The organism is Escherichia sp. MOD1-EC5495 (genome assembly GCF_002965965.1).
In the GTDB taxonomy this organism is placed as follows: domain Bacteria; phylum Pseudomonadota; class Gammaproteobacteria; order Enterobacterales; family Enterobacteriaceae; genus Escherichia; species Escherichia ruysiae.
Map to the genome: position 1 here is coordinate 1 of NZ_PTRI01000029.1, position 50181 is coordinate 50181.

49 protein-coding genes, 3 tRNA genes, 1 rRNA gene and 5 pseudogenes are annotated in these 50181 nt (G+C 49.2%); 23 read left to right on the forward strand and 35 right to left on the reverse strand.

All coding sequences use genetic code 11. The features are described from left to right. Positions 1 to 55 precede the first annotated feature (55 nt). The 6 genes and pseudogenes from BEG40_RS19175 to BEG40_RS22190 all read right to left on the reverse strand — a co-directional run. Positions 56 to 373: pseudogene (locus BEG40_RS19175) on the reverse strand (hypothetical protein); the annotation flags it as partial. Positions 374 to 505: 132 nt separating this feature from the next. Continuing rightward, complete coding sequence (locus BEG40_RS19180; protein ID WP_097290776.1) at positions 506 to 784, reverse strand: hypothetical protein; 279 nt, start codon at positions 782 to 784, stop codon at positions 506 to 508. An 11-nt stretch (positions 785 to 795) separates the two neighbouring features. Next, a complete protein-coding gene (locus tag BEG40_RS19185; protein WP_097290777.1) occupies positions 796 to 1485 on the reverse strand; it encodes a helix-turn-helix domain-containing protein in 690 nt (229 codons plus the stop codon). A gap of 53 nt (positions 1486 to 1538) precedes the next feature. Then, positions 1539 to 1709 carry a hypothetical protein gene (locus tag BEG40_RS21945; RefSeq protein ID WP_000005469.1) on the reverse strand — a complete coding sequence of 57 codons (171 nt, stop codon included), beginning with the start codon at positions 1707 to 1709 and terminating at the stop codon, positions 1539 to 1541. A 19-nt stretch (positions 1710 to 1728) separates the two neighbouring features. Beyond that, positions 1729 to 1917 (reverse strand): hypothetical protein, encoded by a 189-nt coding sequence (locus tag BEG40_RS19190; protein ID WP_097290778.1) that lies wholly within the window; start codon positions 1915 to 1917, stop codon positions 1729 to 1731. 2537 nt (positions 1918 to 4454) lie between these two features. Further along, positions 4455 to 5006 carry a hypothetical protein gene (locus BEG40_RS22190; RefSeq protein WP_164722933.1) on the reverse strand — a complete coding sequence of 184 codons (552 nt, stop codon included), beginning with the start codon at positions 5004 to 5006 and terminating at the stop codon, positions 4455 to 4457. Positions 5007 to 5400: 394 nt separating this feature from the next. On the opposite strand from BEG40_RS22190, the gene BEG40_RS21950 reads away from it, so the two are divergent. Next, positions 5401 to 5559 carry a hypothetical protein gene (locus BEG40_RS21950; protein WP_000550450.1) on the forward strand — a complete coding sequence of 53 codons (159 nt, stop codon included), beginning with the start codon at positions 5401 to 5403 and terminating at the stop codon, positions 5557 to 5559. A gap of 66 nt (positions 5560 to 5625) precedes the next feature. Here BEG40_RS21950 and BEG40_RS21955 read toward each other — a convergent pair whose 3' ends face one another. The 4 genes from BEG40_RS21955 to proB all read right to left on the reverse strand — a co-directional run bounded on the left by BEG40_RS21955 (position 5626) and on the right by proB (position 8942). Then, positions 5626 to 5778: a hypothetical protein gene (locus BEG40_RS21955; RefSeq protein ID WP_000788776.1), complete on the reverse strand. Its 153-nt coding sequence runs from the start codon at positions 5776 to 5778 to the stop codon at positions 5626 to 5628. A gap of 605 nt (positions 5779 to 6383) precedes the next feature. Then, positions 6384 to 6459, reverse strand: a tRNA-Thr gene (locus tag BEG40_RS19210). A 114-nt stretch (positions 6460 to 6573) separates the two neighbouring features. Continuing rightward, positions 6574 to 7827, reverse strand: coding sequence for a glutamate-5-semialdehyde dehydrogenase (gene proA, locus BEG40_RS19215; RefSeq protein ID WP_016159289.1), 1254 nt, complete (start codon positions 7825 to 7827; stop codon positions 6574 to 6576). An 11-nt stretch (positions 7828 to 7838) separates the two neighbouring features. Continuing rightward, complete coding sequence (gene proB, locus BEG40_RS19220; protein ID WP_001285269.1) at positions 7839 to 8942, reverse strand: glutamate 5-kinase; 1104 nt, start codon at positions 8940 to 8942, stop codon at positions 7839 to 7841. 287 nt (positions 8943 to 9229) lie between these two features. Between proB and phoE the strand changes: the two genes are divergently transcribed. Further along, complete coding sequence (gene phoE / locus BEG40_RS19225) at positions 9230 to 10285, forward strand: phosphoporin PhoE (RefSeq protein ID WP_105285958.1); 1056 nt, start codon at positions 9230 to 9232, stop codon at positions 10283 to 10285. 99 nt (positions 10286 to 10384) lie between these two features. Here the strand turns inward: phoE and crl are convergent, their stop codons facing one another. The 3 genes from crl to gpt form a co-directional block, all read right to left on the reverse strand. Next, positions 10385 to 10786 carry a sigma factor-binding protein Crl gene (crl, locus tag BEG40_RS19230; protein ID WP_000174679.1) on the reverse strand — a complete coding sequence of 134 codons (402 nt, stop codon included), beginning with the start codon at positions 10784 to 10786 and terminating at the stop codon, positions 10385 to 10387. Positions 10787 to 10843: 57 nt separating this feature from the next. Next, positions 10844 to 12088 carry an esterase FrsA gene (frsA, locus tag BEG40_RS19235; protein ID WP_000189561.1) on the reverse strand — a complete coding sequence of 415 codons (1245 nt, stop codon included), beginning with the start codon at positions 12086 to 12088 and terminating at the stop codon, positions 10844 to 10846. Positions 12089 to 12180: 92 nt separating this feature from the next. Next, complete coding sequence (gpt, locus tag BEG40_RS19240) at positions 12181 to 12639, reverse strand: xanthine phosphoribosyltransferase (protein WP_001291989.1); 459 nt, start codon at positions 12637 to 12639, stop codon at positions 12181 to 12183. A 260-nt stretch (positions 12640 to 12899) separates the two neighbouring features. Here gpt and pepD point away from each other — a divergent pair, with 260 nt between their 5' ends. After that, a complete protein-coding gene (gene pepD / locus BEG40_RS19245; protein WP_105285959.1) occupies positions 12900 to 14357 on the forward strand; it encodes a cytosol nonspecific dipeptidase in 1458 nt (485 codons plus the stop codon). A 47-nt stretch (positions 14358 to 14404) separates the two neighbouring features. After that, entirely contained in the window at positions 14405 to 14647 is a 243-nt protein-coding gene (locus BEG40_RS22280; protein ID WP_032147818.1) for a hypothetical protein, read from the forward strand. Positions 14648 to 14663: 16 nt separating this feature from the next. Here the strand turns inward: BEG40_RS22280 and BEG40_RS19255 are convergent, their stop codons facing one another. The 6 genes from BEG40_RS19255 to lafU form a co-directional block, all read right to left on the reverse strand. Continuing rightward, on the reverse strand, positions 14664 to 15173 hold the full coding sequence (locus tag BEG40_RS19255) for a metal-dependent hydrolase (RefSeq protein ID WP_000469796.1): 510 nt from the start codon (positions 15171 to 15173) through the stop codon (positions 14664 to 14666). A 62-nt stretch (positions 15174 to 15235) separates the two neighbouring features. Continuing rightward, positions 15236 to 15850 carry a peptide chain release factor H gene (prfH, locus tag BEG40_RS19260; protein ID WP_105285960.1) on the reverse strand — a complete coding sequence of 205 codons (615 nt, stop codon included), beginning with the start codon at positions 15848 to 15850 and terminating at the stop codon, positions 15236 to 15238. Beyond that, positions 15847 to 16986: an RNA ligase RtcB family protein gene (locus BEG40_RS19265; RefSeq protein ID WP_198600212.1), complete on the reverse strand. Its 1140-nt coding sequence runs from the start codon at positions 16984 to 16986 to the stop codon at positions 15847 to 15849. The genes prfH and BEG40_RS19265 overlap by 4 nt, the downstream gene beginning before the upstream one ends. 193 nt (positions 16987 to 17179) lie before the next feature. Further along, positions 17180 to 17632, reverse strand: a complete 453-nt coding sequence (locus BEG40_RS19270) for a GNAT family N-acetyltransferase (RefSeq protein ID WP_105285962.1) — start codon at positions 17630 to 17632, stop codon at positions 17180 to 17182. Then, positions 17629 to 18684, reverse strand: coding sequence for a DNA polymerase IV (dinB, locus tag BEG40_RS19275; protein WP_021550271.1), 1056 nt, complete (start codon positions 18682 to 18684; stop codon positions 17629 to 17631). The genes BEG40_RS19270 and dinB overlap by 4 nt, the downstream gene beginning before the upstream one ends. 129 nt (positions 18685 to 18813) lie before the next feature. Beyond that, positions 18814 to 19581: a putative lateral flagellar export/assembly protein LafU gene (lafU, locus tag BEG40_RS19280; RefSeq protein ID WP_105285963.1), complete on the reverse strand. Its 768-nt coding sequence runs from the start codon at positions 19579 to 19581 to the stop codon at positions 18814 to 18816. Here lafU and BEG40_RS19285 point away from each other — a divergent pair. The 3 genes and pseudogenes from BEG40_RS19285 to BEG40_RS19295 form a co-directional block, all read left to right on the forward strand. Next, a pseudogene (locus BEG40_RS19285) lies at positions 19547 to 21265 on the forward strand (flagellar biosynthesis protein FlhA); the annotation flags it as partial. The gene lafU and the pseudogene BEG40_RS19285 sit on opposite strands and share 35 nt — an antisense overlap. Before the next feature lie 104 nt (positions 21266 to 21369). Then, positions 21370 to 21648 carry a type II toxin-antitoxin system HicA family toxin gene (locus BEG40_RS19290; protein ID WP_105285977.1) on the forward strand — a complete coding sequence of 93 codons (279 nt, stop codon included), beginning with the start codon at positions 21370 to 21372 and terminating at the stop codon, positions 21646 to 21648. After that, entirely contained in the window at positions 21641 to 21997 is a 357-nt protein-coding gene (locus tag BEG40_RS19295; RefSeq protein ID WP_105285964.1) for a type II toxin-antitoxin system HicB family antitoxin, read from the forward strand. Before BEG40_RS19290 ends, BEG40_RS19295 begins: the two co-directional genes overlap by 8 nt. Positions 21998 to 22053: 56 nt before the next feature. Here BEG40_RS19295 and BEG40_RS19300 read toward each other — a convergent pair whose 3' ends face one another. Beyond that, positions 22054 to 22803 carry a C40 family peptidase gene (locus BEG40_RS19300; RefSeq protein ID WP_105285965.1) on the reverse strand — a complete coding sequence of 250 codons (750 nt, stop codon included), beginning with the start codon at positions 22801 to 22803 and terminating at the stop codon, positions 22054 to 22056. A gap of 209 nt (positions 22804 to 23012) precedes the next feature. On the opposite strand from BEG40_RS19300, the gene dinJ reads away from it, so the two are divergent. From dinJ to dpaA, 3 genes are all read left to right on the forward strand, one after another. Then, positions 23013 to 23273 (forward strand): type II toxin-antitoxin system antitoxin DinJ, encoded by a 261-nt coding sequence (gene dinJ, locus BEG40_RS19305; protein ID WP_000729710.1) that lies wholly within the window; start codon positions 23013 to 23015, stop codon positions 23271 to 23273. Positions 23274 to 23275: 2 nt separating this feature from the next. Then, the gene (gene yafQ, locus BEG40_RS19310) at positions 23276 to 23554 is read left to right on the forward strand and encodes a type II toxin-antitoxin system mRNA interferase toxin YafQ (RefSeq protein ID WP_000615979.1); all 279 of its coding nucleotides are present in this window, start codon (positions 23276 to 23278) and stop codon (positions 23552 to 23554) included. Between the two features lie 155 nt (positions 23555 to 23709). Further along, a complete protein-coding gene (gene dpaA, locus BEG40_RS19315) occupies positions 23710 to 24450 on the forward strand; it encodes a peptidoglycan meso-diaminopimelic acid protein amidase (RefSeq protein ID WP_001225687.1) in 741 nt (246 codons plus the stop codon). Here the strand turns inward: dpaA and BEG40_RS19320 are convergent. Together BEG40_RS19320 and lpcA are read right to left on the reverse strand one after the other, a co-directional pair. After that, positions 24421 to 25188, reverse strand: a complete 768-nt coding sequence (locus BEG40_RS19320; RefSeq protein ID WP_033545668.1) for a class II glutamine amidotransferase — start codon at positions 25186 to 25188, stop codon at positions 24421 to 24423. The genes dpaA and BEG40_RS19320 overlap by 30 nt on opposite strands. 142 nt (positions 25189 to 25330) lie before the next feature. After that, entirely contained in the window at positions 25331 to 25909 is a 579-nt protein-coding gene (lpcA, locus tag BEG40_RS19325; protein WP_016159301.1) for a D-sedoheptulose 7-phosphate isomerase, read from the reverse strand. Between the two features lie 239 nt (positions 25910 to 26148). On the opposite strand from lpcA, the gene fadE reads away from it, so the two are divergent. Then, positions 26149 to 28593, forward strand: a complete 2445-nt coding sequence (fadE, locus tag BEG40_RS19330) for an acyl-CoA dehydrogenase FadE (protein ID WP_000973089.1) — start codon at positions 26149 to 26151, stop codon at positions 28591 to 28593. 42 nt (positions 28594 to 28635) lie between these two features. On the opposite strand, the gene ivy is transcribed toward fadE, so the two are convergent. Next, entirely contained in the window at positions 28636 to 29082 is a 447-nt protein-coding gene (gene ivy / locus BEG40_RS19335) for an Ivy family C-type lysozyme inhibitor (RefSeq protein ID WP_016159303.1), read from the reverse strand. Positions 29083 to 29262: 180 nt separating this feature from the next. Between ivy and BEG40_RS19340 the strand changes: the two genes are divergently transcribed. Further along, positions 29263 to 30033 (forward strand): amidohydrolase, encoded by a 771-nt coding sequence (locus tag BEG40_RS19340; protein ID WP_105285966.1) that lies wholly within the window; start codon positions 29263 to 29265, stop codon positions 30031 to 30033. Between the two features lie 49 nt (positions 30034 to 30082). On the opposite strand, the pseudogene BEG40_RS19345 reads toward BEG40_RS19340, so the two are convergent. Next, positions 30083 to 30328, reverse strand: a pseudogene (locus BEG40_RS19345) (transposase family protein); the annotation flags it as partial. A gap of 199 nt (positions 30329 to 30527) precedes the next feature. On the opposite strand from BEG40_RS19345, the pseudogene BEG40_RS19350 reads away from it, so the two are divergent. After that, positions 30528 to 30857, forward strand: a pseudogene (locus BEG40_RS19350) (SymE family type I addiction module toxin). 56 nt (positions 30858 to 30913) lie between these two features. On the opposite strand, the gene BEG40_RS19355 reads toward BEG40_RS19350, so the two are convergent. The 3 genes and pseudogenes from BEG40_RS19355 to tssH all read right to left on the reverse strand — a co-directional run. Further along, a complete protein-coding gene (locus BEG40_RS19355) occupies positions 30914 to 31348 on the reverse strand; it encodes a hypothetical protein (RefSeq protein WP_105285967.1) in 435 nt (144 codons plus the stop codon). Further along, entirely contained in the window at positions 31338 to 31781 is a 444-nt protein-coding gene (locus tag BEG40_RS19360) for an HNH/endonuclease VII fold putative polymorphic toxin (protein ID WP_286135162.1), read from the reverse strand. The genes BEG40_RS19355 and BEG40_RS19360 overlap by 11 nt, the downstream gene beginning before the upstream one ends. Before the next feature lie 1179 nt (positions 31782 to 32960). Next, positions 32961 to 35069: pseudogene (gene tssH, locus BEG40_RS19370) on the reverse strand (type VI secretion system ATPase TssH); the annotation flags it as partial. Positions 35070 to 35400: 331 nt separating this feature from the next. On the opposite strand from tssH, the gene tagK reads away from it, so the two are divergent. The 6 genes from tagK to BEG40_RS19400 are packed head-to-tail and all read left to right on the forward strand — an operon-like array spanning position 35401 to position 41574. Beyond that, the gene (tagK, locus tag BEG40_RS19375; protein ID WP_105285968.1) at positions 35401 to 36315 is read left to right on the forward strand and encodes a type VI secretion system-associated protein TagK; all 915 of its coding nucleotides are present in this window, start codon (positions 35401 to 35403) and stop codon (positions 36313 to 36315) included. Further along, positions 36302 to 37132, forward strand: coding sequence for a type VI secretion system accessory protein TagJ (locus tag BEG40_RS19380; protein WP_000183895.1), 831 nt, complete (start codon positions 36302 to 36304; stop codon positions 37130 to 37132). Before tagK ends, BEG40_RS19380 begins: the two co-directional genes overlap by 14 nt. Next, complete coding sequence (gene tssE / locus BEG40_RS19385) at positions 37129 to 37623, forward strand: type VI secretion system baseplate subunit TssE (protein ID WP_105285969.1); 495 nt, start codon at positions 37129 to 37131, stop codon at positions 37621 to 37623. Before BEG40_RS19380 ends, tssE begins: the two co-directional genes overlap by 4 nt. Positions 37624 to 37638: 15 nt before the next feature. Further along, entirely contained in the window at positions 37639 to 39522 is a 1884-nt protein-coding gene (gene tssF / locus BEG40_RS19390) for a type VI secretion system baseplate subunit TssF (protein ID WP_105285970.1), read from the forward strand. Then, positions 39519 to 40514 carry a type VI secretion system baseplate subunit TssG gene (gene tssG, locus BEG40_RS19395; RefSeq protein ID WP_105285971.1) on the forward strand — a complete coding sequence of 332 codons (996 nt, stop codon included), beginning with the start codon at positions 39519 to 39521 and terminating at the stop codon, positions 40512 to 40514. Before tssF ends, tssG begins: the two co-directional genes overlap by 4 nt. 10 nt (positions 40515 to 40524) lie before the next feature. Further along, positions 40525 to 41574 (forward strand): type VI secretion system protein TssA, encoded by a 1050-nt coding sequence (locus BEG40_RS19400; RefSeq protein WP_105285972.1) that lies wholly within the window; start codon positions 40525 to 40527, stop codon positions 41572 to 41574. 146 nt (positions 41575 to 41720) lie between these two features. Here BEG40_RS19400 and BEG40_RS19405 read toward each other — a convergent pair. Both BEG40_RS19405 and dnaQ read right to left on the reverse strand, forming a co-directional pair. Continuing rightward, a tRNA-Asp gene (locus BEG40_RS19405) sits at positions 41721 to 41797 on the reverse strand. 132 nt (positions 41798 to 41929) lie between these two features. Then, complete coding sequence (gene dnaQ, locus BEG40_RS19410; protein ID WP_105285978.1) at positions 41930 to 42661, reverse strand: DNA polymerase III subunit epsilon; 732 nt, start codon at positions 42659 to 42661, stop codon at positions 41930 to 41932. Between the two features lie 64 nt (positions 42662 to 42725). Here dnaQ and rnhA point away from each other — a divergent pair, with 64 nt between their 5' ends. After that, positions 42726 to 43193, forward strand: a complete 468-nt coding sequence (gene rnhA, locus BEG40_RS19415; protein ID WP_000917883.1) for a ribonuclease HI — start codon at positions 42726 to 42728, stop codon at positions 43191 to 43193. On the opposite strand, the gene BEG40_RS19420 is transcribed toward rnhA, so the two are convergent. Further along, the gene (locus BEG40_RS19420) at positions 43190 to 43912 is read right to left on the reverse strand and encodes a class I SAM-dependent methyltransferase (protein WP_016159330.1); all 723 of its coding nucleotides are present in this window, start codon (positions 43910 to 43912) and stop codon (positions 43190 to 43192) included. The two genes, rnhA and BEG40_RS19420, sit on opposite strands and share 4 nt — an antisense overlap. 33 nt (positions 43913 to 43945) lie before the next feature. Between BEG40_RS19420 and gloB the strand changes: the two genes are divergently transcribed. Then, positions 43946 to 44701: a hydroxyacylglutathione hydrolase gene (gloB, locus tag BEG40_RS19425; protein WP_001052784.1), complete on the forward strand. Its 756-nt coding sequence runs from the start codon at positions 43946 to 43948 to the stop codon at positions 44699 to 44701. A 71-nt stretch (positions 44702 to 44772) separates the two neighbouring features. Beyond that, positions 44773 to 46131 carry a murein transglycosylase D gene (mltD, locus tag BEG40_RS19430; protein WP_105285973.1) on the forward strand — a complete coding sequence of 453 codons (1359 nt, stop codon included), beginning with the start codon at positions 44773 to 44775 and terminating at the stop codon, positions 46129 to 46131. Positions 46132 to 46178: 47 nt separating this feature from the next. Here mltD and BEG40_RS19435 read toward each other — a convergent pair whose 3' ends face one another. Both BEG40_RS19435 and BEG40_RS19440 read right to left on the reverse strand, forming a co-directional pair. Beyond that, positions 46179 to 46949, reverse strand: coding sequence for a class I SAM-dependent methyltransferase (locus BEG40_RS19435; RefSeq protein WP_105285974.1), 771 nt, complete (start codon positions 46947 to 46949; stop codon positions 46179 to 46181). A gap of 77 nt (positions 46950 to 47026) precedes the next feature. Then, positions 47027 to 47827, reverse strand: coding sequence for an endonuclease/exonuclease/phosphatase family protein (locus tag BEG40_RS19440; protein WP_001230983.1), 801 nt, complete (start codon positions 47825 to 47827; stop codon positions 47027 to 47029). 240 nt (positions 47828 to 48067) lie between these two features. Here BEG40_RS19440 and yafC point away from each other — a divergent pair, with 240 nt between their 5' ends. Further along, positions 48068 to 48982, forward strand: coding sequence for a DNA-binding transcriptional regulator YafC (gene yafC / locus BEG40_RS19445; RefSeq protein ID WP_000648559.1), 915 nt, complete (start codon positions 48068 to 48070; stop codon positions 48980 to 48982). On the opposite strand, the gene dkgB is transcribed toward yafC, so the two are convergent. From dkgB to rrf, 3 genes are all read right to left on the reverse strand, one after another. Beyond that, positions 48979 to 49782 (reverse strand): 2,5-didehydrogluconate reductase DkgB, encoded by an 804-nt coding sequence (gene dkgB, locus BEG40_RS19450; protein ID WP_105285975.1) that lies wholly within the window; start codon positions 49780 to 49782, stop codon positions 48979 to 48981. The two genes, yafC and dkgB, sit on opposite strands and share 4 nt — an antisense overlap. A 162-nt stretch (positions 49783 to 49944) precedes the next feature. Then, a tRNA-Asp gene (locus tag BEG40_RS19455) sits at positions 49945 to 50021 on the reverse strand. Positions 50022 to 50075: 54 nt separating this feature from the next. Further along, positions 50076 to 50181: ribosomal RNA gene (gene rrf / locus BEG40_RS19460) — 5S ribosomal RNA — on the reverse strand; the annotation flags it as partial.

Here is a 50181-nt window from a genome sequence, read left to right on the forward strand (position 1 = left end):
GACTATCACTTATTTAAGTGATATTGGTTGTCTGGAGATTCAGGGGGCCAGTCTAATTATAATCTTCAAATCCTAAAATCTGGTATTTGCGTAAATCAGAGCTATCAACAATATACTCTTTTCTTTTTCTAGGTTTCCAGAATACGCCAGGTGTTGAAGATAAGATTTCTTGCAAGGCGTTAAATTCATCTCCACAAGGCACAGAGGGAGAATGTTCTATGATCTCTGTTTTCCATTCGCCAGGGGCGCTATTTTGCTTGGAGAGCGTAACTAGCTCTTTAAAGTCTTTGCGTCTTAGAATAGATTTAGGTTTACTTAGAAGAGAAGCTGAATCACCGATCTTCTTAACAACGTTGTTTTTTCTTTTTGCCATTATTTACTTTTCCTTTTCTTTTAAAGGAAAACACCCCGAAATATGTTTCTAACGTGAGAAAGAACAATAACCAATACATAGCTACTATCATAATAATGTTTTCCTTTTATATTTTAATTACATAGAGAGATTTTAGAGAGTGGAATAGATGAAGTCTATTTCTCTATTTAGTCTTTTGAGATTGAATGTAGAGAAAGATAATTCTTTAATCTCTATAACACCGAAGTTTGATAGCTGTTTCAGCCAGAATTTTAAACCAGCTTCAGAGCAAGCTGCTCGGTGTAACACATCGCTATATTTTAGCGGTGTTGGCTTTCCTTTATAGAGGTAAGCAAGTGTTTCGTAGATGCGTTTTCCTGTGTCATTACACTGAATTCTGTCTACTTGATTTTTTACTAAATATTGAATCATAACCCTCCTTATTAAAATGGAATATCAAAGTCATCATACACATTTGGGTAATTCTTAGAAAAATATGCCTCAATACCATTTGGTAGCTTTAACCTGTGCTTATAGGCTAACGATGTTGCAAATTCTATAAATGATGCTCCTCCTGTTCTAGTATTCTTCTGCTTGATAATAAGAGAGGCAAAATTCTTTAACACATCCTCCTCATTATCATTAGCTACCTTTTCACTTGATGAAACAGGTGTTTCTTCCATCTCCCACGGCAAAGGCGCATCCCAATCATCAAGAGCATCAAAAGAAGGCTGTTTATGGCCTTTAGGTTGTTCCTGTGCTTCTTCTGCCTCAGAAAGATCAGAGAGTGATGATTCTCCTGGGGGAGTAATATGTGCATCTGTGAGAGGGAGAGCATTGTAAATCAAAGATGAAATATACGGATCAGGATGTGGGGATGTTTCTAATAATCCCATCTCTTTAAGATCGTTTATCTTACGTTTAATTGTTGACGCTGAAGACTTAAAAATCTTAGCTAATGTTTCGTGACTTTCATAACAATTAAGGTTGTTTTCCTGATAACTAAGGAATCGAAAATAAAGCACAATATGTAATAAATCTAAATCTTTTCCTTGAGGGAATTTATCAGAATAAATCTTTGATACATTATCAAACGTGTCATAGTGTTTTGTAAAAGTTAGTTGGTTAATCATTAAAAATCTCCTTGATGTAATCACGCTCTATGGCGCTACTATGGTGATAAAAATCACTTGCTTTTATTTGAGAGTGTTTCAGCCTCTCTTTTCAACATATCAAGAATGTAATCTGTGACAGTGATACGTCTACTTCTGGCTTCTTTAAATAACACCTGAAATACTTCATCAGGAATATGAAAGCAAGTGCGTGGTTGTCTTTTCTTTTCTGTAGTTTCGCTCATAGTTTTCTCCTTCTCTTCTTTACTCTGTTTCAGATTCTTTTTCATTTTTTCTTAATTCATCAATAATCTTAAGTGCTTCATTGAAGCAAGCAGCTCGCTCTGGATAACCTCGACTCCTTGCCATATTACGATTCATTACTATTTGGTGGCGTGTTAGCTCACCTTTTTTAAATGCCGAGATGACGTGCCCCGGTGTAAACCATTTCATAAAAACTCCTTATTCAGTTAAAAGAAAAAACACCTTGCAAGCCTGACGGCTTCAAAGTGCATTGATTTTGATTATTTAGAGAAGAATGTTTTCTGTCCCTCTAATACCTATTATTACATATAAAGAAACATTTGTCAATACCCTTTTCGAAAAAAATCGATCTTTTTCAGCATGTTATAATTTTGCTTAACAATTCGTGCTCTTCTGTGTAGTGCTATTCTTCCTTATTGTCTAAAACGCTCTAAAACGCGTTCTAACGAGATTTTGATAAAAGCAATACATTCCCTTATGTAATGGCTGTTTAGCTCGCCAGAGGCTTATTTAAGGGGCTTATTTTGTATTTGTTAGGTATATGAAAAGGTGATTGTAGATATAAGATAGAGAGTCACTTTATAAAACGCTCTGTAAAGCCCTGTAGTGAGTTTATATATGTAGGCAATGCGTTTCCATTCCCTACCCTGCTTAATGCTGTTAGAGAAGCATTTAGACCCCTTATTTTTAATTAATTAAAGTATCCTCTATACCTTGTGTTATGAAACACCTCTGAATCCTTCATAAAACACATTATGACGCAAAGAACACTTTTCTAAGGTGATTCCCTTCCTGAATGCTGTTTCTTGCGTCAAAGAGCTACACAGAGCTTATAAAGCTATTATTAATAATAAAGTAGATAAAGTAAGTAAGATAAGTAAGATAACTAAGATAGATAAGATTAATAAGATCAGAATTCTCTTTCGGTGTCGCCTCTGGCTTTTCCACCGAAAACAATTACACGACTACAGAATGTAGGAAGTGGAATTGTATTGAGGCTTAGTGAAATTACACGAGGAAAGCAGAGTGTAATTGAGCTTTAGCCGCTCTCTCTTCGAGTAATTACACAACTACAGAATGTAGAAGTGGAATTAAGAGTTAGAGAGATAGAGTTAACACGTAAGCAATCAGTATGATTGGTTAGGTGATTACTCTTACTGCGCACAGCGCAATAGTATTTCTTCGTGGGCGTTACCGCCAACGATAGTTACACGAAGAAAGTAACGCTTTGCTTTCGGTGTGAGCGGAACGGGCCAGCCAACGTAGCCCGAAAGGTAGCGGAGTAAGGCTGCTTGCCAGAGAGTGAAGCTAACGCCGGAAGGCAAAAAGATCATATATATATAGATATAAAGAATATTATTATTATGATCTAATTAATAATCTAATATAGTTTTATTAATAGTCTTATTGTAGTTCACAGTGACCTACCCCCTAGCTCACTATGACCTACCCCCTAGTTCACTATGACCTACCCCTAGTTCACTGTGAGCTACCGTTACATCCATTTGTCACATAGCACTCACTCTGTGTAATGCCTTTCTATGTGTGTGCCATAATCCCCCTATATTCCCTGTGTAAATCATAGAATAATGCTCTCTATTCCCTGTGTAATTCCATACTAAAAATTCAATGAAAAAGCAGCTTAAAAAGTGCAATTCTTACTTTCTTCACTTTTACATCACTTTCGCAAAGCCTTGTGTAGTGCGGCTTACAGAGCACCATCAGAAATTGTTGGCTAAAAATTGTTCTGCTTGTTTCTTAATGAGTTTTCTCGTTTGTGCAAATTTTAAAATTTATTTTGTTTTTACAGCCTTATTTCGTGTAATGCGTGGCATAGCAAGCCCTTTTCTTGTGTTGTCAAGACATTTGGCAACGTTCAAACATCTGTTTAGAAATGCCAAATTGTTGATCTAACAAATAAACCTGTATAAACAGAACACCATTTAATCTATCCCCCTGTGTAATCCACTACATCACACGATAAAAACAAAAAACCTTTAATTATATTTCATAGCATACAAAAGTCAACAGAAGCCCTCTCGTGCTCCTACGTAAAAAATCCATCACTTTTCCCCTGATACATCAATTCAAGGCGTTCTATGTGTTCCTTAGTGCATATTACGATTATTATGTTAAATGGATTTTGGCCTATATTTTGACCCGCACCCGCATAAACACTGGTTTCATCGCTTACAGCCCTTGTGAGACGTGGTGCTGTTTCTAGCATCAGATCCGACATAAAACCGATCATTCTCGTGTTTAGTGAAAGTTTAGTGAGAGGCATTACAGAAAGGCTTTCTGTGTAATGATTTAATAGGTAAAAACGATGTTGATTGTGCAAGAAATTCCTTGCTGATATTTGGGGATTCTGGATTTTCCAGATCGGGGGGCGCTGAAAATCGCGTTAAGCACCTCTCGCAATCTAGCCATAAGGGAAGGGATATAGGTATTAAGATGTATTTATAGCTATTTATTTTTTATTTACCTTTATTTAAAAATAACCTTATAAATCAATAAGATACAGAGCTATCTGTTTATATTTTAACCAATTAAATCAAGTTTAATACCCTTAAATCACCTGAAAATAACCTTAAATACCCCAATAATTAATTTTAACGATTCCTGTGCTCTCTCCTACATTGCAAAAAGGCAAAAAAAGCCCATAGAGGCACAAAAATATTAAAACCAATAACTCAATAATGCCTCTACAAGAGCTTCTCTAACTGTTATTTTTGATTGAGCTTACATCGATCCCATTGTTCTGTCGTTCTTGTGATACGATCGCTTATTGCAAAATTTAATAGCCAAGAATCATAAGCATAAACCTTGCTTTTATCATCTGCCATCATAAACTTGCCGTTAGCATACAGTTTTGGCGATATCAAATATGTTCCATTTAATCTGTTAGCCTTGAAGCTATCTGCATATAAAGTTACTTGTGCGTATCCCTGAACACGTAATGCCCCTAAACGTCCGTTTTCGATTGATGCAATAGAGTATTGGCAAAGATAATTTTTGGCAGCAGGAGTCGTTTTCACTCCTTCAGTTTTTCGTGAATTATTTGATTGCGAGCTTCGAATAGAGGATGAAGGATAAGAGTATGAATGATTTTTATAAGATGAAGGGGCATAAGAGCCAATCCGGCACGTCTTACCAACAGCTATACACGAGTTACCACAAGGTATTCCTTTTTTGCAGTTTTTAGCAACTGCGGTAGAAGCTCCCCCTACAAACAACGTTGTAAAAATCATCATCCTCACAAATGCAGACCTGCGCATATAACCTCCCTTTTTAGATTATTCTTATGCTATACACTTGCTTAAAAAAATAAAAGTGCCCTCTAACCTTTATCGTTCTCCATCACAATTTGAGAAGTAAGAGCAGCAACCTCAAGCGATGATCACGTTTGCGCCGATTTCAGAGAAAAAGACAGTAACTGAACTCACTATGAAGGCTAGACGTATCTTTACACTTGATGGAAACGTCCAAAAAACAACCTAACTCCAAAACCCAACAAATAGCAACATATTGTTTTTAAAAGAAAATTAAATCTACATCAAATATTGGTTGACGTAGATTGAGGTGAATAGTAGACTATTAGGTTAAATTGCCATTGTTGCAACATCATTTAATGCGTGTTCTAATCCTCCTATCTACAAACCGGAGGAAGTTATGCATTTACTTTCAAAACATCTTCACACTATTCACTTTCTCGTTATTGATGTATTCGTTGTGGCTATTAGTTACCGCATTTGCATCGCTTCCAGTGAAGAGATGGACGCTGTTGCAATTATTGCTCAAGCAATGGCGATGTTAACTAAACGACTTTAATAATTTCACTATCAGGTGCATAAACACATCTTTGATCGCTGGATGTGTTATGCGCCTACTGGTGATTCAATCCTTAAGCCATTTCAACTCACTAAGGAGTTTTCTTTCTTCGTTCTCTCGCTGTTTACGTTCTAGCCAGGCTTTTCCCTCTGGCGTAGACAGGAACTTACGAGCGTGAATCTTGCGGTTATTACGTTTGATAGCTGCAATGTTTTTCATCGTGTGCCTCTGTATTCATATGAAAATTAACAAGTTACATACTACACAGGGAGACTACGCATAAAACACAATACAAGTAAAGATACATTTTCAAGACAATAGGAGCCATAAAGCGCCTTTGATGGTTATACCAAAAAATAAGCGCCGTAGGCGTATCCACTAAAAAGGGCTTTTTCACAAAAGCTATGAAGTCTTAGCAGTTCTTCTCTTATCAGGCACCCGTTGTACTCCGGTGGACGAAACCGTGCTAGAGCTTGATTCTTTCCCGATCAAGTTAGGTTTTGAAGAGGTGGGCTTTAATCCACTATTGCACTTAAAACTCTTCCCATCATTTAGCCTGTTTATCCTCTGCAACGTCTCACGACGTGTAGCATCATTGGACACCGCGCCAGGTGTGGAACATCTTGCTAAGAGTTTTGGTAGAAGGTTTAGAGACGGTGGCACGTCTTCCAGCTTCAAAGGAACTTGTTACGAGGTTGAGCCTGGGAACTACTCGCCCATACGTGTTACACTACCAAAGCCCATAACAACGTATAGGCGTTTGTAAGTGATAACAGAAGATACAATTTCTTAGAGAAGTTAAGCTAAGTTATTGATTTTCTTGATGGTGCCGATAATAGGAGTCGAACCTACGACCTTCGCATTACGAATGCGCTGCTCTACCAACTGAGCTATATCGGCCCTGAAAGGACATGTTCACGAACGTGAATCACGGTGGACAAGGTTAAAACTAACCGGGCGATGCGTCAATGGCCTTGTGAATCAAACGGCTACTTTTGCATCACCCGGTTTTATTTACGCACGAACGGTGTAATCACCAATGCCGATCCACTTGTAAGTGGTCAGTGCTTCCAGCCCCATTGGGCCGCGCGCGTGGAGTTTTTGTGTGCTTACCGCGACTTCCGCCCCCAGACCAAACTGGCCGCCGTCGGTAAAACGGGTTGAAGCGTTAACGTAAACAGCGGAGGAATCCACTTCGTTAACAAAACGCTGGGCGTTGCGCATATCACGCGTCAGGATCGCATCGGAGTGTTGCGTGCCGTGTTCACGAATATGCGCGATGGCATCGTCCAGATCGCTGACGATTTTGACGTTCAAATCTAATGACAGAAACTCATCGTCGTACTCTTCGGCTTTAACAGCCACCGCCTTCGCGGGGCCTGCTTGCAACTGTGCTAATGCAACTGCATCAGCGTGTAATGTCACGCCACTTTCCGCCATTTGCTTGCTTAATGCAGGCAGGAAGCTATCAGCGATGTTTTTATTCACCAGCAACGTTTCTACCGTATTACACGTACTCGGGCGCTGAGTTTTCGCGTTGACGATTACTTTCAGGGCTTCAGCGATCTCTGCACTTTCATCAACGTAAATATGGCAGACGCCAATACCGCCCGTGATCACCGGAATTGTCGACTGTTCGCGGCACAGTTTATGCAAACCAGCCCCGCCGCGAGGGATCAGCATGTCGATGTATTTATCCATGCGTAGCATTTCACTGACCAACGCGCGATCCGGATTATCAATCGCCTGTACAGCACCTGCCGGTAAACCGCAGGATTGCAGGGCGTCCTGAATCACCGCCACCGTTGCAGCGTTGGTGCGACAGGTTTCTTTACCACCGCGCAGGATCACCGCGTTACCGGTTTTCAGGCACAGGGAAGCGACATCAACCGTCACGTTCGGGCGCGCTTCATAAATTACGCCAATCACCCCCAACGGCACGCGACGACGCTCCAGACGCAAACCGCTATCCAGCACACCACCATCAATCACCTGCCCCACCGGATCGGCGAGATTACACACCTGGCGCACATCGTCGGCAATGCCTTTCAGCCGTGCGGGCGTCAGTGCCAGACGGTCAAGCATCGCTTCGCTAAGGCCATTGGCACGCGCGTCAGCAACATCCTGGGCATTAGCGTTGAGGATGCTTTCGCTTTGTGCTTCCAGTTCATCGGCGATCTTTTCCAGCACGCGATTTTTTTCGCGGCTGGAGAGTTGCGCTAATTTATACGAGGCTTGCTTCGCGGCAATGCCCATTTGTTCCAGCATCGGCCTGCTCCTTAACGGGTAATCATGTCATCACGGTGAACGGCAACCGGGCCATATTCATATCCCAGTATTGCATCAATTTCTTGCGAGTGGTGTCCGGCAATGCGACGCAATGCATCGCTGTTGTAACGGCTGACGCCATGAGCAATATCGCGACCTTCGAGGTTGCAAATACGAATGACTTCACCACGCGAGAAGTTGCCGCTCACGCTTTTAATACCTTTCGGCAACAGGGAGCTGCCGCGTTCAAGAATGGCGGCGGTCGCCCCTTCATCTACAGTAATTTCACCCGCCGGTGGCGCGCCGAAAATCCAGCGTTTACGATTTTCTAAAGGCGTTGCCTGGGCATGGAACAGCGTACCGACAGAAATACCTTCCATCGCATCACCAATGACGCCCGGCTTGTTACCTGCGGCAATAATAGTGTCGATCCCCGCACGGCAAGCCACGTCAGCGGCCTGCAATTTGGTGCCCATACCGCCGGTTCCGAGACCTGAAACGCTGTCACCGGCAATCGCCCGCAGTGCGTCATCAATGCCGTAAACATCTTTAATCAGTTCTGCCTGCGGATTGTTGCGCGGGTCAGCGGTATACAAACCTTTTTGATCGGTCAGCAGCAACAGTTTATCGGCACCCGCCAGAATCGCCGCCAGCGCAGAAAGGTTGTCGTTATCGCCGACTTTAATCTCCGCCGTAGCAACAGCATCATTCTCATTAATTACCGGAACAATGTTGTTATCGAGCAGCGCACGCAGCGTATCGCGGGCGTTCAGGAAGCGTTCACGGTCTTCCATATCGGCACGGGTCAGCAGCATCTGCCCGACGTGAATGCCGTAAATTGCAAAGAGTTGTTCCCACAGTTGAATCAGTCGACTCTGCCCTACCGCCGCCAATAGTTGCTTCGAGGCGATAGTCGCCGGCAGTTCCGGGTAACCCAGGTGCTCACGTCCGGCGGCAATCGCGCCCGACGTCACAATGACTATCCGATGCCCGGCGGCATGTAACTGCGCGCACTGGCGAACAAGTTCTACGATATGGGCACGGTTCAGACGGCGCGATCCGCCTGTTAGCACACTGGTGCCGAGTTTTACCACCAGCGTCTGGCTGTCACTCATGATTCTCTGCCATTCAATTTTAGGAAAAATGATATCAAACGAACGTTTTAGCAGGACTGTCGCCGGTTGCCAACCATCTGCGAGCAAAGCATAGCGTTTTGTTGCGCGGGATCAGCAAGCGTAGCGGCAGTTGTTTACGTTTTTATTACAGATTTAATAAATTACCACATTTTAAGAATATTATTAATCTGTAATATATCTTTAACAATCTCAGGTTAAAAACTTTCCTGTTTTGAACGGGTCTCTCCCGCTGAATATTCGCGCGTTAATTAAAATCAGGAATGAAAATGAAAAAGAGCACTCTGGCATTAGTGGTGATGGGTATTGTGGCATCTGCATCCGTACAGGCCGCAGAAATATATAACAAAGACGGTAATAAACTGGATGTCTATGGCAAAGTTAAAGCCATGCATTATATGAGTGATAATGACAGTAAAGATGGCGACCAGAGTTATATCCGTTTTGGTTTTAAAGGTGAAACACAAATTAATGATCAACTGACCGGTTATGGTCGGTGGGAAGCGGAGTTTGCCGGAAATAAAGCGGAGAGTGATACCGCACAGCAAAAAACACGTCTCGCTTTTGCCGGGTTGAAATATAAGGATTTAGGTTCTTTCGATTATGGACGTAACCTGGGCGCGCTGTATGACGTCGAAGCCTGGACCGATATGTTCCCGGAATTTGGTGGCGACTCCTCGGCGCAGACCGACAACTTTATGACCAAACGCGCCAGCGGACTGGCGACGTATCGGAACACCGACTTCTTCGGTGTTATTGATGGCCTGAACTTAACCCTGCAATATCAAGGGAAAAACGAAAACCGCGATGTTAAAAAGCAGAACGGCGATGGGTTTGGTACTTCACTGACGTATGACTTTGGCGGCAGCGATTTCGCTATCAGTGGAGCCTATACCAACTCTGATCGCACCAACGAGCAGAACCTGCAAAGCCGTGGTACGGGCAAACGCGCCGAAGCGTGGGCAACGGGTCTTAAATACGATGCCAATAATATTTACCTGGCAACCATCTATTCTGAAACGCGTAAAATGACGCCAATTTCTGGCGGTTTTGCTAATAAGACACAGAATTTTGAAGCGGTCGCGCAATACCAATTCGACTTTGGTCTGCGTCCATCTTTAGGTTATGTGCTATCGAAAGGAAAAGATATTGAAGGTATCGGTGATGAGGATCTGGTCAATTATATTGATGTCGGTGCCACGTATTATTTCAACAAAAACATGTCAGCGTTTGTTGATTATAAAATCAACCAACTGGATAGCGATAATAAGTTGAATATTAATAATGATGATATTGTCGCGGTTGGGATGACATATCAGTTTTAATAATATTGCCGGATGCGGCGTGAACGCCTTATCCGGCCTACGAAAACCACTATTTCAGGCCGGAAGAGATGCTCAAACATCGCATCCGGCACTTTTCACTCACGCCGTTAACTTCACCGGCTCATCACGAAAATCATCCGCCGGTTCCAGCTTCAGATTCAGCGTCGCCAGCAGTTCACGCAGCTTTTCATGAAACTCGCGCAGGGTGTGCTCCAGCCGCTCAACCACTTCCGCATCTTTTACCTGAACATGCGTCCAGTCGCCTGCTTTATCGAACAGACCAAACTGGTAACTGTAGGTAAAACGGGATTCCTGCGCTTCCAGTTCCATCCACCAGCCCCAGAACTCACGCACTTCCGGTGCCGGCTTCACATTGACGCATACAGCCAGACAATCGAAAAAGAATCGATTATCTTCGCACTTACCTTCACGAATATACGGGCCTAGTGCGGTAAATTTTTTGATCAATCTGCTTTTCGGGTGTCCACTCGGTAACGTCATTGCGATCTCCTGTTGTGAAGCAACTGTTTTACCAAATTGACAAAATTTAGCAAATTTTTAACACAATCGCTTTTCGAGCCAGTTGGTAATTTCCTGGAGTGCTTTGTCAAAATTCCGATACACAGGATTGAATGGAATTTCTAACAATTTACCGTCAGCAGATGACGAAGTGATTAATCGTGAATCCTCTTCCGGGCTGAACGGATCGTTCTTCCAGAAGCCTGATAACATTGGCGTTGGGCAGCGACGTCCCAGCAACCCTTGCACTTTCAATGAATAGCGATTCAGCTCTACACGTAACGCTTCATCGGAAGCATCGTGCATCCCTAAACGACTCGCCAGAACGTCAAGATACATTTCCGGCACCTGTTGTTGGCAATTAAAATCACTCAGCAAGGTGTGAACCACTGGACCTAAACAGGCCACAGCTTTCAGACGCGGCGATTCAAGGTAAGCCAGACGTACAGCGACGTTAGCACCAAAACGGAAACCAAAGGCCGCAACGCGTGTGTGATCTACCCACGGCACGTTAGGCAGAGCCTTTAACACATGCTGATGCAGAAGGCTGGAATCCTGGGTGAGTTTCCATTTTGAAGAAAAACCAACCGAAGGCATATCGATAGTCAACATCGCAATGCCGCGCGGCGCAAAATAACGCTCATAAAGGGAGTAATAGTCCGTTTGCATCGCATCCAGACCACCACACATTAATACTGTCGGGAACGGACCATCGCCTTTTGGCATATGGAGAAACCCGGTGATGGGCGCGCCCCCTGGCACAGTGAATTCCATTTGCCGCATCGTTCCTGGCAGACGTTGCGCCGCTTCTTCATAAGCGCGGTTTGATAACGTCTGAGCCTGTTCTGCCAGATCATCACCCTTCAGGTGTGGATAGGCAGCAATATTGTACAACGTCGCTGCGTGCAGCCAGTAACGACCGCTGACTTGTGGATTTTCTTCCGCGCACGCTTTCTGTTGCCACAACATCGCCTGGGTGGCCCACTCATAAATCCAGTTACCGCCACGGTAACCAATCACCGTATCGTACAAATCATTGTCGGTGCGTTCGGCATCGCTCATCACAATACGCGCCTGGACGTCGAGGATTTCACGCGGATCAACGCCGCGCCAGATCCACATCAGGCGGTTAATCATGCGATACCAGTGGGGAATAGTTTTGCCATCAAGAGCCGACTGCACAGGCGGTTGTGCACCGTGATTAAAACGGCGGACAAGCGTCGAGGTTTCAGGGTGTTTAAAGCGGGGTTTGAACAGGGTTTCGCTCAGGTTTGCCTGTGTCATGAATGCAACCTCCAGGAATACTTACTGGAAGCTATTGTAACTCGCCTGCAGTTAAAAAGAACAACGCCCGGCAAAGCCAGGCGTTGAAAAGATTAGCGACCAGAGATAGGCGGAACGAATACCACACCCATATCCCACGGTTGCTCAATCCAGGTATCTTGTGGGATATCAATAACATAATCATCAACCAGTGGACGACCAGCCGGTTTAGCGAAGATGGTGACAAAGTGCGCTTTAGGATACATTTCACGAATCGCAACCGCAGTACCACCGGTATCCACCAGATCATCAATGACGATGAAACCTTCACCGTCGCCTTCTGCACGTTTCAGCACTTTCAGTTCGCGCTGGTTATCGTGATCGTAGCTGGAAATACAAACGGTATCGACATGACGAATACCCAGTTCACGCGCCAGTAACGCACCCGGTACCAGACCGCCACGGCTAACGGCAATAATGCCTTTCCATTGTTCAGAAGGCATCAGTCGGCTTGCGAGTTTACGTGCATGGATCTGCAACATGTCCCAGGTGACGATGTATTTTTCGCTCATGTGAAGTGTCCCAGCCTGTTTATCTACGGCTTAAAAAGTGTTCGAGGGGAAAATAGGTTGCGCGAGATTATAGAGATCTGACGCACTAAAAACCAGTATTTCACATAAGTCCGCGTCTTTTTGCGCACTGCTACTACCTGTCGCTGGATAAAGTGGTATTCTCAAACATATCTCGCAAGCCTGACTTGTGCTGACAACATTTTCTGCTAACCCTGTGACCTGCAATACTGTTTTGCGGGTGATCGACAAGGAGACTTAACGTGTCTGAACTGTCTCAATTATCTCCACAGCCGCTGTGGGATATTTTTGCCAAAATCTGTTCTATTCCTCACCCGTCCTACCACGAAGAGCAGCTTGCTGAATACATTGTAGGTTGGGCAAAAGAAAAAGGTTTCCATGTCGAACGCGATCAAGTGGGGAATATCCTGATTCGTAAACCTGCCACCGCAGGTATGGAAAATCGTAAACCGGTCGTCTTACAAGCTCACCTCGATATGGTGCCGCAGAAAAACAACGACACCGTGCACGACTTCACCAAAGATCCTATCCAGCCTTATATTGATGGCGAATGGGTTAAAGCACGCGGCACCACGCTCGGTGCAGATAACGGCATTGGCATGGCCTCTGCGCTGGCGGTGCTTGCCGATGACAACGTAGTACACGGCCCGCTGGAAGTGCTGCTGACCATGACCGAAGAAGCCGGTATGGACGGTGCGTTCGGCTTACAGAGCAACTGGTTACAGGCAGATATTCTGATTAACACCGACTCCGAAGAAGAAGGTGAAATCTACATGGGTTGTGCGGGGGGTATCGACTTCACCTCCAACCTGCATTTAGACCGTGAAACAGTTCCGGCAGGTTTTGAAACCTTTAAATTAACCTTAAAAGGTCTGAAAGGTGGTCACTCTGGCGGTGAAATCCACGTTGGCCTGGGTAATGCGAACAAACTGCTGGTGCGTTTCCTGGCGGGTCATGCGGAAGAACTGGATCTGCGCCTTATCGATTTCAACGGCGGCACACTGCGTAACGCCATCCCGCGTGAAGCCTTTGCAACCATTGCTGTCGCAGCTGATAAAGTCGACGCACTGAAATCGCTGGTGAATACCTATCAGGAGATCCTGAAAAACGAGCTGGCAGAGAAAGAGAAAAACCTGGCATTACTGCTGGATTCAGTAGCGAACGACAAAACTGCGTTGACCGCTAAATCTCGCGATACCTTTATTCGTCTGCTGAACGCCACCCCGAACGGTGTGATCCGCAACTCCGACGTGGCAAAAGGCGTGGTTGAAACCTCACTGAACGTGGGTGTGGTGACCATGACCGACAACAACGTAGAAATTCACTGCCTGATCCGTTCTCTGATCGACAGCGGTAAAGACTACGTGGTCAGTATGCTGGATTCGCTGGGTAAACTGGCTGGCGCGAAAACCGAAGCGAAAGGCGCATATCCTGGCTGGCAGCCGGATGCTAACTCTCCGGTGATGCATCTGGTACGTGAAACCTATCAGCGTCTGTTCAACAAGACGCCGAACATCCAGATTATCCACGCGGGTCTGGAATGTGGTCTGTTCAAAAAACCGTATCCGGAAATGGACATGGTTTCTATCGGGCCGACTATCACCGATCCACACTCTCCGGATGAACAAGTTCATATCGAAAGCGTTGGTCACTACTGGCGGCTTCTGACTGAACTACTGAAAGAAATTCCTGCGAAGTAATAACGATGAAGTCCACGCCTGCGGGCGTGGACTTCTGTTTGAAGTCAATGGCTATCTATATCGAAATAACAAAACATTATGAAACCCAGGAAAAGGTCGCATATTTATATAGTTGCGACCATATTTCATGGGGGGAATTTCTGATCACTAAAGAAAATTTTGCGCTGGAATCCGTGAAAGAACTTAAGGGTGAAAAGCAGAATTTTTATATGTTCAGAGCCTGGGGAAAAGTCAGAAGAACATACTTAACCACTGGAGAATTTCCCCAGGAAACATGTTACGCCGCTTAAAGTCAGAATAATTTTTTCATGCTTTTACCATTTTGGCATTACGTCTGCACCACATGGCAATGGCGGCAGCCACTAATGCCAGTTCCAGTAAAAACGACCAGTGTAATAAAAAATTGAGCCACCACGGATGATGTATCGCCGTAATATGAAAAAGTGCAAATGGTTGGTTAACGAAAGGCATCAGCCACCAGATATCACCGACCAGCGTATCGAGTAATAAATGCACGATACTATTCAGGCAAAACACCACGCCCAACCACGCCGGCAGTTTATTCTTCGCTATTCCTGCCCAGACTAATGTCGCCGCCAGCAGAGCAAACCATAATAATGGCCAATGAGACGGGTAAAGATGATGATGTCGTTGCCCATTATCCACCAGATAGCACCAGAAGAGATCGAAATCGGGTGCAACGGCCCCGACTAAGCCAATAATCATCGCCCAGCGCGCATGACGAGCAATCAGCGGCAAGCGTTTCACTAAAGTACAAGTTATTAAATATCCAGCAGGAAGATGACCAATAAACATGACGATTCCTTTCGTTTTTGTCCGCCGCTTTCACGAAGAAAACGGCGGGAGACGTTCCTCAATTACCCTTCGATAAATGCCATCCCTGTAAATGTCCGTCGCGGGTTACCACGTTCAATCTGGTGATGGAACATTCGCCGCTGCGATTTCAGCGTTGCGCTATTTTCCTGTTGCTGTTGTTCCAGCTTCCAGGTAATCAGCAATCGCGCCAGCCGTTTGTTATCATGCTGGCTGCGCTCGGACTGTACTTTCACGCTAATCCCGGTTGCCAGATGCGTGGCGCGCACCGCCGAGTCGGTCTTATTAACATGTTGACCGCCCGGCCCCGACGAACGCAGCGTCTCATAACGGATCGCATCTGATTGTTCCTGCTCATCAGCGGTAAAACGACCAATACCCAGAAACCAGTTTTTACGCCCGTGATGAGGCCGGTATGGGCTGGGGCAAATCCACTGGATAGTACCGCACCAGCTTTCACTTAATGCCAGTGCGTTATCGCCATCCAGAGAAACCAGTGCCGAACGCAGCGTGTCTGAATAGCGCCCCGTTTCTGTTTCCAGCACTGTTACCGCAACACGCTGTTGGGATGCTTCTTTAATCAGCCTGTCCAGCGCCTTTTTCACTGCGAGACAGCATTCTTCCGGCCCCTGGGCAGAGGAGAGTTGCAACAAGATCATCCTTTTTTCCCTCCACTGTTTTTGAGCGTCAGTACCGGACGCAGCCGCGCGACAGGAATAATTAAACCGGCCTGCACCAGACATTGCACCACGCTTTCAGCCGATTTATAGGCTTGTGGCGCTTCTTCGAAGATGAGTTGTTTATCGCGGCAAATTACCCGGCTACCAAGTTCAGTACGTGAGAGTTGCGTCGTCGTATATTTCGCTGCCAGCCGCCCTTTACACTCGGTGCGCCCCCATTTGCGCCCTGCCCCATGAGCCAGCGAGTGCAATGTTTCTTCGCTACTGACAGGCAGTACAAGCCATGAGTAATCACCGCGAGAACCGGGAATAATCACCAGGCCACGGTCATCAGGCGTAGCCCCTTTACGGTGTAACCAGCCTTGTTGATCGCCAATTTGACTTGCGGTAATAAAGTTATGCGCCACATCCAGAACCGGACTTCCGCTGGCTTTCACCTGCTGCATTATGCGCAGAGCGATCATCTGGCGATTCATGCGAGCAAACGCCAGCGCATCGTCATGCTCCGAGATATAACGTAGCGCGTCGTCACTGCCTTCCGGCAAACCATGGTGCGAAAATGAGACAATATGTTTTTGTAAAACAGACTGCCCGAAACCACGCGAGCCGCTATGAACCAGCAGTTGCAGATGCTGCGCATCCAGGCCTGCCAGTGCAAACAGTTCAGCGTCGATGATTTGATCAATCTGTTGCAGTTCAGCAAAATGATTGCCGCCACCGATGGAGCCAAGCGCGCTGCGCCACGGGTGCTGTGCAAATGCTGATGGCAGGTTTTCCTCCAGCCAGCTTTCTTCAGCAACGTCATCCAGCGCAGACAATCGCTTTTCGAACTTATCGGCGTTGTATTTGCGAGTAAGGATATCTGTTTGCCATAGCGCCATGCCGCAGCCGATATCATTACCGACCAGTGCCGGGTAAAAACGACCTACGGAGAAGAACGCTGCTCCAATCGGGTAGCCGCGTCCGGGGTGTAAATCAGGCATCCCTACTACGCGTTGCATGTTGGGTAAATTTGCCGTGGTATGTAATTGTTGGATCGCTGAACTCTCGATCCACAGGTCATCAGATGCGATGGTAAATACCGCATCGGATAAGGGACGAATATATTTGTCCATGTACCATTCCATTTATAAACATAAAAAATCAGGAAATGGCAGACGAATCCAGGGCAAGAAAAAAAGAATTAATCCTGGAAAGGTCTGCAAAGAGTCATTGATAAAGGATTTGTCATGATTTACCTCCTTGCAGTTTGTGGAATAAGAAAACGCGCACATATTAGGCGGACGTTATTTTCATTGCAAGCTGGATTTAATGTTGCTGTTTATATCGCATATAAAAATTAGTAAACCACTCTCCCCGGCATTCAACGCGCTGCTGCTTAACTACCTGAAAACCATAACGTTCAAAAAAGGGTTTTGCGGTTATGCTGGCATCAACCGTAAGTTCGGATTCAGACTTAATAAAAGGTTTTAACAAGGTACTAGCGACACCACAGCGGGTGTATTCCGGCTCAACAAATAGCATATCGATATAGTGTTCAATGCAGGTAATAAAGCCGACCAGTTGTGCATTAATGACCGCAACCCGCACTTGTGATTGCACGAGTTTCTCCCTCCAGCGAGATTCATCAATCTGCGCCCAGGCGGCAATTTGTTGCGGTGAATAATGCTGACTGGCAGTCATCGTAACCGCTCTAATGAAAATAGCGCATAGTTGCTGAAAATCGCCAGGCTGATAGTCTCTTATTTGTATGTTATTCATAATCCCAACACCAGTTGTCTTTCCATTTGCGGATCAAGCAACGTCACATGCAACCCCACCAACCGTACACCGCGTCCGCCGCGACGTTCATCCCAGGTTTTACGCGCAGTGGCGATTAGGTCAGCTTTATTCAAACGCGGCCAGACATGCTCCTGAGTGGTTTGCTGAAAATCATCGAACTTTAATTTCACTCCCTGGCGGGCGATCAGTAAATCAGGCTTCACCTTTGCCAGACGGCGCTCCAGTTCAGGATAAAGCCGCTCAATAATCGCTTCACATTCAGACCAGTGATGGATATCTTCCGCCATCGTGCGTTCCACTCCGACGGATTTACGCAGCCGTTCACTGTTAACATCGCGCTCGTCGATACCCTGGCTACGCTCCCACAAAATGCGGCCAAATTTGCCAAAGCGTTTGAGCAAGGTCACCAGATCACACTTTTGTACATCACCGCAGGTGCGCAGTCCCATCGCCTCTAGTTTTGCCGCTGATACTTTGCCGACACCAGGAATCTTCGCCAGCGGCAACGTTTGCAGAAATGCAGGAACGTCAGCAGGTGTAATCACAAACTGACCGTTGGGTTTGTTCATGTCAGAGGCGATTTTGGCGAGAAATTTAACCGGCGCCACGCCCGCAGAAGCCGTCAGGTGCAACTCGTTAAAGATTGTCTGACGGATTTCCTGGGCGATGAGAGTCGCAGAACCGTGGCAATGCACGCTGTCGGTGACATCGAGATAGGCTTCATCCAGCGACAGCGGTTCAATGCGCGAAGTGTAACGCGAGAAGATTTCGCGGATATGATTTGAGGCTTCTTTGTAGGCGTCAAAGCGCCCCGGAAGCAAGGTGAGGTGCGGGCATAATTTGAGCGCCATGCCGGTTGGCATTGCGCTGCGTACACCAAATTTACGCGCGGGATAATTGGCGGTGCTGATCACCCCCCGACGTTCGCGGCTACCGCCAATAGCAACAGGGATATCGCGCAGGGCGGGATTATCACGCATCTCCACCGCTGCGAAAAAGCAGTCCATATCCACATGAATGATTTTACGCATCGCTCACCTCTCAATACTGGTAAAGTATACAGTGATTTTAGGGTTTGAGAAATGCGTAAAGGTTTTGCAATCAGTCCCCCTTAACGCCGGATGCGCTGCGCTTGTCCGGCCTACAGGAGGCTGTTTTTGTTACCCATGCTGCTTATCCAGTTTTTGCACCAACGGCTGCACCACTTTATCCCCATGCTGACCAAAATATTGATACAGCGTGTCCGAGGCGCTTTTGGTTAGCACCATAATCTCAATGCGCCGGTTGCCTGCGCTTTGCGGATCCTTCGCGTCCAGCAGCATCTGGTCCGCCATCGCGCTTACCTGCATCACTTTATCTTCCGGCATTCCGGCATCTTCCAGCACCCGACGGGCAGAGAGCGCGCGGTCACCCGAAAGGTTCCAGTTGTTATAGATATTGCTTTTATAGGCCATCGCATCGGTATGCCCGGTGATAATGATCTTGTTATCGAGTGAGTCAAAAACAGGCGCTAATTCCACCAGCAGCGTTTTAAAAAACGGCATAATCTTCGCGCTGCCGCGTTCAAACATATTGTGGTTCTGGTCATCTTTAATCAGCACGCGTAATCCCTGCGGAACAATCTCCATCTCCAGATTCGCTTCCATATGCGCATTACGGGCAATGGTGTTGATATTGGTCGCCAGCTCGCCCAGTTCAGTGGCGGATTTCTTCTTCAGTAACGCCGTTTTCTCGTTCACATCACGTGCTTTTTTCTCAGTTTCTTCCGGCACCGCCACGGTAGTCGGTTTCGGCGGATGAGTCGGGCTTATTTTATTTAACGGCGACAGCCCGCCACCGTTGAAGATCGACTGCCCATGCAGCGCCGCCATAATGCTTTCACGCTCGGATTTACTGACGCTGTTCACAATCAACTTTATCGTCGTCACCAAAGGGGCCGAGCGTATTTCCGAGGTTTCCGCCCGCTTTACCCTGGACGCGATGCCCGGCAAACAGATGGCGATTGACGCCGATCTTAACGCCGGATTGATCAACCAGGCGCAGGCGCAAACCCGGCGTAAGGATGTTGCCAGCGAGGCCGATTTCTACGGCGCGATGGACGGGGCATCGAAGTTTGTGCGCGGGGACGCTATCGCCGGGATGATGATTCTGGCGATCAACCTGATCGGCGGCGTCTGTATCGGGATCTTCAAATACAACCTGAGCGCCGATGCCGCCTTCCAGCAGTATGTGCTGATGACTATCGGTGACGGCCTGGTGGCGCAGATCCCTTCCCTACTGCTCTCCACCGCAGCGGCGATTATTGTCACCCGCGTCAGCGATAACGGCGATATCGCCCACGACGTGCGCCACCAGTTGCTGGCAAGTCCATCGGTGCTCTACACCGCCACCGGGATTATGTTCGTGCTGGCGGTGGTGCCGGGAATGCCGCACTTCCCGTTCCTGATGTTCAGCGCCCTGCTTGGCTTTACCGGCTGGCGGATGAGCAAACGCCCGCAGGCGGCAGAGGCGGAAGAGAAAAGCCTCGAAACGCTGACCCGCACTATCACCGAAACCAGCGAGCAACAGGTCAGTTGGGAGACAATTCCGCTGATCGAACCCATCAGTTTAAGCCTCGGTTATAAGCTGGTGGCGCTGGTCGATAAAGCGCAGGGTAACCCGCTCACCCAGCGAATTCGCGGCGTGCGGCAGGTGATCTCCGACGGCAACGGCGTGCTGCTACCAGAGATCCGCATTCGGGAAAACTTCCGCCTTAAGCCGAGCCAGTACGCCATTTTCATCAACGGCATTAAGGCTGATGAAGCGGATATTCCGGCGGATAAACTGATGGCCCTGCCCTCCAGCGAAACCTACGGCGAGATTGACGGCGTGCTGGGGAACGACCCGGCGTATGGGATGCCAGTGACCTGGATTCAGCCTGCGCAGAAAGCGAAGGCGCTGAATATGGGGTATCAGGTGATCGACAGCGCCAGCGTGATTGCCACCCATGTGAACAAAATTGTGCGCAGCTATATCCCTGATTTGTTTAATTATGATGATATTACGCAGCTACATAACCGCCTGTCGTCGATGGCACCACGGCTGGCGGAAGATTTAAGCGCGGCGCTCAATTACAGCCAGTTGCTGAAAGTGTACCGCGCGCTGCTGACCGAAGGCGTTTCCCTGCGCGATATCGTCACTATCGCCACCGTTCTGGTCGCCAGTAGCACGGTGACGAAAGATCATATTCTGCTGGCCGCCGATGTGCGCCTGGCGCTGCGGCGCAGCATTACCCATCCGTTTGTTCGCAAGCAGGAGCTGACGGTGTATACGTTGAATAATGAGCTGGAAAATCTGCTGACCAACGTGGTGAATCAGGCGCAACAGGGCGGCAAAGTGATGCTCGACAGCGTGCCGGTCGACCCGAATATGCTCAACCAGTTCCAGAGCACGATGCCGCAGGTGAAGGAGCAGATGAAAGCGGCAGGGAAAGATCCGGTGCTGCTGGTTCCGCCGCAGCTGCGTCCTTTGCTGGCGCGCTATGCGAGATTGTTTGCGCCGGGGCTGCATGTGCTGTCGTATAACGAAGTGCCGGATGAGCTGGAGTTGAAGATTATGGGGGCGTTGAGTTGATTGGGGGGATTATTTCACCCTTTGCAGAATCTGACGCCATTGTTTGACGTCATATTATAATCGTACTACGATGACACCATACAATGACGCCATTGATTGATAGTATGATTAAGGTCAGCGCGTTAGGCTCTCGCCATAGAAAAACATTCGACGATGTTATGACGGAGCCGCCAAAATCTGGAATTAAATGGGATGATGTTGTTGCACTCATTAAAGCTGTGGGTGGAACAATAAAAAATAACAATGGTTCCAGACGAAAATTTCAGATTGGAACGACCAAATTCAGTACTCATGAGCCACATCCAAAGAATGTGATGGATAAAGGCGCAGTAACAGGTCTTAAGGAGTGGTTTGTTAACTGTGCAGGGGTAGATTATGAATAAAGCATCAAACATTATCACCATTAAAGGTCAACCAGCCGCAGTGACATTTGAAGCCGATATCAACGCATTTCGCGGCAAGTTCCTCAATGTAAACGGTTATTGTGACTTTGTAGCCACAAGTATTGAGGCATTATATCGTGAAGGTGAAAGCGCGCTGGATGAGTGGATTGCGGATTGTGAAGAGGACGGCATTGCTCCTTTTCGTGAAGAAGAAGGGCAAAAACGCCTGACGCTTCGTGTGCCACATCACATCGATTCACGGCTGACCATCGTCGCCAGACAACATTCCATTTCAAAAAACCAGCTCATTGTTGATGTATTAGAACGTGAGTTTTCAGCCCAGATGTAAACAGGCCGGATGCCGCGTGGCATCCGATCTTTTGTCAGTTCGTCAATATTACCCATTTACAAAATCGTCTCTTCCGTCAAAATCCGCCGCACGCCCAAAAAGTGATCCTGCCAGAAAGGTTCGGCTAACCGACTTATCCGAATGGTTTCCCCTGTGCGCGGCGACTCGATAAACTGTCCATCGCCCAGATACACGCCCATATGATCGGCAATTTCGCGGCTATGAATATGGAAAAACAGCAAATCACCCCGGCGCAGGTCGTTGTTCGCCACAATCGTCGCCCGATGGTAGTGATACATCTCATTGGCCGTGCGCGGGAGTTTCGCTTCGAGGATCTTGTTGTAGGCATAAAAAACCAACCCGCTACAGTCGAAGCCTTGATCGGGCCGCGTGCCGCCCCAGACGTAAGGCTTGCCAAGCTGCTGCTCCAGGCGGTGGATCGCCACTTCGGTGATATTGTGCAGATGATCGCTGCTTAAGAAATGGTTGTTCTCTGCCAGTGCCTGCCAGCGTCTGTCACTCGCCTTGAGCGGCGCAGGAAACCATTCAGGATGCTGTTTTATCTGTTCGCGGTTATGCTGGCGCAGCGCCCTTCTGCTTTCGGCATTACCTTCCACAATGTAGCTGGCCTGTTTTTTCAGATGTACCTGGTACTGTTTTAGCAGTCTGGCACGGTTTTGCATCCGCTGGCGGGCGGCGTAGCTGAAAGAGATGTGTGATGGGGTGGCGCTGGCAAATGAAGAAAACGGCAAGCAAAGCAACAATAATCCCGACAACACAAAAGAGGGAATCGACGGCAAAGACATTCTCAATAATGGCTGGTCATGCATTGATGTTGCAGTGTATCCCGGCCCGTACCTGAACAAACTTAATAAACCATTATTATAAAATTAATAAATATATTTCAGTTAATTATGTAAAAACATCCGTTTATTAAATTACTCATGGATTGTCGCTGTTGCTCATTTGAGCTACAATTCAAGCTGAATAAATATACAGCACAGGAGATACCCCAATGGCTGCTAACGCGTTTGTTCGCGCCCGAATCGATGAGGATTTGAAGAATCAGGCGGCGGACGTACTAGCCGGGATGGGGCTGACCATCTCTGACCTGGTTCGCATAACCCTCACAAAAGTCGCGCGTGAAAAGGCATTGCCGTTTGATTTACGCGAGCCTAATCAATCAACCATTCAATCAATCAAAAACAGCGAAGCTGGCGTTGATGTTCATAAGGCCAAAGACGCCGATGATTTATTTGATAAATTAGGAATTTAAATATGATTCAAAGGGATATTGAATACTCGGGACAATTTTCAAAGGATGTAAAACTTGCACAAAAGCGTCATAAGGATATGAATAAATTGAAATATCTTATGACGCTTCTTATCAATAATACTTTACCGCTTCCAGCCGTTTATAAAGACCACCCGCTGCAAGGTTCATGGAAAGGTTATCGCGATGCTCATGTCGAACCGGACTGGATCCTGATTTACAAACTTACCGATAAACTTTTACGATTTGAGAGAACTGGAACTCACGCGGCGCTATTTGGGTAAAGCCCGCTTCCGATGAAATTTGTAAACCCTGCGCCGACAGGCTTGCGTAAAACTCTTTTGGTGATAATGTGAGCCTTCCAAATCCAGACTATTCCGATTTGGGATCTATTTTGCCGCCCTGGCGTGTGTAACCGTTTTATCAAGGAATAAGCAGTATGCGTAAAATCGCATTAATTCTTGCGATGTTGTTGATCCCGTGCGTTTCGTTTGCCAGTTTGCTGGGCAGCGGTAGTTCCACCACGCCAGTGAGCAAAGAGTATAAGCAGCAGTTGATGGGATCTCCTGTCTACATCCAAATCTTCAAGGAAGAGCGCACGCTCGATCTCTACGTCAAAATGGGCGAGCAATATCAACTGCTCGACAGTTATAAAATCTGTAAATATTCCGGCGGGTTAGGACCAAAACAGCGTCAGGGCGATTTCAAAAGCCCGGAAGGGTTTTATAGCGTCCAGCGTAATCAGTTAAAACCAGACAGCCGTTACTACAAAGCGATTAATATTGGATTCCCCAATGCCTATGACCGTGCGCATGGTTATGAAGGGAAATACCTGATGATCCACGGCGATTGTGTTTCCATCGGCTGCTACGCGATGACCAATCAGGGTATTGATGAGATCTTCCAGTTCGTTACTGGTGCGCTGGTGTTTGGTCAGCCGAGCGTGCAGGTGAGTATTTACCCGTTCCGCATGACCGACGCCAATATGAAGCGCCATAAGTATTCCAACTTTAAGGACTTCTGGGAGCAACTGAAGCCGGGCTACGACTACTTTGAACAGACTCGTAAGCCACCGACCGTTTCTGTAGTCAATGGCCGTTACGTGGTCAGCAAGCCGTTGAGCCACGAAGTGGTGCAGCCACAACTGGCATCAAACTACACGCTCCCCGAGGCAAAATAAGCGCCATTCGCCTGGCATAATCTTTTGCCAGGTTTCATTGCCCGTCAGCGGCTGAGTCGCAATCACCGTGACCACATCATTCGGTGTGGTCTGTGAGCTGAAGTCGATTTCCACATCCTGATCCAGCAACGTTGCCACGCCAAACGGCGCGCGGCGGGTGATCCAGTGTAAATTCGTCGAGCAATACGCCATCACATAGCGCCCGTCAGAAAGCAGCATGTTGAAAACGCCCTTCTGCCGCAGTTCATCCGCCAGTGAGGCGATATATTTAAACACTGCCGCCATATTGCCCGGCGTACGCGGGTAACGCTGCGTCAGTTTATACAACAACCAGCAGAAGGCTTTTTCGCTGTCGGTTTCACCTACCGGGCGGAAGTTGCCGGTTTCCAGTGATTTATAGCCCGTCAGTTGCCCGTTATGCGCATAAGTCCAGTTGCGTCCCCATAGCTCGCGGGTAAACGGGTGAGTATTTTCCAGCGCCACCTCGCCCCGATTGGCCTGGCGAATATGAGCCACAACCGAGCAGGATTTTATCGGGTAGTCCTGAACCAGTTTGGCGATGGGGGAATTAAAGCTGGGTTGTGGATCTTTAAATGTGCGACAACCTTTGCCTTCGTAAAAGGTAATGCCCCAGCCATCTTTATGTGGCCCGGTTCCACCACCGCGCTGTACAAGCCCAGTGAAACTAAAGCAGATATCGGTTGGGACGTTGGCGCTCATCCCGAGCAGTTCGCACATGGGTAACCTCCACAACAGCGGGGGAAATGCCCCCGGCGAAGATTGATTTAAGGATTTCCAGGCCTGATGTGTCGGCGTCACATCAGGCATCTTGCACCTGCGCCGGATGCGGCGTAAACGCCTTATCCGGCCTACGCCAGACTTACTTGACCATCTCTTTTTCAATTAACTGGATCAGGATATGGATAACTTTAATGTGAATCTCCTGAATGCGATCGGCATAGCCAAAGTGCGGAACGCGAATTTCGATATCCGCCGTGCCAGCCATTTTGCCGCCGTCTTTACCGGTCAGGGTGATCACTTTCATGCCCTTCTCACGCGCCGCCGCAATCGCCTTGATTACGTTAGCTGAGTTACCGGAGGTGGAGATCCCCAGCAGCACATCACCTTCGCGACCTACTGCTTCAACGTAACGGGAGAAAATATCGTTAAACCCAAAATCATTACCAACACAGGTGATGTGGCTGACATCGGAAATGGCAATCGCCGGGTAGCCCGGACGGTTTTCACGGTAGCGCCCCGTCAGTTCTTCTGCAAAGTGCATGGCGTCGCAATGGGAGCCGCCGTTGCCGCAGGAAAGCACCTTGCCACCGGCTTTAAAACTGTCTGCTAACAGGACCGCCGCGCGCTGAATGGCGTGAATATTGGCGTCATCTTTTAAAAAGTTAGCCAGCGTTTCCGCCGCTTCGTTCAGTTCGTTACGAATAAGATCCTGGTACATGAGGATATCCTTCAGCATAAATGAAATAGACAAAATGCAGTGTACCGGATACCGCCAGAAGCGAGAAGACCAGCGCGGCGGAATGACCAGGACTTTTTGACCCGAAGTGCGGATAAAAACAGCAACAATGTGAGCTTTGTTGTAATTATATTGTAAACGCATTGCTAAATGTTTTTACATCCACTACAACCATATCATCACAAGTGGTCAGACCTCCTACAAGTAAGGGGCTTTTCGTTATGATGATTTTGAGTATTCTCGCTACGGTTGTCCTGCTCGGCGCGTTGTTTTATCACCGCGTGAGCTTATTTATCAGCAGTCTGATTTTGCTCGCCTGGACAGCCGCCCTCGGCGTCGCTGGTCTGTGGTCGGCGTGGGTACTGGTGCCTCTGGCCATTATCCTCGTACCGTTTAACTTTGCGCCAATGCGTAAGTCGATGATTTCAGCGCCAGTGTTTCGCGGTTTCCGTAAGGTGATGCCGCCGATGTCGCGCACTGAGAAAGAAGCGATTGACGCCGGAACGACCTGGTGGGAAGGCGATCTATTCCAGGGTAAACCGGACTGGAAAAAGCTGCATAACTATCCGCAGCCGCGCTTGACCGCTGAAGAGCAAGCGTTTCTCGATGGCCCGGTAGAAGAAGCCTGCCGGATGGCGAATGATTTCCAGATAACCCATGAACTGGCGGATCTACCGCCGGAGCTGTGGGCGTATCTGAAAGAGCATCGTTTCTTCGCGATGATCATCAAGAAAGAGTACGGTGGGCTGGAGTTCTCGGCTTATGCCCAGTCTCGCGTGCTGCAAAAACTCTCTGGGGTGAGCGGGATTCTGGCGATTACCGTCGGCGTGCCAAACTCATTAGGTCCGGGTGAACTGCTGCAACATTACGGTACTGACGAGCAGAAAAATCACTATCTGCCGCGTCTGGCGCGTGGTCAGGAGATCCCTTGCTTTGCGCTGACCAGCCCGGAAGCGGGTTCCGATGCGGGCGCTATTCCGGACACCGGGATTGTTTGCATGGGTGAGTGGCAGGGCCAGCAGGTGCTGGGAATGCGTCTGACCTGGAACAAACGCTATATTACGCTGGCACCCATTGCGACCGTGCTTGGGCTGGCGTTTAAACTCTCCGACCCGGACAAACTGCTGGGTGGTGCAGAAGATTTAGGCATTACCTGTGCGCTGATCCCGACCACCACGCCGGGCGTAGAAATTGGTCGTCGCCACTTCCCGCTGAACGTGCCGTTCCAGAACGGACCGACGCGCGGAAAAGATGTCTTCGTACCGATCGATTACATTATCGGCGGCCCCAAAATGGCCGGACAAGGCTGGCGGATGCTGGTGGAGTGTCTCTCGGTGGGTCGTGGCATCACCCTACCTTCCAACTCAACCGGCGGCGTGAAGTCGGTGGCGCTGGCAACGGGGGCGTATGCTCACATTCGTCGTCAGTTCAAAATCTCTATAGGTAAGATGGAAGGGATTGAAGAGCCGCTGGCGCGTATTGCCGGTAATGCGTACGTAATGGATGCTGCGGCGTCGCTGATTACCTACGGCATTATGCTCGGTGAAAAACCGGCCGTGCTGTCGGCTATCGTTAAGTATCACTGTACCCACCGTGGGCAGCAGTCGATTATCGATGCGATGGATATCACTGGTGGTAAAGGCATTATGCTCGGTCAGAGCAACTTCCTGGCGCGAGCTTACCAGGGCGCACCGATTGCCATCACCGTTGAAGGGGCGAATATTCTGACCCGTAGTATGATGATCTTCGGTCAGGGGGCGATTCGTTGCCATCCGTACGTGCTCGAAGAAATGGAAGCGGCGAAGAACAATGACGTCAACGCGTTCGATAAACTGTTGTTCAAACATATCGGTCACGTCGGTAGTAACAAAGTTCGTAGCTTCTGGCTCGGTTTGACGCGCGGTTTAACCAGTAGCACACCAACCGGCGATGCGACTAAACGTTATTACCAGCACCTGAACCGCCTGAGCGCCAACCTCGCCTTACTTTCCGATGTGTCGATGGCGGTGCTGGGTGGTAGCCTGAAACGCCGTGAGCGTATCTCGGCACGTCTGGGGGATATTTTAAGTCAGCTTTACCTCGCCTCCGCCGTTTTGAAACGTTATGACGACGAAGGCCGCAATGAAGCTGACCTGCCGCTGGTGCACTGGGGCGTTCAGGATGCGCTGTATCAGGCTGAACAGGCGATGGATGATTTGCTACAAAACTTCCCGAACCGCGTGGTTGCCGGGCTGCTGAATGTGGTGATCTTCCCAACCGGTCGTCACTATCTGGCGCCGTCTGACAAGCTGGATCATAAGGTGGCGAAGATTTTACAAGTGCCAAACGCCACCCGTTCTCGCATTGGTCGCGGTCAGTACCTGACGCCGAGTGAGCATAATCCGGTTGGCTTGCTGGAAGAGGCGCTGGTGGATGTGATTGCCGCCGACCCAATTCATCAGCGGATCTGTAAAGAGCTGGGTAAAAACCTGCCGTTTACCCGTCTGGATGAACTGGCGCACAACGCGCTGGCGAAGGGGCTGATTGATAAAGATGAAGCCGCTATTCTGGTGAAAGCTGAAGAAAGCCGTCTGCGCAGTATTAACGTTGATGACTTTGATCCGGAAGAGCTGGCGACGAAGCCGGTAAAGTTGCCGGAGAAAGTGCGGAAAATTGAAGCCGCGTAATTGAATAACGGAGCCGAAAGGCTCCGTTTCTTTATCTGCTAATTATTTGAAATTAAATCCATCTGGATGGTTTTCCAGGCTGCCAGTCAACGCCGCGAACAGCACCGTTTTACCATCAATCGAGAGCGCATCGTTCACATTCAGCCAGGTGAGCTTCTCTTGCGAAGTTTTCTCATCAATGGTCGAGAACAGACCCGTCATCTGATTAGATTTCTCGGACCACATCACCGCAATACGTTGCGAGCCGCAATCATGCGGTTTGCACGCACTCATCACCTGATAAGTCTCATCTCCCAACGTTACGGTTTGTGCGGGGGTATAAGTACCGCCTTTCATCACCCAGACTGGTAGCTTATGCCCTTGCACCATCTGATTAAACGCAGCTTTGGTAGCTTCGCCCTTTGCCAGGCTGCTAATTGTTAAATCATCCTGCGCCATTGCACTGGTGGCGATGACCAAAGCGGCGACTGTCGTTATTGCCTTAAACATCATTCCTCCCGAGCTTATCCTGCCCATGTTATTAACACCCTAAAGCCTGGCGATAACACGATATTTTGCAAATCAGATATTTCCAATATCTGCATTTGTTATCAATTTATTCCGCAGTAAGGTAATAGCCTGATAAGGTGTTAAAGTTATAAATCCCTTCGCATAAAGGAGTTGTACACCGTGCCTGGTTTGAAGATTACGCTTTTGCAGCAACCGTTGGTGTGGATGGATGGTCCCGCCAACCTGCGCCACTTTGATCGACAACTGGAAAGTATTACCGGGCGTGATGTGATTGTTCTACCAGAGATGTTCACCAGCGGCTTTGCCATGGAAGCGGCGGTTTCATCGCTATCGCAAGAGAACGTGGTGGACTGGATGAGCGCCAAAGCGCAACAGTGCAATGCGTTGATTGCGGGCAGTGTTGCATTGCAAACGGACTCAGGTTCGGTTAATCGCTTTTTGCTGGTTGAGCCGGGCGGCACGGTACATTTTTATGACAAGCGTCATCTGTTCCGCATGGCGGATGAGCATCTGCATTATAAAGCGGGCAATGAGCGAGTGATTGTGGAATGGCGCGGCTGGCGTATTTTGCCGCAGGTGTGCTACGACCTGCGTTTTCCGGTGTGGTCGCGCAATCTCAATGATTATGACCTCGCCATCTACGTCGCCAACTGGCCTGCCCCGCGCTCTCTGCACTGGCAGGCTTTGCTGACGGCTCGCGCTATTGAAAACCAGGCATATGTGGTGGGATGTAATCGCGTGGGTAGCGATGGCAGCGGCTGCCACTATCGCGGCGACAGTCGGGTGATTAATCCGCAAGGCGAAACTCTCGCTACCGCCGAACCGCACCAGGCCACACGCATAGATGCAGAACTTTCGATGGTGGCATTACGCGAATATCGTGAAAAATTCCCGGCATGGCAGGACGCAGATGGGTTCAGGTTGCTGTGAGTTGGCGTTGTTTTTAGGGAAGGGGCGGGGTTAGACGCCCTCCGCAAAGACTGATACAGGATACAACGCTGGCAATGGAATCGTGAACAGGGATGCCATTTTTAAAATGACCATATTGCTTCAAAAAATCGAGATGTGTTTCCCCAAAATCCTCTATATCTTCCTATCCTTCAGCCCCGAAAATGACGGCACAGATTGTCAGCGCCAGGATATCTGACAATTTATGTTCCACTTTCCAGGCTTGTCTGTAATCGGGGATAATAGAAATATGTTCCATCAATTTTTTAAGTTCCATTTTGTTCTCCTTATTTATGTAAGGAGCATTTGATTATATATAAGCTGTGAAAAACAGTTTTGAGTAATAAGGAATTACTCAATTATTGAATATATAGTGCGAATTATTTAGTGCAAAAAACAACGTTATGTGATCTTTCCCTGGGGCAGCCCCCCCTTAATCACCGCTCACCACAAGCAACTAATAAAGGTAGTTAATCATGGCTGAACACGAATATTACGCCGGAAGTCACCATTTCCAAAACACAGCACCATTAACAGGTGGGCTATGTCAGCGACCGGCATGAGAACCGTAAAATCGGCATGACCACGTATTACTCACGGCACCCCAGGTGCACCTTAAAGGCGACTGGCTGACTGAGGCGGGATTTGATACCGGGCGGGGTGTCACGGTGAAGATTTCGGAGGGGTGCCTGACCATCATCGCTGACAGTGACAAGCTGCAGGAGCTGCGGGAGGAGCTTTATCAGGTTAAACAGGCAGTTAAGGGGATGCGTGACGGGATGTTTAGTGTGCTGAACGAGAGCTAAATAATAAAAAAAGCCGGGAAGATCTTATCTTTCCCGGCCATCTTGCCATACATTAATTATTTATGAATATAATATAACTGAACATCATATTCATTATCACTTAAAACTATTAGTCGATCAGGAGATGTAAATGCTAATGAAAGATCATATGTTTCATTTATCGAAAACAAACTCAATATGAAATTTGAAAAATTTTCGACATGAAGAGATATGCAAACCTCTCCATTATAAAATATATTGCAAAGAATATCTTTTTTCACATTCAGTGTACTTTCAACATCTCTCACTAGATCATTAATATTGAAAGGTAAATTGAAAATTTTCCTTTCAATAATATTATCGGTTTTATTTATTGCCATTAGCATTTCTCGATGCCACATGAAGTCATTGTTACGTAAGAATGATACTCCAAAGGAAGTGACACCATTTAATTTAGAAGCATAATCTTTTGCTCTAATTAAATTTAATTTATCTTCAAGACTAATTTTCATAATATATATGATGATCCTTAGTTACAGGCTCATTGATTTTCTGATATCTATCACTTTTGAAATCGAATGTTCTAGGATCAGCGCCCGGTTTAGGTTGTCCTGCATGTGCGTGAGGGCCAGGTGCCCTAGGATCTGCCGTGTGCTCGACTACAACTTTTTTATGTCCGTAGGCATCTGTATATTCATAATATCGCCCATGAGACCCTAAATCTTCTGAATATTTATAATTTGTTTGTCCCCTTCTTCTAGGATCATTTCCAACTGTCCATTGCCTATTAGGTTGCTGTGAACGAGGTATGCCCGCAAGATCTTTTGCTTTATTTAGTGCCTGACGACGGTTTCTTAATTCACCACATTTAAGACCAAGCGGATCTATCCAGCTTACTGGATTCGGCGCATAAGCATATAAATTTAACCCGCCTCTCAGCCCTATCGGGTCATCGGAACGATCCGGTGGGGGTCACACTTTTTAACATGCTACCGCCCGCGCCGTTTCTGGCTTCCCGGCTATCACCTTTTACTTATTTAACAGCATGTTAACCCAACTTCCCCGACGCGCGTTTTCACGCCCGCTCACCATATCACCACCGCCACGGATCTGTCATTCCGCTTTCCACTAAGTCCGTTTCCGGCACCCCGTGACGGGGAGCCGCCAGGACACCTCCGGCGGCATGGCGGGGCCTCGGCGCGGGTCTGCGGGTGCGGGCGGCAGAGAGCCCGCAAGCGACGGAACGGCGCTCTGTGGCACCGCTGCCTGACCGGGGTTTGCCTTTGCATGACCACACCGGACCGGGGCGGGCAGCGGAAGCTGGCGAGGCGGGAACGAGTGACGCGCGGCCTTTTTGCGCGGCACGAGCCGCCGCAGCCAGACGACGCCGGGCGGGCATAAAGCCCTTTTAAGCGGAGGCCGCCAGGCCGACAACCTCTTACAACAGGCTGGCCCACGATGACGCCGCCGCAGAACAGCACCGGAGCCGCCAGGGATGGCGGCGACTGCGGGGCCACAGAACGGCACCGCCACCGACAGCAGAGCGGAGCGCCAGCGGAGCTTTGCGCTGCACGGACTGCGGGGCTGAACGCGGGGGCGCCAGACATAATGCGGATTGTGCGAACACGAGCCGCGCACAGCGGATCGGGTTCGCCATCGTTGCCACCCGGCGAGAGTGCGCATAATCCCCCCGCATTATGTTGAATGACGTTTGCCCCGTGCGCCGTGGCCGCATGGGACACGCCTGCTTCCACGGGGCGAACGGCATTTACCCCCGCGCACTCCGCTGGCAGGGGGGCAGTCAACCGCCAGGGAAGGCGGTTGTCTGCCCTGCACCTCACCCCACGGCCTGACAGGGATCGCCCGCTAACTTTTCAGGCTGTCCGGCGATGATCACGCTTCCGGCCTGCGTCAGCGTCTCCGGCTGCGTTTCCTGCTGACCAGCGCCCGCTCCATCTCTGCATGGTTGCGTTCACGCCGCGTCTGCGGCTCTGCCACCGCATCCGCAACGTGCCGATCTGTCCACGTATCATCCTGCTCCTCCGGGTGCGTCAGCGCGTGAACTTCCTGCAAGTGACCGATGGCTACCCGCGTGTAGATCTGCGTCGTCTCCAGCTTCTCATGGTAGAACAACTCGTGGACGTCGTGATGGGCTTTTTCAATTTCATCCAGCAATACCACGCTCCAGGGATGGCGGCGTACGGCTTCCGTCAACACGCCGCCTTCGCCATAGCCAACATAGCCGGGCGGCGCGCCTTTCAGCGTGGAAACGGTGTGAGACTCCTGAAACTCGCTCATATTGATAGTAATCAGATTCTGCTCACCGCCGTAGATTGCTTCTGCCAGCGCCAGCGCGGTCTCGGTCTTGCCAACACCGGACGGCCCGGCCAGCAAAAAGACGCCCACAGGTTTGCGCGGATCGCCTAACCCCGCACGCGCGGTCTGGATACGCTCACCTATCTGCGCCAGAGCATCCATCTGCCCGGTAACACGTTGCGACAGGCGGGCAGGCAGTTCCAGGATCTGGCTGGCTTCATCTTTTACCATGCGCCCAGCGGGAATGCCGGTCCAGTCGGAGACAATCGCCGCTACCACAGCCGCATTAACCTCCGGAAAAACGATGGGTTTTTCACCCTGCCAGACTCTTAATGCTGCTTCCGACTGTTGCAGTGTGGTTTCATCACGCTCGCCGGTTTTTGCAGCACGCAGCTCCTGTAATCTGTGAACCAGCTCTAGTTCTTGCTGCCAACGTTCATCCGCATCAAACAGTTCTCTTTTCAGCGATATAATCTGCGACGCCAGTGTGTCGCCTCGTTCTGCGCGGAGCCCCATTTTTTCCTGTTTTAATAGCAGCTCCTGCTCCATTTCGGCGGCTTTAAGCCGTTGACGCAGAAACTGGATATTTGCTGGTGGAGTGTGCAGCGACAGCGCCACGCGGGCTGCGGCTGTATCCAACAAACTGATGGCTTTGTCCGGTAGCTGTCGAGCCGGGATATAACGGTGAGAAAGCTGTACAGCAGCACGCACGGCCTCATCAAGGATCAGTACGTTATGGTGCTTTTCCAACGTGGTGACTAACCCGCGTACCATCTCAACAGCGGCGACCTCTTCCGGCTCTGCCACCTGCAACACCTGAAATCGCCGGGTCAATGCCGGATCTTTCTCTATATGGCGTTTATACTCACTCCAGGTGGTCGCCCCAATCGTTCGAAGACTGCCACGCGCCAGCGCCGGTTTCAGCAGGTTGGCAGCGTCACCTGTACCGGATGTACCTCCGGCGCCTACCAGGGTGTGAACCTCATCGACAAACAGAATCACCGGATGCGGCGAGCACGCAGCCTCTTCCAGCAGCGCCTTCAGGCGGGATTCAAATTCGCCCTTCATGGACGCTCCGGCCAGCAGCGCCCCGACATCCAGCGACAGCAACCGCACGTTACGCAGTGAAGGCGGCACTTCCCCCTCGGCAATCGCCAGCGCGAACCCTTCCACCACAGCCGTTTTCCCGACGCCTGCCTCGCCAGTTAGCAACGGATTGTTCTGCCGACGGCGCAGCAGAATATCCGTCATAGTACGAATTTCGTGCTCGCGACCGGTGACTGGATCGATGCTACCTTCGCGGGCCTCTGCAGTCATGTCCTGACAGTATTTCGCCAGCGCGGATTTATTTCCTGCTGATTCACTGGAAAATGCCTGGCTGCTTTCTCCCGGAACCGCAGAATTCAAATCCGAACCATCATATGGAATCTCTGATATTTCAGGGGATGATGAGATTAAAGACGGAAGAATATCCAATAGCTCATTTACCGGTAACCCAGCCAATGGCGCACAGATATTTTTTAACACTCGATACAATTCTGGTGTGGTTAACCAGGCTAGTAGTAACCATCCGCTACGAATTTTGTGATCACCAAAACGGATGCTTGCCAACATCCAGGCTTTTTCAACAGAAAGATCTATATGGTGGGAAAAGTCGCTAATTACGCTAGCTCCGGCAGGCAATATATCCAATTGCTGAATTAACGCATTCTCTACATCAAAAGATGTTATTTGGTAATGCCGAAGGACATGGTGAATATCATTCTCTGGTTGTTGTATTAGCTGATGCAACCAATGCGTTAGTTCGACATAAGGATTAGCGCGTAATTTACAGAACGTTGTCGCAGACTCCAAAGACCTGAATAAAGGTTTTGTTAGCTTTCCATATAGTGCACTGCGTGAAACAGGAGTGTCCATCTGTTACACCTGATGATGTAAGAACATATAAATGATACATAAACATAAATGTACCGATTAGAACTTCTAATTAATAGAATCATCAAAATTCCAGAATGAAACAATGATGCATATCACAGAACGCAATGTAATATAGCGGTTAGTATCTTTTTTATGATTTTTTTCAATACAGAAAATCAATTACATATACATTGTGTATATATTATATCAAAAATACCGCAATACATTTCCGCAGGAATTAATATTGATAAAACAAATTGTTCAGCATTACTTATCTAAAAAATTAAAATTATTATTCTATTGAAAAGAACACTCTATACAGTGATACGTAATGAAACGAAATATTATCTGGGGACTACAAAAAATACAGGCGCACGGGGTTACCGATAGCACAATTTACGCGACTGCAGGAACACAGATTATCTTCACCGTCAACGCGCCCTGGCTTCCTGTTTTTGAGGTGGATGAGAATGCGAAAATTGCTCTCAGCCTGACTCGCCATGAAGAGGCGTGGTGGATAATCAATCAGTCCGATGAATATTGTTGCACGGTAAATGATCAGATTGTCGAGCCGCATCACCGTATGCGCCTGAATGAAGGGGATCTGATTGAATGGGGATTATCTTCCTGGTGTCTTGTTCGTGACAATCCGGCGTCTCTTGCTCCACGTGAGGAAAAGACGACACCACAGACTGCTGTTTCGCTGGAAACAATAAGCGAATATCTCGATCTTGACTGGTTTCGACAACAACAACGGCAGTCGCAAAATCCGTTCGATATCATTCCGGTTCATGGCACAGTCGCCACCGAAGGCAACCCAGGAACAGATAACCCACTAACCCTACTTTACCAAGAATACCGCCAGGCATTGTTGTCCCCTGAACAAGATATCCATCGTTATGCCGATCCATTTCCCCTTAATGAAGAGGCAGTTACGCTGGATCTGGCCTCATTGCGCAATCTGACCACTGAAGCTGATTCATTGCAGGATATGATCACAGGAGGGTTAAGCATTGACGCTATTCTCGATGTCCTGGATACCACCGGCGAAGGAGAAACGGTCTGGCCTACCGAAACGATTCTCCCAGATATTCTGCGCTTGCTTTCCCCGGAATACGCATCGGAAATGGTACATAGCACCGTCCTACCCGATCTGACACAGCGTGAGCACCGCATCATTGGCATTGACAGCCATTACCGGGTAAATCCGGTACAACACGGAGATATCCATCATGACAAACAATAACGTACTACCGGCTACCTTGTCGGCGCTGCTGCGGAATTATTCTGTAGCGGAAGGTATTCAGATGGCTGAGCAACAAGTAAAGATGCACCCAACTAAGGCTTTACATCGGCACAGCCTGTTTCAGTTATTGTGCGTGATCGGCAACTGGTCACGAGCGCTGCAACAAATCCAACTGTGCGCCCGAATGGACGCAAATTATACCCGAGAAGCACAGGTATTTGGGGAGTTGATTCGCTGTGAGATATACCGCCAGTCCTGCTTTCATGGTGAACAACGCCCTGGTTTTATTCTCCCTCCGCCCGTCTGGATGGAGGATCTGCTTGTCGCCCTCGCCTGTAACGCCCGTGGTAAAACGTCAGATGCCGATGCCCACCGCAGCCGCGCGTTTGAGACCATAACAGACACAGCCGGACAGTGGAATGGTGGCACATTTGACTGGATAAGCGACAGCGACTCCCGTACCGGCCCAGTGCTGGAACTGGTCACTGGTGGCGTGTATATCTGGCTGCCGCTTTCGCAAATTCGCTCACTGAAATCGCCCCCGCCAGCGAGTCTGACCGATCTGATCTGGAAACCCGTCAATATCACACTTCACAATGGCGATGCGCATGGAGCCTGGCTATTTTCCCGCTACAGCGGTTCAGAAAAGGCCTCCGATACCCTGTGTCTGTGCCGCAAAACCGTCTGGCAGGATGGTTCCGGTGAAACCCTGGTACAAGCACTGGGGCAAAAAATGTGGCTCACCAGCCACGGAGATATCAGCCTGCTGGATTTGAGCACCTGCACCTTTAATTCACCTGAAGGCCAAGATGCATGAATGCCTCCCACCAGCGCCCGGGCAAACACTTACTACCCACTCTGTTTGACCGCCTGTGCGACGACACCCCAAACCAGAAGCGCGACCACGATATCAGTGTTAGCCCAGCTCAGCTTAAAGAGATCATCCGCCGGGATTTGTCGTTTCTGCTCAACACCATCAGCCATGAAGATGATATTGATGCCGCGCGTTACCCGCAGGCGGCTGCTTCCGTAGTGAACTACGGCCTGCCGCCGCTGGCGGGGAGCTTTTTGTATGAACATAAGTGGGATGATATCCGCAGAGCCATTTTGCGTACAATTACCCGGTTTGAACCCCGGCTGAAGACCTCCACACTGCAAATCATCCCGCTACAGGATGAACAACGCCAGAATAGCCATAACACATTACAGTTTGAAATTTGCGGTGAGATCCTCACGCAGCCGTATCCGACAGCATTCCGGGTACGTAGTGCGCTGGATATGGAGCACAGCCGCATTACGTTTTATTAATATAGAGGGTGAGTGATGGATCCACGGCTACTGGAATACTACAACCGCGAATTGAGCTACCTGCGGGAAACGGGAGCCGAATTTGCCGCCCGTCATCCCAAAATCGCCGCTCGGCTGGGAATGCAGGGAGCGGATATTGCCGATCCGTATGTGGAGCGTATGATCGAAGCTTTCAGCTTCCTGACCGCCCGCACGCAGCTTAAAATTGATGCTGAATTTCCCCGCTTCACCCAGCGTTTGTTGGAGGTCGTCAGTCCCAATTACATTACCCCTACCCCCTCAATGAGCGTGGCACAACTACATCCCGATCCGGAAGAAGGCGATTTGGCGAAGGGATTCACCGTCCCACGCAACACTGCCTTTTTTTCCTCCATTCCGGAAGGTGAAAGCGCCGCCTGCCAGTTTCGCAGCAGCCAGGATGTGACACTGTGGCCGCTTGCCATCGAAGAGGCGCGCCTGACCGCCGCGCCGCCGGATATGCCCGCCCTGCACCGCTACCTGCCAGCTAACATTCACGTCGCCGGGGCGCTGCGCATCACCCTGCGCACCTTCGGTGAACTGACCTTCAGCCAGCTTGCCGGGCTGGACAGATTGCCGCTCTATCTCTGTGGCGAGGAGCGCACGGCCTCACACCTGTTCGAACTGCTGCACACCAGCGCCATTGCCACACTGGCAGGTGTTCCGGGTCATTTTGACAGCGTACTGGATGTGAACCTGAAACAGCCCGTTATGTACGAGGGTCTGGAGCCGGATCAAGGGCTATTGCCGCTGGCGTGGAATGTGTTCCACGGCCATAACCTGTTGCATGAATATTTTGCCTGCCCGGAACGCTTTTATTTTTTCACCCCGACGGGTCTGTCTGCCGGGTTACAAAAAATTCACAGCGGCGTGGCGGAAATTGTTATCTTACTGAACCGCCTGCCGCCAGACTGGTTGATCCACCAGACAAATGCTGCACAGTTCAGCCTGTTCTGTACCCCGGTGATCAACCTGTTTCCCCGCGTCACCGCCCGGATCGATATCACACACAGCACGACGGAGCAGCACCTGGTGGTGGACAGGACCCATCCGCTCGACTATGAGGTGTTTTCGGTCCAGGAAGTGGAAGGGTTGGAAGTCGACACCACGCGGAAGATGACATTTCGCCCGCTCTACCACACCCGCAATAATGATGAAGGCAATCATGGGCGTTATTTTTCCCTGCGCCGGGAGCCGCGTCGGTTGTCTGAGAACGCCCGCCGCTACGGCACCCGCACACCCTATACGGGCTCGGAAGTATTCCTGTCGCTGGTTGACCAGTATGAAGCCCCATACCCGGAAAATCTGCGCCATATCACCATCACTGCCATGGTCACCAACCGCGATCTGCCCTGTCTTATTGCACGCAATGGCCGGGACGATCTGACCGTAGATGCGGCCATCCCTGTGGCAGGCGTGGGGCTTATCCGTCCACCTCGTCCACCACAGCCACCACTGGCGGAACGTGAAATGGCCTGGCGGTTGATCCGCCAGTTATCCTTTAATTATCTGCCGCTGGCCGATCTGGATCACCGCACCGGCGGTCAGGCACTGCGCGATCTGCTGAACCTGTTTATTCCGGCGCATGACAGTCCGCAGTCGCGTCAGGTACGTAGCCTGATTGGCTGTAAAACAACGCCTGTTACCCGCCGTCTGCCCGGTTCCGGGCTGCTGGTCTATGGTCGCGGCGTCAGTTGTGAGCTGACGGTGGATGAGGACGGATTCTCTGGTATCAGCCCGTATCTGTTCGGTCTGGTGTTGGAGCAATATATCGCTCGTCATGTTTCCATTAATACCTTCTCGCAGATGACACTGCACAGTATGCAACGTGGGAAAATTATGACCTGGCCGGTCAGAGCCGGACTACGGGGAAGTGTATGAGCGGCGATTTCACCCAAGCGCAGAAAACGCCCTGGCGCTATGGTTTTCTGAACCTGATGCGCCGCGTGAATGTGCAGTTATGTACCGTCCCTGCAGGTAGTGCCTGGCAACCAAGTATGGAAAAATTTCGCCTCGGACAAACACCTACACTGACCTTTGCGCCGCGAGAAATCGCCAGTGTGAGCTGGCAGCAAGGACGCCTGCACCTTAGCCTTTACAGCCTTGGACTGTGGGGACCGAACGGTCCGCTGCCACTGCACTACACCGAACTGGCGCGCAATCGGACCGAAAGCCGCTGCGATCCGACCCTGACCCGTTTTACCGATCTTTTTCATCACCGCTGGTTGACGCAGTTTTATCAGGCATGGCGCAGCGCCCAGTCCGCTGGAGGCGGTCTGGATAAACAGGAATATGACCGTTTTGCCTTTTATATCTCCAGCCTCAGCGGACAGGATTTACGGGAAAGTGCAGACAGCTCGCTGCCGGATCACGTTCGCCTGGCGGCATCAGCCCATCTGGTGCGCGAATCCCGCAACCCGGACGGCTTGGCCGCCACGCTGGCGCACTATTTCAGTGTGCCTTTCCGGATACAAGAGTATGTCCTGCACTGGATAACTGTGGCTGATGATGAAATTACCCGACTGGGGATGCCAGCCCCCTCTTCCGTCATTGGCAACGGCGCACTCATCGGCCAGGCCGTGCCGGACATGCAGTATAAGTTCCGGCTGGTGATTGGCCCGCTGACACTGGCTGACTACCGGCGTTTCCTGCCTGGTGGTAATAACCTGCCAGTACTAACGGAACTGGTTCGCGCATTTACCGGGTTTGAATACTGCTGGGAAATTGAGCTACAGCTTAAACCACACGCAGCCCCTCCGGCTGTTACTGGTGGTCCATATCAGCTTGGTTGGACCGCCTGGGCAGGGAAAGCCCTGCACGGCAACCCGGTGACGGGCATGATTTTCGAACCTGAACACTATCTGGCACACTGAGGATAATTTAATGGATACCCCCCTGTCTGACCCTATTTCGGCTGAATGTCCCTGCGGCCCGGATCTAGAGTATGATCCAGAGTACTTGCTGCTGTTCACCCGCGCCTTAGCGCGTGAAGAGGCACAATATGGCGATTTTGTTAGTACGCCGGAAACCATTAACTGGGCGGAGCTTGAGCGGGACGCCCACCGCCTGCTGGCGCGCAGCAAAGATATCCGCATCCTGGTGATCCTGCTGCGCTGCCGCATCCATCAGGGCGGAGTCAGAGGGCTGGTGGAGACACTCACGCTCCTGGAAACGTTGTGTGCCACGAACCCGGACACCATCCATCCACAACTGCTTGCGGCTGAAGATACCACCGCCGAAGATGCGGCTGTAGCACGCAGTAACGCGCTGTCGGCGCTACTGGACCACGAAGGCGTAATGGCAGATATTCGTGGCATTACGCTATCAAACAACGCCGCCATGCGCCTTCAGGTTCGGGATGTGGAACGTTCGCTGTCTGCATCACGGCCGGCGGATGCGCTGGCACCGGAATCAGTACGTCAGCAACTGGCCGACCTGGAAGCACGCGGCGCACTGCCGCTGGACGCATTTCGCCAGGCCGCCGAGATCACTGAGCGACTGCAACACCATGCTCGTGAAACGCTCAATGACCTGGCTCCGGACTTTTCGCGTCTGACGCAACTGCTGACCCTGTTGCCTGGGGCGGTACAGACCACTACGCCAGAAATCCCACAACCAAAACCGCAGGCTGATCAGCCGAAGTATGCGGCTATCGATAATACCGGACTGACACTAGCAGAGCATGTCGCTCCCACAGTGGATATACCAGCCGAAACGACTGCAAAGATCATCGCAGAGCCACAGCAAATCAGCGATCGGAACGACGCACTGAAACGCCTGCGAGTCATCCGCCGCTGGTTTGAGCACAGTGAACCAAGCAGCCCGACCATTCCCTTGTTGCGCCAGGCTGAACGACTGGTCGGAAAACGCTTTTCGGAGATAATCAATGAAGTTCCAGCAGAACTGCTGGAGAAGTGGGATGCGCAGGAATAACCAAAATGACCAGAATTTATAACTACTGGTCATTATATGGTGTAACTATTTTCTGGATTATATCCATTTAACTTCCGGGGTGAAAAATCCCGAAAGCCAGAAACGACAAAAGCCTGAACCATTACTGATTCAGGCTTTCTAAATATTGGCGGAACGGACGGGACTCGAACCCGCGACCCCCTGCGTGACAGGCAGGTATTCTAACCGACTGAACTACCGCTCCGCGTTGTGTTCCGTTGGGAACGGGGCGAATATTACGGATTGCCTCGACCTTCGTCAACGTTTTTTCTCATCTTTTGAATCGTTTGCTGCAAAAATCGCCCAACGCGCTATTTTTAGCGCCTTTAACGGTTAATTATGCCCGCCAAAGGCAACTTCCGCCCTTCTTCTGCACCAGATCGAGACGGGCTTCATGCGCTGCAAGCTCTTCATCAGTCGCAAAAACAACGCGTAATTTACTTGCCTGGCGCACAATGCGCTGAATTGTTGCTTCACCTTGTTGCTGTTGTGTTTCACCTTCCATCGCAAAAGCCATCGACGTTTGGCCACCGGTCATCGCCAGATAAATTTCCGCAAGGATCTGGGCATCGAGTAATGCCCCGTGCAACGTACGCTTGCTGTTATCTATTTCGTAGCGGGCGCATAACGCATCGAGGCTGTTGCGCTTACCAGGAAACATTTTCCTCGCTACCGCAAGGCTATCGGTGACCTTACAGAAGGTATTGGTCTTCGGAATATCGCGCTTGAGCATCGAAAACTCGTAGTCCATAAAGCCGATATCGAACGCTGCGTTATGGATCACCAGCTCCGCGCCACGAATATAATCCATGAACTCATCAGCTACTTCGGCAAACGTAGGCTTATCGAGCAAAAACTCATCGGCAATACCATGTACGCCAAAGGCTTCCGGATCCACCAGCCGATCGGGCTTGAGATAAACGTGAAAGTTATTGCCCGTCAGTCGACGGTTCACCACTTCAACGGCACCAATCTCAATAATCTTGTGGCCTTCATAGTGCGCACCAATCTGGTTCATACCGGTGGTTTCGGTATCGAGAACGATCTGGCGTGTAATTGCAGTGCTCATAGCGGTCATTTATGTCAGACTTGTCGTTTTACAGTTCGATTCAATTACAGGAAGTCTACCAGAGATGCTTAAACAGGTAGAAATTTTCACCGATGGTTCGTGTCTGGGTAATCCAGGACCTGGGGGTTACGGCGCTATTTTACGTTATCGCGGACGCGAGAAAACCTTTAGCGCAGGCTACACCCGCACCACCAATAACCGTATGGAGTTGATGGCTGCTATTGTCGCGCTGGAAGCGTTAAAAGAACATTGCGAAGTCATTTTGAGTACCGACAGCCAGTATGTCCGCCAGGGGATTACCCAGTGGATCCATAACTGGAAAAAACGTGGCTGGAAAACCGCAGACAAAAAACCGGTAAAAAATGTCGATCTCTGGCAACGTCTTGATGCCGCGCTGGGTCAGCATCAAATCAAATGGGAATGGGTAAAGGGCCATGCCGGACACCCGGAAAACGAACGCTGTGATGAACTGGCTCGTGCTGCGGCGATGAATCCCACGCTGGAAGATACAGGCTATCAAGTCGAAGTTTAAGCCTGTGGTTTACGACATTGCCGGGTGGCGCCGACTGCCTGGCGAATTCGCGGTTTGTTTTTACTCTGTTTCATCGGATTTAGCGTTAAAGGAATAGTCCGTTTCCGGGCAACAATAAGTTGTAAGCAACCAAGCGCAGGAATGTGCGTGCTCAATAGTTTTCCACCGTGCTTGTTCCACGGGAGAACATGGAAACGGCTGGCGTGTAGCACTTCAAAATTCAACAAAGAGAGCCAGTCCAGTTGCCGCATCAGAGTAAACATCCGGCTGTTATAGGGCGATGTTTTTCGCAATACCGGCACAAGTTTGCGTAATCCCATTAAACTGATGGGATTGAAGCCGCTAATAACCAGCCAGCCATCATCAATCAATACCCTATCGGCTTCGCGCAATAAACGATGCGGATCAGTGCACCACGGCAATGTATGCGCCAGTAGACAAACATCGACGGATTTATCGGCAAAAGGAAGGTGAAGCGGATCAGCCTGCACCTGGACGGGCGTTCCTTGCGCAGAAACATTCACTTGATGAGAAACCGCGCACGCTTCGCAATTGATTTCTGCGCTTAAATTGCCAATCTTAAGCAGATGAAAACCATACATTTTAGCGAACCACGGGTTGAGCTGGTGTTCCAGCGCCTTGCGATAAAGCTCTCCCCAGGGCAAATCGCCCCAGCAATCAGGAGCCACGACAGTTTGAGGGGTCCTTGCCGGTTTCATCACAACCTTCCGTTTCGCACTGAGAGGTAATATATGAATCTTAACAGTATTTCCGCCTTTGATGACAATTACATCTGGGTTTTGTCTGATGAAGCAGGTCGTTGCCTGATTGTCGACCCAGGAGAGGCAGAACCCGTATTAAAGGCGATTTCAGCTAACAACTGGCAACCAGTAGCGATTTTCCTCACCCACCATCACCACGATCACGTTGGCGGTGTAAAAGAACTGGTAGAAAAGTATCCGCAAATTGTGGTGTATGGGCCAGAAGAGACACAAGATAAGGGAACAACGCAGGTAGTCAAAGATGGTGATACTGCCTTCGTTTTGGGGCATGAATTTAGTGTAATTGCTACGCCAGGTCACACTTTAGGACATATCTGTTACTTTAGTAAACCTTATCTATTTTGTGGCGACACTCTGTTTTCTGGCGGTTGCGGTAGACTATTCGAAGGCACTGCATCACAGATGTATCAATCACTTAAAAAATTAAGTGAGCTTCCTGACGATACACTGGTATGTTGCGCTCACGAATATACTTTATCAAATATGAAGTTTGCATTGAGCATTCTTCCGCACGATTTGTCTATAAATGATTATTATCGTAAAGTTAAGGAGTTACGGGCAAAAAATCAAATAACACTACCCGTAATTCTGAAAAATGAGCGGCAAAATAATGTTTTTTTGAGAACAGAAGATATTGATTTAATTAATGTAATTAATAAAGAAACATTATTGCAACAACCTGAAGAACGTTTTGCCTGGTTAAGGTCAAAGAAAGATAGATTCTGATAAAACTTTCTTGTCATCGGCTTCGTTCGCCGTTATGATCGGTCGTCTTTTAAGCAACTATTGACACACACATGAAGGCAAAAGCGATATTACTCGCCTCTGTCCTGCTCGTGGGTTGCCAGAGTACTGGTAACGTTCAACAGCACGCACAGAGCCTTTCTGCAGCTGGTCAAGGGGAAGCAGCAAAGTTTACAAGTCAGGCACGATGGATGGACGATGGGACGTCTATCGCGCCGGATGGTGACTTGTGGGCTTTCATAGGCGACGAGCTAAAGATGGGAATTCCGGAAAACGACCGGATTCGCGAACAGAAACAGAAATATTTACGCAATAAGAGCTATCTCCACGATGTAACTTTACGGGCAGAGCCGTATATGTACTGGATAGCCGGGCAAGTTAAAAAACGTAACATGCCTATGGAACTGGTACTACTACCCATAGTGGAGAGCGCTTTTGATCCTCACGCGACGTCTGGCGCCAATGCCGCAGGCATCTGGCAGATCATTCCGAGCACGGGGCGCAATTATGGTTTGAAACAGACCCGCAATTATGACGCGCGTCGCGATGTTGTTGCTTCAACAACTGCCGCGCTGAACATGATGCAGCGTCTGAACAAGATGTTTGATGGCGACTGGCTTTTGACCGTAGCGGCTTATAACAGCGGCGAAGGTCGAGTGATGAAGGCAATTAAAACGAACAAAGCGCGTGGGAAATCCACGGACTTCTGGTCGTTACCGTTGCCGCAGGAAACGAAGCAGTACGTGCCTAAGATGCTGGCATTGAGTGATATTCTCAAAAACAGCAAGCGTTATGGTGTACGTCTGCCGACGACCGATGAAAGCCGTGCTCTGGCGCGTGTACACCTGAGTAGCCCGGTTGAAATGACGAAGGTTGCAGATATGGCGGGAATTTCCGTCAGTAAACTGAAGACCTTCAACGCTGGCGTGAAAGGCTCCACGCTGGGCGCAAGTGGTCCACAGTACGTGATGGTGCCAAAGAAACATGCAGATCAACTGCGTGAATCTCTGGCTTCAGGCGAAATTGCCGCCGTACAGTCGACACTGGTTGCCGACAATACGCCGCTTAATAGCCGCGTTTACACCGTACGCTCTGGCGACACGCTTTCAAGCATCGCTTCACGTCTCGGCGTAAGCACAAAGAATTTGCAGCAGTGGAACAATCTGCGCGGTTCTAAGCTGAAACCAGGCCAAAGCCTGACAATTGGCGCTGGTAGTAGCGCACAGCGGTTGGCAAACAACAGCGACAGTATTACGTATCGTGTGCGCAAAGGTGATTCGCTTTCAAGCATTGCTAAGCGTCACGGCGTAAACATCAAAGATGTGATGCGCTGGAACAGTGATACTGCGAATCTGCAACCAGGCGATAAGCTGACGTTGTTTGTGAAAAACAACAATATGCCAGATTCCTGACAAACCAGATAACAGAAAGGCACCGATTCCCCCGGTGCCTTTTTTATTTATGCCGCTTTATGTGCTTCAACCATGATGATATCACTGGTGAAAGAGCCATCATTCTGCAAGGCAAAATACGTTTTCACCTCTGTCGATGCGCTCTGTTGGTAAACGCGAATAGCGTCTACTAACACTTCTGGCGTACGCATTCTCGCAACCCACGAAGAGAATTCCAGAGGCAATTTATCGGTGATCAAATTATCGACAAGCAGATAGGCTTCATTGATTAACGTCAACCACTCACCGCTGGCGTAATTACGCACGTGAGAGGCATCGCGCAATGCTTCTACCGTCTGTAACCAGATATCGCGTACAGGGTGACCCGGAGACATTACGTCCATCACAATCAGCAGCCCGCCGGGTTTCAGCACCCGATTTACTTCACGCAATGCCGCACCGACATCATGCCAGTGGTGGGCAGAATAACGACTAATAACAATATTAAAGGTGTGATCGGCAAAAGGCAGGCTTTCGGCATACCCCTGGCGGGTGGTGATATTTTTCAGTTGTCGGGTATCTGCAGCCTGTGCAACAACATCCAGCATTTGGGAAGATAAGTCATACGCCACCACTTCCTGCACGTTTTGCGCAGCGACAAAGCTGGCATGTCCTGCTCCACAGCCCATATCAAGTACGCAAGCGTCAGGATACTTTGCCAGACACGCCGCCAGGCGCTGTAAGTCACGCCCGGATGCATGCACGGTACTGGTTAAATATTCACTGGCCTGCGAGCTAAACTGCTTTTCTACGTGCTCATGGTGGGATTGTGTTGTCATTGCACTGTCCTTTTGTTGTTTGAGTATAAAAAGGCAGCGCCAAACGTTGGTCTGCCCTGTGGCAGACCTGACATACCTTATTTATCAGGCTTGCCGGGACTGAATTCAACGAGTAGCGGATTGTGATCAGAAGCGCGCGTAACCAGTACGGAAGCTTCGCTGACATTCAGACCACGGTAGAAAACAAAATCGAGCGGGCGACCAAACGCCCGGCGACGCTGATCATCAGTAAAACGCACCTGGCGCAGCGACATTTCTCGCGCAAAGCGATATAAAGCGTTCATCCTTCTACGGCTCCAGGCATTGAAATCTCCCGCCATAATGACCGGACCGCTGTGGTGGGCTATCTGATCGCCAATAGGAAGCAACTGCTTACTATAAACATCCACGCCCAGACTGAAGTTGACCGCATGTATATTGACTACCATCAACAGGCGGGTGTCAGGTAATGGATAGACCGTCACCAGTGCCGATTTCGCCAGACGTAAAATAGGCTCACGTTCGCGTAACGGGCAGCAATACACCGGATGCGCTGCCGAAAGGGTCATTACGCCGGAAGGATGTTGTGGCAGCACAAAAGCGGGCACCTGATCGGCAGCAAGATAGTTAGCGGTCGCAAACTGTACTAACTCTGGCGTTGTCTGCGCTTCCTGCAATAACACCAGATGTGCATCTTTGCCGTAGTTCTTTAATACCGACAACCATTCAGCGCGTTGCTGTTTGTATATGTTCCACACCAGGATCCGAATACGCTCTTCGGTACTTAACGGTTCTCCAGGTGGTAATGCCTGGCCGATGCTCGCAAAAGACCCCGGCGGTAAGATCCTTTCCGCAGGTTGTCCGGCAACATAGCGCATGGCATAGGTGTTTTTTCGCACTTTTGACTTTGAAACCTCTATTACGTCAACCCTTCCGCACTCGGGAGGATTCTACTGTTATAGGGATTTTAGCTCACTCTTTCAACGAGCAATTGTATATTGTTATGTAAGCAAGTGCTTACACCGGTCAGAATTTTGCTCATTATTGAGAACATTAAATCGGATGACATATCACGCATCCTGATGGTTTAATGACAAATAAATTCAAAATATCTCTTCTATTTTGCAACAGGAGCAAAAATGAAAGCCACGTCGGAAGAACTCGCCATTTTTGTTTCGGTCGTCGAAAGCGGCAGCTTTAGCCGGGCAGCGGAACAATTAGGGCAAGCAAACTCAGCGGTAAGCCGGGCGGTGAAAAAGCTGGAGATGAAACTTGGCGTTAGCCTTCTTAATCGGACCACGCGACAACTTAGCCTGACGGAAGAAGGCGAGCGTTATTTTCGTCGCGTACAGTCAATTTTGCAGGAGATGGCAGCAGCAGAATCAGAAATTATGGAGACGCGTAATACACCGCGTGGACTGTTACGGATCGATGCCGCAACTCCAGTGGTGCTGCACTTTCTGATGCCGTTGATTAAGCCTTTCCGTGAACGCTATCCGGAAGTCACTTTATCGCTAGTCTCCTCCGAAACGATCATTAATTTGATCGAAAGAAAAGTGGATGTCGCGATTCGCGCCGGTACGTTAACGGATTCCAGCTTACGAGCCAGGCCGTTATTTAACAGTTATCGAAAAATTATCGCCTCCCCCGACTATATTGCCCGCTACGGGAAGCCAGAAACTATCGACGATTTAAAGCAACATGTTTGCCTGGGATTCACTGAACCCGCGTCCCTCAATACCTGGCCGATAGCCTGTAGCGATGGACAATTACATGAAGTGAAGTACGGTTTGTCGTCCAATAGCGGGGAAACCTTGAAACAGCTTTGCCTGAGTGGCAACGGGATTGCGTGTTTGTCCGACTATATGATCGACAGAGAAATTGCTCGTGGTGAACTGGTGGAGTTAATGGCAGATAAAGTGTTGCCAGTGGAAATGCCATTCAGTGCCGTTTATTACAGCGACCGAGCGGTAAGTACTCGCATCCGGGCCTTTATCGATTTCCTTAGCGAGCATGTAAAAACAGCTCCCAAAGGAGCTGTCAGAGAGGCTTAATCCCATTCAGGAGCCAGACCTTCCGGACTAACCAGGCGGTCGTTACAATCCAGTGCGGCGATCGCTTTTTTATCTTCTGCATCAAGCTGTAAAATTTGTGCCTTAAGGTTACTTTCCAGGTTTTCACGTTTAGTAGAAGACGGTATTACTGAGTAGCCTTCCCCCATTGCCCACGCCAGAATTACTTGTGCCGGGGTCGCATTGTGTTTCTCTGCTATGCGAGCAATAACCTCATCTTTCAGTGCATTACCATAAGCCAGCGTCATATAGGAAGTAATATGAATGCCGTGCTGTTTAGCCCAATCGACCACTTTACGGTTTTGCAGATAAGGAGACAGTTCAATCTGGTTGGTGGCGATGTTTTCAGCGCCAACAGCAGCAATTGCCTTTTCCATCAACGGGATCGTGAAGTTGGAAATACCGATTTCACGCGTCAGCCCTTGTTTTTTCGCTTCCAGCAACGCCTGCATAAACTCTTCAACAGAGACTTCATCGTTTGGTGATGGCCAGTGGATTAGCGTCAGATCAACATAATCGGTACGCAATTTTTGCAGGCTCTCTTTCAGACTCGGGATCAGTTTATCTTTGCTGAGATTTTCAATCCAGATTTTAGTGGTGATATAGAGTTCATTACGTGGAACGCCGCTTTCTGTAATCGCCTGACCTACGGCAGCTTCGTTATCATAGATTTGTGCGGTATCAATTGCGCGATAGCCAAGTTCAAGCGCCGTTTTCACAGATGCAATAACAACGTCGTTTTTAAGACGGAAAGTACCTAAACCAAATGCAGGGATAGCCATAATATGCCTCTTCTAATGCTATGTTCGTTAACCGAGATGATTATGGGCTTCAGACTGTTGCGGAAAAAGAGCGTGAAATGCAGAGGATTTTTGCGATTTTGGCAAAAATAGAAATACAGACGAAAAAAAACCTCGAGCGTTAACTCGAGGCTTCTTAATAAGTGGCGGAACGGACGGGACTCGAACCCGCGACCCCCTGCGTGACAGGCAGGTATTCTAACCGACTGAACTACCGCTCCACCGAATTCTTTTACAACCACCGGTTTTATGACCGGCTTACTGCTTAATTTGATGCCTGGCAGTTCCCTACTCTCGCATGGGGAGACCCCACACTACCATCGGCGCTACGGCGTTTCACTTCTGAGTTCGGCATGGGGTCAGGTGGGACCACCGCGCTAC

Excerpts from the sequence above, each read along its gene's own strand:
- BEG40_RS21945 (WP_000005469.1), bottom strand. The coding sequence starts at position 1,709 with ATGAGCGAAACTACAGAAAAGAAAAGACAACCACGCACTTGCTTTCAT.
- BEG40_RS19355 (WP_105285967.1), bottom strand. The coding sequence starts at position 31,348 with ATGAAAATTAGTCTTGAAGATAAATTAAATTTAATTAGAGCAAAAGAT.
- BEG40_RS19400 (WP_105285972.1), top strand. The coding sequence starts at position 40,525 with ATGGATACCCCCCTGTCTGACCCTATTTCGGCTGAATGTCCCTGCGGC.
- crl (WP_000174679.1), bottom strand. The coding sequence starts at position 10,786 with ATGACGTTACCGAGTGGACACCCGAAAAGCAGATTGATCAAAAAATTT.
- BEG40_RS19290 (WP_105285977.1), top strand. The coding sequence starts at position 21,370 with ATGATTAAGGTCAGCGCGTTAGGCTCTCGCCATAGAAAAACATTCGAC.
- BEG40_RS19190 (WP_097290778.1), bottom strand. The coding sequence starts at position 1,917 with ATGAAATGGTTTACACCGGGGCACGTCATCTCGGCATTTAAAAAAGGT.
- proA (WP_016159289.1), bottom strand. The coding sequence starts at position 7,827 with ATGCTGGAACAAATGGGCATTGCCGCGAAGCAAGCCTCGTATAAATTA.
- dpaA (WP_001225687.1), top strand. The coding sequence starts at position 23,710 with ATGCGTAAAATCGCATTAATTCTTGCGATGTTGTTGATCCCGTGCGTT.
- rnhA (WP_000917883.1), top strand. The coding sequence starts at position 42,726 with ATGCTTAAACAGGTAGAAATTTTCACCGATGGTTCGTGTCTGGGTAAT.
- proB (WP_001285269.1), bottom strand. The coding sequence starts at position 8,942 with ATGAGTGACAGCCAGACGCTGGTGGTAAAACTCGGCACCAGTGTGCTA.
- BEG40_RS19270 (WP_105285962.1), bottom strand. The coding sequence starts at position 17,632 with ATGAATAACATACAAATAAGAGACTATCAGCCTGGCGATTTTCAGCAA.
- BEG40_RS19320 (WP_033545668.1), bottom strand. The coding sequence starts at position 25,188 with ATGTGCGAACTGCTCGGGATGAGCGCCAACGTCCCAACCGATATCTGC.
- phoE (WP_105285958.1), top strand. The coding sequence starts at position 9,230 with ATGAAAAAGAGCACTCTGGCATTAGTGGTGATGGGTATTGTGGCATCT.
- dnaQ (WP_105285978.1), bottom strand. The coding sequence starts at position 42,661 with ATGAGCACTGCAATTACACGCCAGATCGTTCTCGATACCGAAACCACC.
- BEG40_RS19180 (WP_097290776.1), bottom strand. The coding sequence starts at position 784 with ATGATTCAATATTTAGTAAAAAATCAAGTAGACAGAATTCAGTGTAAT.
- mltD (WP_105285973.1), top strand. The coding sequence starts at position 44,773 with ATGAAGGCAAAAGCGATATTACTCGCCTCTGTCCTGCTCGTGGGTTGC.
- dkgB (WP_105285975.1), bottom strand. The coding sequence starts at position 49,782 with ATGGCTATCCCTGCATTTGGTTTAGGTACTTTCCGTCTTAAAAACGAC.
- yafQ (WP_000615979.1), top strand. The coding sequence starts at position 23,276 with ATGATTCAAAGGGATATTGAATACTCGGGACAATTTTCAAAGGATGTA.
- tssF (WP_105285970.1), top strand. The coding sequence starts at position 37,639 with ATGGATCCACGGCTACTGGAATACTACAACCGCGAATTGAGCTACCTG.
- dinJ (WP_000729710.1), top strand. The coding sequence starts at position 23,013 with ATGGCTGCTAACGCGTTTGTTCGCGCCCGAATCGATGAGGATTTGAAG.
- yafC (WP_000648559.1), top strand. The coding sequence starts at position 48,068 with ATGAAAGCCACGTCGGAAGAACTCGCCATTTTTGTTTCGGTCGTCGAA.
- ivy (WP_016159303.1), bottom strand. The coding sequence starts at position 29,082 with ATGTTTAAGGCAATAACGACAGTCGCCGCTTTGGTCATCGCCACCAGT.
- BEG40_RS19265 (WP_198600212.1), bottom strand. The coding sequence starts at position 16,986 with ATGGACAAATATATTCGTCCCTTATCCGATGCGGTATTTACCATCGCA.
- prfH (WP_105285960.1), bottom strand. The coding sequence starts at position 15,850 with ATGATCTTGTTGCAACTCTCCTCTGCCCAGGGGCCGGAAGAATGCTGT.
- fadE (WP_000973089.1), top strand. The coding sequence starts at position 26,149 with ATGATGATTTTGAGTATTCTCGCTACGGTTGTCCTGCTCGGCGCGTTG.
- BEG40_RS19295 (WP_105285964.1), top strand. The coding sequence starts at position 21,641 with ATGAATAAAGCATCAAACATTATCACCATTAAAGGTCAACCAGCCGCA.
- gloB (WP_001052784.1), top strand. The coding sequence starts at position 43,946 with ATGAATCTTAACAGTATTTCCGCCTTTGATGACAATTACATCTGGGTT.
- dinB (WP_021550271.1), bottom strand. The coding sequence starts at position 18,684 with ATGCGTAAAATCATTCATGTGGATATGGACTGCTTTTTCGCAGCGGTG.
- BEG40_RS19420 (WP_016159330.1), bottom strand. The coding sequence starts at position 43,912 with ATGAAACCGGCAAGGACCCCTCAAACTGTCGTGGCTCCTGATTGCTGG.
- tssG (WP_105285971.1), top strand. The coding sequence starts at position 39,519 with ATGAGCGGCGATTTCACCCAAGCGCAGAAAACGCCCTGGCGCTATGGT.
- BEG40_RS19255 (WP_000469796.1), bottom strand. The coding sequence starts at position 15,173 with ATGTTTATTGGTCATCTTCCTGCTGGATATTTAATAACTTGTACTTTA.
- BEG40_RS21950 (WP_000550450.1), top strand. The coding sequence starts at position 5,401 with ATGCATTTACTTTCAAAACATCTTCACACTATTCACTTTCTCGTTATT.
- BEG40_RS22190 (WP_164722933.1), bottom strand. The coding sequence starts at position 5,006 with ATGCGCAGGTCTGCATTTGTGAGGATGATGATTTTTACAACGTTGTTT.
- BEG40_RS19380 (WP_000183895.1), top strand. The coding sequence starts at position 36,302 with ATGACAAACAATAACGTACTACCGGCTACCTTGTCGGCGCTGCTGCGG.
- BEG40_RS19435 (WP_105285974.1), bottom strand. The coding sequence starts at position 46,949 with ATGACAACACAATCCCACCATGAGCACGTAGAAAAGCAGTTTAGCTCG.
- BEG40_RS19300 (WP_105285965.1), bottom strand. The coding sequence starts at position 22,803 with ATGTCTTTGCCGTCGATTCCCTCTTTTGTGTTGTCGGGATTATTGTTG.
- frsA (WP_000189561.1), bottom strand. The coding sequence starts at position 12,088 with ATGACACAGGCAAACCTGAGCGAAACCCTGTTCAAACCCCGCTTTAAA.
- BEG40_RS21955 (WP_000788776.1), bottom strand. The coding sequence starts at position 5,778 with ATGAAAAACATTGCAGCTATCAAACGTAATAACCGCAAGATTCACGCT.
- BEG40_RS19185 (WP_097290777.1), bottom strand. The coding sequence starts at position 1,485 with ATGATTAACCAACTAACTTTTACAAAACACTATGACACGTTTGATAAT.
- lpcA (WP_016159301.1), bottom strand. The coding sequence starts at position 25,909 with ATGTACCAGGATCTTATTCGTAACGAACTGAACGAAGCGGCGGAAACG.
- BEG40_RS22280 (WP_032147818.1), top strand. The coding sequence starts at position 14,405 with ATGGCTATCTATATCGAAATAACAAAACATTATGAAACCCAGGAAAAG.
- gpt (WP_001291989.1), bottom strand. The coding sequence starts at position 12,639 with ATGAGCGAAAAATACATCGTCACCTGGGACATGTTGCAGATCCATGCA.
- tagK (WP_105285968.1), top strand. The coding sequence starts at position 35,401 with ATGAAACGAAATATTATCTGGGGACTACAAAAAATACAGGCGCACGGG.
- tssE (WP_105285969.1), top strand. The coding sequence starts at position 37,129 with ATGAATGCCTCCCACCAGCGCCCGGGCAAACACTTACTACCCACTCTG.